The 57,671-nt window shown below is 49.3% G+C and carries 54 protein-coding genes (2 of these 54 cut by a window edge); 7 read left to right on the forward strand and 47 right to left on the reverse strand.

What is annotated here, in order from left to right; genetic code table 11:
• From IZU26_RS03525 to IZU26_RS03665, 29 genes are all read right to left on the reverse strand, one after another.
• A protein-coding gene (locus IZU26_RS03525) for a leucine-rich repeat protein (RefSeq protein WP_433276822.1) crosses the window boundary here: on the reverse strand, positions 1-640 show its 5' end (the start). The gene continues 2,468 nt to the left of window position 1, outside the view; 640 of the gene's 3,108 nt are visible here — the first part of the coding sequence; its start codon is at positions 638-640; its stop codon lies beyond the left edge, outside the window.
• A 167-nt stretch (positions 641-807) separates the two neighbouring features.
• The gene (locus IZU26_RS03530; protein WP_021330949.1) at positions 808-1,101 is read right to left on the reverse strand and encodes an addiction module antidote protein; all 294 of its coding nucleotides are present in this window, start codon (positions 1,099-1,101) and stop codon (positions 808-810) included.
• Positions 1,085-1,393: a type II toxin-antitoxin system RelE/ParE family toxin gene (locus IZU26_RS03535; RefSeq protein WP_315325491.1), complete on the reverse strand. Its 309-nt coding sequence runs from the start codon at positions 1,391-1,393 to the stop codon at positions 1,085-1,087. The genes IZU26_RS03530 and IZU26_RS03535 overlap by 17 nt, the downstream gene beginning before the upstream one ends.
• A gap of 165 nt (positions 1,394-1,558) precedes the next feature.
• The gene (locus tag IZU26_RS03540) at positions 1,559-2,008 is read right to left on the reverse strand and encodes a hypothetical protein (RefSeq protein WP_021330945.1); all 450 of its coding nucleotides are present in this window, start codon (positions 2,006-2,008) and stop codon (positions 1,559-1,561) included.
• Between the two features lie 10 nt (positions 2,009-2,018).
• Positions 2,019-4,376: an MMPL family transporter gene (locus IZU26_RS03545; RefSeq protein WP_433276825.1), complete on the reverse strand. Its 2,358-nt coding sequence runs from the start codon at positions 4,374-4,376 to the stop codon at positions 2,019-2,021.
• The gene (locus IZU26_RS03550; protein ID WP_433276827.1) at positions 4,348-4,977 is read right to left on the reverse strand and encodes a LolA family protein; all 630 of its coding nucleotides are present in this window, start codon (positions 4,975-4,977) and stop codon (positions 4,348-4,350) included. Before IZU26_RS03550 ends, IZU26_RS03545 begins: the two co-directional genes overlap by 29 nt.
• 31 nt (positions 4,978-5,008) lie before the next feature.
• Complete coding sequence (locus tag IZU26_RS03555) at positions 5,009-5,434, reverse strand: acyl-CoA thioesterase (RefSeq protein ID WP_310823052.1); 426 nt, start codon at positions 5,432-5,434, stop codon at positions 5,009-5,011.
• Position 5,435: 1 nt separating this feature from the next.
• A complete protein-coding gene (locus tag IZU26_RS03560; RefSeq protein ID WP_433276829.1) occupies positions 5,436-6,434 on the reverse strand; it encodes a hypothetical protein in 999 nt (332 codons plus the stop codon).
• Positions 6,427-7,230, reverse strand: coding sequence for a glycosyltransferase family 2 protein (locus IZU26_RS03565; RefSeq protein WP_433276831.1), 804 nt, complete (start codon positions 7,228-7,230; stop codon positions 6,427-6,429). Before IZU26_RS03565 ends, IZU26_RS03560 begins: the two co-directional genes overlap by 8 nt.
• A 3-nt stretch (positions 7,231-7,233) precedes the next feature.
• Positions 7,234-7,599: an ApeI family dehydratase gene (locus IZU26_RS03570; protein WP_021495773.1), complete on the reverse strand. Its 366-nt coding sequence runs from the start codon at positions 7,597-7,599 to the stop codon at positions 7,234-7,236.
• Positions 7,600-7,674: 75 nt separating this feature from the next.
• Entirely contained in the window at positions 7,675-9,702 is a 2,028-nt protein-coding gene (locus tag IZU26_RS03575) for an AMP-binding protein (RefSeq protein ID WP_433276833.1), read from the reverse strand.
• 67 nt (positions 9,703-9,769) lie between these two features.
• Positions 9,770-10,018, reverse strand: coding sequence for an acyl carrier protein (locus IZU26_RS03580; protein ID WP_021330961.1), 249 nt, complete (start codon positions 10,016-10,018; stop codon positions 9,770-9,772).
• 12 nt (positions 10,019-10,030) lie between these two features.
• Entirely contained in the window at positions 10,031-10,288 is a 258-nt protein-coding gene (locus tag IZU26_RS03585; RefSeq protein WP_021330938.1) for a phosphopantetheine-binding protein, read from the reverse strand.
• A gap of 102 nt (positions 10,289-10,390) precedes the next feature.
• Positions 10,391-11,479: a 30S ribosomal protein S1 gene (locus IZU26_RS03590; protein ID WP_433276835.1), complete on the reverse strand. Its 1,089-nt coding sequence runs from the start codon at positions 11,477-11,479 to the stop codon at positions 10,391-10,393.
• Positions 11,480-11,570: 91 nt separating this feature from the next.
• Positions 11,571-13,436, reverse strand: coding sequence for a dihydroorotate dehydrogenase (locus IZU26_RS03595; protein WP_433276837.1), 1,866 nt, complete (start codon positions 13,434-13,436; stop codon positions 11,571-11,573).
• A 134-nt stretch (positions 13,437-13,570) separates the two neighbouring features.
• The gene (locus IZU26_RS03600) at positions 13,571-15,364 is read right to left on the reverse strand and encodes a flavocytochrome c (protein ID WP_433276839.1); all 1,794 of its coding nucleotides are present in this window, start codon (positions 15,362-15,364) and stop codon (positions 13,571-13,573) included.
• Between the two features lie 137 nt (positions 15,365-15,501).
• On the reverse strand, positions 15,502-17,028 hold the full coding sequence (locus IZU26_RS03605) for a tripartite tricarboxylate transporter permease (protein ID WP_433276841.1): 1,527 nt from the start codon (positions 17,026-17,028) through the stop codon (positions 15,502-15,504).
• Positions 17,029-17,056: 28 nt separating this feature from the next.
• Positions 17,057-17,524, reverse strand: coding sequence for a tripartite tricarboxylate transporter TctB family protein (locus IZU26_RS03610; RefSeq protein ID WP_021331610.1), 468 nt, complete (start codon positions 17,522-17,524; stop codon positions 17,057-17,059).
• A 66-nt stretch (positions 17,525-17,590) separates the two neighbouring features.
• Positions 17,591-18,556: a tripartite tricarboxylate transporter substrate binding protein gene (locus IZU26_RS03615; protein WP_433276843.1), complete on the reverse strand. Its 966-nt coding sequence runs from the start codon at positions 18,554-18,556 to the stop codon at positions 17,591-17,593.
• A gap of 263 nt (positions 18,557-18,819) precedes the next feature.
• Positions 18,820-19,704 carry a dihydrodipicolinate synthase family protein gene (locus IZU26_RS03620; protein WP_433276845.1) on the reverse strand — a complete coding sequence of 295 codons (885 nt, stop codon included), beginning with the start codon at positions 19,702-19,704 and terminating at the stop codon, positions 18,820-18,822.
• Positions 19,705-19,823: 119 nt separating this feature from the next.
• Entirely contained in the window at positions 19,824-21,608 is a 1,785-nt protein-coding gene (locus tag IZU26_RS03625) for a flavocytochrome c (protein WP_433276847.1), read from the reverse strand.
• Between the two features lie 188 nt (positions 21,609-21,796).
• A complete protein-coding gene (gene pyrF, locus IZU26_RS03630; RefSeq protein WP_433276849.1) occupies positions 21,797-22,702 on the reverse strand; it encodes an orotidine-5'-phosphate decarboxylase in 906 nt (301 codons plus the stop codon).
• Between the two features lies 1 nt (position 22,703).
• Positions 22,704-23,534: a hypothetical protein gene (locus IZU26_RS03635; RefSeq protein WP_433276851.1), complete on the reverse strand. Its 831-nt coding sequence runs from the start codon at positions 23,532-23,534 to the stop codon at positions 22,704-22,706.
• 2 nt (positions 23,535-23,536) lie between these two features.
• On the reverse strand, positions 23,537-24,238 hold the full coding sequence (locus IZU26_RS03640) for an ABC transporter ATP-binding protein (RefSeq protein WP_310823073.1): 702 nt from the start codon (positions 24,236-24,238) through the stop codon (positions 23,537-23,539).
• Positions 24,239-24,348: 110 nt separating this feature from the next.
• Entirely contained in the window at positions 24,349-25,731 is a 1,383-nt protein-coding gene (locus tag IZU26_RS03645; RefSeq protein ID WP_310823075.1) for an MmgE/PrpD family protein, read from the reverse strand.
• Positions 25,732-25,740: 9 nt separating this feature from the next.
• Complete coding sequence (aroA, locus tag IZU26_RS03650) at positions 25,741-27,042, reverse strand: 3-phosphoshikimate 1-carboxyvinyltransferase (RefSeq protein WP_310823077.1); 1,302 nt, start codon at positions 27,040-27,042, stop codon at positions 25,741-25,743.
• Positions 27,033-28,523, reverse strand: coding sequence for a tripartite tricarboxylate transporter permease (locus tag IZU26_RS03655; RefSeq protein ID WP_433276853.1), 1,491 nt, complete (start codon positions 28,521-28,523; stop codon positions 27,033-27,035). Before IZU26_RS03655 ends, aroA begins: the two co-directional genes overlap by 10 nt.
• Positions 28,524-28,547: 24 nt before the next feature.
• The gene (locus IZU26_RS03660; RefSeq protein WP_433276855.1) at positions 28,548-28,988 is read right to left on the reverse strand and encodes a tripartite tricarboxylate transporter TctB family protein; all 441 of its coding nucleotides are present in this window, start codon (positions 28,986-28,988) and stop codon (positions 28,548-28,550) included.
• Positions 28,989-29,044: 56 nt separating this feature from the next.
• Positions 29,045-30,076, reverse strand: a complete 1,032-nt coding sequence (locus IZU26_RS03665; protein WP_433276857.1) for a tripartite tricarboxylate transporter substrate binding protein — start codon at positions 30,074-30,076, stop codon at positions 29,045-29,047.
• Positions 30,077-30,220: 144 nt separating this feature from the next.
• Between IZU26_RS03665 and IZU26_RS03670 the strand changes: the two genes are divergently transcribed.
• Entirely contained in the window at positions 30,221-31,546 is a 1,326-nt protein-coding gene (locus tag IZU26_RS03670) for an MFS transporter (protein ID WP_433276859.1), read from the forward strand.
• Positions 31,547-31,554: 8 nt separating this feature from the next.
• On the opposite strand, the gene IZU26_RS03675 is transcribed toward IZU26_RS03670, so the two are convergent.
• From IZU26_RS03675 to IZU26_RS03730, 12 genes are all read right to left on the reverse strand, one after another.
• Positions 31,555-32,622, reverse strand: a complete 1,068-nt coding sequence (locus IZU26_RS03675) for a LacI family DNA-binding transcriptional regulator (RefSeq protein ID WP_433276861.1) — start codon at positions 32,620-32,622, stop codon at positions 31,555-31,557.
• A gap of 131 nt (positions 32,623-32,753) precedes the next feature.
• Positions 32,754-33,170, reverse strand: a complete 417-nt coding sequence (locus IZU26_RS03680; protein WP_433276864.1) for a SoxR reducing system RseC family protein — start codon at positions 33,168-33,170, stop codon at positions 32,754-32,756.
• Positions 33,167-33,703 carry a tetratricopeptide repeat protein gene (locus IZU26_RS03685; RefSeq protein ID WP_021331631.1) on the reverse strand — a complete coding sequence of 179 codons (537 nt, stop codon included), beginning with the start codon at positions 33,701-33,703 and terminating at the stop codon, positions 33,167-33,169. Before IZU26_RS03685 ends, IZU26_RS03680 begins: the two co-directional genes overlap by 4 nt.
• Positions 33,696-34,787 carry a polyprenyl synthetase family protein gene (locus tag IZU26_RS03690; protein ID WP_433276866.1) on the reverse strand — a complete coding sequence of 364 codons (1,092 nt, stop codon included), beginning with the start codon at positions 34,785-34,787 and terminating at the stop codon, positions 33,696-33,698. The genes IZU26_RS03685 and IZU26_RS03690 overlap by 8 nt, the downstream gene beginning before the upstream one ends.
• A 111-nt stretch (positions 34,788-34,898) precedes the next feature.
• On the reverse strand, positions 34,899-35,510 hold the full coding sequence (locus IZU26_RS03695) for a class I SAM-dependent DNA methyltransferase (protein ID WP_433276868.1): 612 nt from the start codon (positions 35,508-35,510) through the stop codon (positions 34,899-34,901).
• A gap of 94 nt (positions 35,511-35,604) precedes the next feature.
• Positions 35,605-36,552 carry a bile acid:sodium symporter family protein gene (locus IZU26_RS03700; RefSeq protein ID WP_433276871.1) on the reverse strand — a complete coding sequence of 316 codons (948 nt, stop codon included), beginning with the start codon at positions 36,550-36,552 and terminating at the stop codon, positions 35,605-35,607.
• A gap of 173 nt (positions 36,553-36,725) precedes the next feature.
• On the reverse strand, positions 36,726-37,268 hold the full coding sequence (locus IZU26_RS03705) for a glutathione peroxidase (RefSeq protein ID WP_021331638.1): 543 nt from the start codon (positions 37,266-37,268) through the stop codon (positions 36,726-36,728).
• Positions 37,265-37,693 carry a type II toxin-antitoxin system VapC family toxin gene (locus IZU26_RS03710; RefSeq protein WP_433276873.1) on the reverse strand — a complete coding sequence of 143 codons (429 nt, stop codon included), beginning with the start codon at positions 37,691-37,693 and terminating at the stop codon, positions 37,265-37,267. Before IZU26_RS03710 ends, IZU26_RS03705 begins: the two co-directional genes overlap by 4 nt.
• Complete coding sequence (locus IZU26_RS03715; protein ID WP_310823085.1) at positions 37,671-37,922, reverse strand: CopG family transcriptional regulator; 252 nt, start codon at positions 37,920-37,922, stop codon at positions 37,671-37,673. The genes IZU26_RS03710 and IZU26_RS03715 overlap by 23 nt, the downstream gene beginning before the upstream one ends.
• A gap of 143 nt (positions 37,923-38,065) precedes the next feature.
• Positions 38,066-38,932, reverse strand: a complete 867-nt coding sequence (locus IZU26_RS03720) for an NAD(P)/FAD-dependent oxidoreductase (RefSeq protein ID WP_310823087.1) — start codon at positions 38,930-38,932, stop codon at positions 38,066-38,068.
• Positions 38,933-38,949: 17 nt separating this feature from the next.
• Positions 38,950-39,717: an MmcQ/YjbR family DNA-binding protein gene (locus IZU26_RS03725; protein ID WP_310823088.1), complete on the reverse strand. Its 768-nt coding sequence runs from the start codon at positions 39,715-39,717 to the stop codon at positions 38,950-38,952.
• Positions 39,704-41,971 carry a helix-turn-helix transcriptional regulator gene (locus IZU26_RS03730; RefSeq protein WP_433276876.1) on the reverse strand — a complete coding sequence of 756 codons (2,268 nt, stop codon included), beginning with the start codon at positions 41,969-41,971 and terminating at the stop codon, positions 39,704-39,706. The genes IZU26_RS03725 and IZU26_RS03730 overlap by 14 nt, the downstream gene beginning before the upstream one ends.
• Before the next feature lie 251 nt (positions 41,972-42,222).
• Between IZU26_RS03730 and IZU26_RS03735 the strand changes: the two genes are divergently transcribed.
• Positions 42,223-42,999, forward strand: coding sequence for an Rpn family recombination-promoting nuclease/putative transposase (locus tag IZU26_RS03735; protein WP_433276878.1), 777 nt, complete (start codon positions 42,223-42,225; stop codon positions 42,997-42,999).
• A gap of 70 nt (positions 43,000-43,069) precedes the next feature.
• Here IZU26_RS03735 and IZU26_RS03740 read toward each other — a convergent pair whose 3' ends face one another.
• From IZU26_RS03740 to IZU26_RS03755, 4 genes are all read right to left on the reverse strand, one after another.
• Positions 43,070-44,179, reverse strand: coding sequence for an ABC transporter ATP-binding protein (locus tag IZU26_RS03740; protein ID WP_180484964.1), 1,110 nt, complete (start codon positions 44,177-44,179; stop codon positions 43,070-43,072).
• A 4-nt stretch (positions 44,180-44,183) separates the two neighbouring features.
• Positions 44,184-45,911: an ABC transporter permease gene (locus IZU26_RS03745; protein ID WP_433276880.1), complete on the reverse strand. Its 1,728-nt coding sequence runs from the start codon at positions 45,909-45,911 to the stop codon at positions 44,184-44,186.
• Positions 45,908-47,017, reverse strand: a complete 1,110-nt coding sequence (locus IZU26_RS03750; protein ID WP_433276882.1) for an ABC transporter ATP-binding protein — start codon at positions 47,015-47,017, stop codon at positions 45,908-45,910. Before IZU26_RS03750 ends, IZU26_RS03745 begins: the two co-directional genes overlap by 4 nt.
• Positions 47,018-47,095: 78 nt before the next feature.
• The gene (locus IZU26_RS03755; protein WP_433276884.1) at positions 47,096-48,127 is read right to left on the reverse strand and encodes an ABC transporter substrate-binding protein; all 1,032 of its coding nucleotides are present in this window, start codon (positions 48,125-48,127) and stop codon (positions 47,096-47,098) included.
• Positions 48,128-48,483: 356 nt separating this feature from the next.
• Between IZU26_RS03755 and IZU26_RS03760 the strand changes: the two genes are divergently transcribed.
• The 5 genes from IZU26_RS03760 to IZU26_RS03780 all read left to right on the forward strand — a co-directional run bounded on the left by IZU26_RS03760 (position 48,484) and on the right by IZU26_RS03780 (position 52,929).
• Positions 48,484-48,741 carry a SemiSWEET family transporter gene (locus tag IZU26_RS03760; RefSeq protein ID WP_021331602.1) on the forward strand — a complete coding sequence of 86 codons (258 nt, stop codon included), beginning with the start codon at positions 48,484-48,486 and terminating at the stop codon, positions 48,739-48,741.
• Between the two features lie 95 nt (positions 48,742-48,836).
• Positions 48,837-49,961 carry a methyltransferase gene (locus IZU26_RS03765; protein WP_433276887.1) on the forward strand — a complete coding sequence of 375 codons (1,125 nt, stop codon included), beginning with the start codon at positions 48,837-48,839 and terminating at the stop codon, positions 49,959-49,961.
• 2 nt (positions 49,962-49,963) lie between these two features.
• Entirely contained in the window at positions 49,964-50,632 is a 669-nt protein-coding gene (locus tag IZU26_RS03770; RefSeq protein ID WP_021331643.1) for a beta-ketoacyl synthase chain length factor, read from the forward strand.
• Positions 50,629-51,483 (forward strand): lysophospholipid acyltransferase family protein, encoded by an 855-nt coding sequence (locus IZU26_RS03775; RefSeq protein ID WP_433276889.1) that lies wholly within the window; start codon positions 50,629-50,631, stop codon positions 51,481-51,483. The genes IZU26_RS03770 and IZU26_RS03775 overlap by 4 nt, the downstream gene beginning before the upstream one ends.
• Before the next feature lie 75 nt (positions 51,484-51,558).
• Entirely contained in the window at positions 51,559-52,929 is a 1,371-nt protein-coding gene (locus tag IZU26_RS03780) for a sodium-dependent transporter (RefSeq protein WP_433276891.1), read from the forward strand.
• Between the two features lie 63 nt (positions 52,930-52,992).
• Here IZU26_RS03780 and carB read toward each other — a convergent pair whose 3' ends face one another.
• Positions 52,993-57,201 (reverse strand): carbamoyl-phosphate synthase large subunit, encoded by a 4,209-nt coding sequence (carB, locus tag IZU26_RS03785; RefSeq protein ID WP_433276893.1) that lies wholly within the window; start codon positions 57,199-57,201, stop codon positions 52,993-52,995.
• Between the two features lie 365 nt (positions 57,202-57,566).
• Positions 57,567-57,671, reverse strand: partial view of an InlB B-repeat-containing protein gene (locus IZU26_RS03790; protein WP_433276896.1) — the end only. Its footprint extends 2,088 nt past the window's final position; 105 of the gene's 2,193 nt are visible here — the last part of the coding sequence; its start codon lies off the right edge, out of view; the stop codon is at positions 57,567-57,569.

The raw sequence follows: 57,671 nt of genomic DNA on the forward strand, positions 1-57,671 counted from the left end.
GCACTTCCACGGTTACCGTGCACAACGCGGTTTTGCTTCCCGCCTGTGCCGTCACGGTCGCCTGTCCCCCGTCTTTTGCCGTTACGGTCACGCTTGAACCGATCGCTGCGCTCAGTGAAACGGCGGAACCGCTTACCGACCACGAAACCGTTTTATCCGTCGCAGTGTCGGGCAGTACCCTCGCGGTAATTGTTTTCGTTTCATCCTTTTGCATAGTCAGCGACGTATCGCTGAGCGTTATGCTCGCGACCGGAACGACGGTGCCTGCAGGACCGACTTTTACGGTACACGAAGCGGTCTTTGCACCGTCCGTCGTCCGTACGGTAACCGTTGCCGTATCGCCGGAAGTACCGGTTCCGTCGGATACGGCCCTTACCGTACCGTCTTGTGCTACTTTAACAATCTCCGTATCGCTTGACAGCCATGTTACCGATTTGTCTGCGGCATTATCGGGACTTACGGTTGCGATAAGTTTTTCCGATGTGTTGACATCGAGCGTAAGCTCCAACTTGTTAAGCGTTACGCCGCTTACACGGACGACTTGCGGAGAGTCGTCACCGCCGCCGGAGTTATTGCATCCCGCAAATGCAAACACGATACACGCGCTCAGCACGATACATGCTTTTCCGAAATTTTTCACGACATCTCCTCCTGCTCTTATCTTGGCTTGCGGTTTCGAACACTATTTCCGATTTTTTTATTATATCAACGATAACTATTCCGCACCGCTTTGTCAATCGTTTTGCAAAACGCGCCGAAAAATGTAAAAGTCGCCTGCTTCGGGTAAAGGATTAATATTCCGATTCGTTACATCGTTTTCGCTATCGGTGTAGGCGTGAGTGTATAACCGATAGCGTGGAGAATGTTAAACACCGTTGAAAAAGCGGGGTTCGCTTCGGGGGCAAGTGCCTTGTAAAGCCCATCTCTTGTAATGCCCGCTTCCTTTGCCGTCTTTGTCATTCCCCTTGCTCTTGCCACTGCGTTTATTGCACGGAGTAAATCTTCAGGTGTCCCCTCTTTGGCATTATAGTCAAGATAGCCTTTTTGTAATTCTTCGGTATCAAGATATTCTGCCATATCAAATTCAGTCAATTTTTCCATAATCGATACCCCCGGCCATTTTCTTGGCGGTCTTTATATCCTCATCTTGTGTTGATTTATCACCACCCACAAGAAGTATTACAATCCGCTTTCCATTGTTCGTAAAATAAACCCTGTAGCCTTTTCCTACATCTATCCTCAGCTCAAAAACTCCGCCGCCTACCGTCTTGGAATCCCCGAAATTGCCGACTGTCATTCTTGCAATTCTTTGACCTATGGCGAATTTCGCTCTTTCATCACGGAGTTTTTTAAACCATTTCTTATACGTTTCTGTCTGTAATACCTTATACACAATTATACTGTATAGCATAGTTCACACTTCGTCAACAGTTTTTTCCTAAAAATCGCCCGAAACACCAACCTTTTAAGATAAACAGCCGATGAAATAATCAATGAGATTGCCGCAACAGCAAGAAAAGTTTTCAGCTTCGGTTAGAGGATTAAAGAGAAAATAATATTATTTTTTTTCAGTCATAACTTTCGTAAAATAATAGTCAAACGACTTTCCGTTATCTTTTATAACGGCAATCAAAACTTTTACCGTATCCGAGTTCGGTGTACGATACCAACATATAAAATATACTTCTCCGTCTTCCAAATCATATTCGGACAAAGCGGATCGGCACAGCCATAAATCCTCTTTGGTAAGTTTTAATATATCGGAAACATCAAAATCATTAAAATATTCTTCAAAGCTTTTTTCAATTTCTTCAAGATCTTGTGTAATATCGCTCTCAAAAGTCTTTCTAAGTTTTTCACTAATTTGAGTATCCTTTACCCAATACTCTGCTTTCGCATAACCTTTATACCCGGTTTCCCAATCGGAATAATATTTAAACGGTTCATTCGCACAAATTACCTGCACCGCGATAAAAAATATCGCAAACACAATTCCGACTCGCTTCATAAATCGCCCCCTACAATACCGTACACAAAAACGCCGTCGTCAAGCCCAAAAAGATCGAAAGACCGAGCATGTGTACCGGCACGAAGGAACTGAGCGCGAGCGCACCGAAGGAAACGGCGGTCGTCAAAAACGACAGCAAAATCGCAAAAGGTTCGAGGCGAGCGTTCACTGTCGTGTCGCTGCGCTTTTCGTTTTCGACCATGTAGATCACGTAGTCGAGACCGAGACCGAACACCAAAATCATGCCGGTGATCGAAAAGAATTCGAGCGCTATGCCGCGCGCCGAAAAAATCGATGCGATGACGAGCACGATGAGCAGCGGGATAGATGCGATCTTCAGCGTGTGCCGCCAGTTATAAAAAATCTTCAGCACGATGACGATGACGACGTATGCGATTGCAAACAGCGTCAAAATCGTCTTCGTCAAACGATCCAAATCGCGTCCGATATCTTTGATTTTATTTTCAAAATAGACGTTCGGATTTTCCGCTGCGATCCGTATATACGCCGCTTCGTCGGTAATCGAAATGGGAAGCACGATGGAATAGTACCTCCCGTCGATTTCACCGAGCCATGCGGACGATATCGCTTTTTTGAGGTACGACGGGATATCACCGTCGGGAGTGATGTACTTTGCTGCGTCCGCGTCGTACGATGCCTGCAGTTCCGACGCAAGCGACGCATCATAGCCGAGCATTTCGTATTGGACGGGTGCGAGCGGCAAAAGATTTCCCGCCGCTTCGTACGATTTTTTTTGCTTTGCAAGGGACGGGATATACTGCGACGTTGCGATAAAGCCGCCGAGCGCTTTACCCTCGTTGACTTCCGACAGGCGCTTACAGAGCGCTTCTTCTTCTTCGAGCGTTTTTTCAACCGTGTCTCCGGCTATGATAAACCAGCCGGTCGGATTGTAGTTGAGCACTTTATACGAAATGACCGCATCTTCGCGGACGCGTCCGGTCGCTTCGTATAAGGTGTTGACGTCGTTTTCTATTTTAATATTTTTACGGTTGACGAAAAGCGTCGTAAGCGTTACGGCAAAAATCGAAACTACTGCAATTCTGCCGATTTTCTTTTTGTTGTACCACTTAGGCGCGGCAAGCGCATCGATGAGCGGGATCGCGCGCTTGGCATCGACCGGCATCGCAAGCAGAGGATACACGCTTACGACGGTTAAAAACGCGCTGAAAATGCCGGTAAGCGAAAATACCGCCATCTGCTTGAGCAATCCGAACGGCGCAAATACGAGAATAAAATAGCAGAGTTCGGTGGAGACAAGCGACAGTAAAAGACCGGTCATCAAATGACGGCGGATCTCCGCACCGCTTGCAAGCGCCTTGTTCGCTTTCCAGTGGATGAAAAAGTGCAGACTGTAATCGATACACGAGCCGATGAGCGATGTGCCGAACACAAGCGTCAGTATGTGGATCTGACCGAAGCATGTATACGTCATCGCAAATGCCGTCGCGATCGAAAGCAAAATCGATACGATGGACAAAACGAGCGGCAGCGGATTTTTAAACACGATCAGCAGTAAAATAATAATGCCGAGCAGCGTTACGGTTGAAATAATCGAAATCTCTCTGCTCGCCGACGTCGAACTTTTGTGACTGTGAAAGGGAGTACCCGAATACACAAAGCGCACGCCGTCTTTTTCGAGCGGTTCGCACACGTCGTAAATCTGCACGACGGCGTTCGACTTGCTTGCAAGCGCCGCCCCTTCTTTGCTTAAAATGCCCTGAACCATCACATACCAGCTACCGTCGTATTGAGCAGCGAGCACACCGTCTTTCGGCGACATTGACGTACCGGAGTTTTCGAGCGACGCGAGGTAGTATTGCAATACGTATTCGTCGAGCATAAACGGATCGTCTTCCAGTTTGTCGAGCGAAGAAAAGGTAAAGGCCCCGTACGCTTTTGCAAGCGCATTTTCCGCAAAGCTTTCCGCGCCGCCCGGAGATGAAAGCGTTTCGACGGCTTCATCGTCGAGCAGATTCCAGCGGTACCGGTGCACAAAGTCCATCACGCTTTGGAGCATCGCTTCATCGGAATACAGCGACACCGATTTAAAACGCGGACTGTCTTTCAATTCACCGTAGACGGTTTCCGCGACGGACTTCGCCGTATCGAAATCTTTATGCGATACGAGGATAAATACGTTTTGCCCCGTCATTTCGGTAAGGCGTTCGTCGGCGACGCCCATCGCTTTACCGATATCCGGCTTCGGCAGCATATTAAAAAGATCGGCGTCGAGGTTTACCGTACCCGCGCGTGCAATGATAAAAAGACAAGGGACAAGGACGAGCGCGTGGAAAACAAGCCATGCAAATGCAAAGGTTTTATTTCGCGGCAAAGACGGCTTTTTCATCTGCTGAAAGCTCCTTCGGATACTTTTGATTCGAGAACGTATAGGTGACGGTGTCGCCGCCCGCTTCGGTCATAACGATCGTATCGAATTCGGCACCGCCGGACGCGCCCGTTCCGCCGAGTGCGAGCGTTTTCATCACGGCGGCGACGGTCTTATCTTTCGGAGTGAGAACGGCATTCCATCTGTTTCCGTCGGAAGAAAAAGCGACCGAAAAATTTTCGTACAGTTTTTTCACATTGCCGGAAAAAATCGAAGAGAGCGTCGTCGAAATACTCGTAAAGATTTGATTGTTCGACGCGTCGATAACGGTTTTTTTCCCGTCGGGCGTCGTTTGAATAACGCTCGTCAATCCCACGACGAGCGACGACGGAAAGGGCTTCAGCGTTTTCCACATAATACCATCGAGGCTGAATATAAAGGTTCCGCTCGACGTGAGCGAACGGTTTACTTTTGAAATCGTGCGCACCTGCGTAAAGTTTCCGGTCGTATTCGGATGGCGCGCGAGATCGGCACATACGGTATCGAATGTCGCATCCGCCGCAAAGAGCGGCATCGCCGCAAAAGCAAGAACACATATAAAATTAACAATTATCTTTTTCATACAATACCTCCGCAAGCGCCATTCGACGCCGTTATTTTTTTAACAATGTTTCAACGCGGGTTATCAATTTTTCGGGACACACGAAACACGTTTCGCCCGTTTGCAGCTTTACCGCCATCTGCGTGCTTTCCGCCTTTGTCGCAAGGACGCCAGTCTTCGCGTTGTAAATCTCGTAGCGTATTTTAAGACGATTTTCGTATTCAATCAATGACGCTTTGATTCTCGCCTCGTCTCCGAAAGCAAGAGAGCGCACGTATTTTATCTTCAGCTCCGCGACCGGAAATGCGTAGCCGTCTTCGACCATCTGCAGATAGCCGTAGCCGATTTTATCGAGCAGCGCGCATCTGCCGCGTTCGATGAATTTTACGTAATTTCCGTGCCACGCGACGCGCATCGAATCGACGTCGTAAAATTCGACTTTAAATGTAATCTCTTCCGAAACGAGCGAACCGTTCATATCATGCTTCCTTGCAATTTTCGTTTTCCGTCCAAAAATTAAAAAAATTATACCACTGCAAAGGATACATTATGCAATACTGTTCCAAGAGAGCGACATATTCGCGGCACAAGCGCTTGATCCGCGCCTCCCGTTCGGCACGCGGACAATCGAATGCTATGCCCGTTTTATGTACGTGCATCGAATAGCGCGGAGTGAGCATGAGCGTCTTTTCGCGGAGCGCAAAGACGAAATACGTCGGCGCTTTTAAAAGCGCTGCAAGCAAAAAAGCGCCGTACGAAAACCGCGCAGGCTTCCCGAGAAAGTTTTCGGTTATCGCCCTGTCCACAGTATTGAGCGACGTGCGGTCTGCGGCGATGACGACGAGGCCGCCTTCGTCGATTCTGTCCATCAACAGCGAAATCGTTCCCGCGTTGATTTCATCGGCGTTTATTATATTGAGCTGCACGTGCGGATTGATCGATTTTATCGTATTGTTGAATTTTTTCGTCGTATTCAAATTCAAAATCGCCGTAACGGGAACATAGTGCGACACGCCGGTGCGGCCGTATTCGGCGAGGCTCCTGAGCATTTCGATATTGCCCAAATGCGAGCCGATAAGCAGCGCACCTCTTTTTCGATCGAGCTGATCGATCAGCGATTTAACGTCGTCTTTTTGGAGCGCGATTTTATTAAAATCGATTTTACCGCACCAGCCTTCGATCTTTTCGATGATGCACAGCGCAAACGAAACGATGTGCCTATAGACGTAAGGCCGCTTTATGCAATCACCCCTACCCGCAGTATATCGCAGCAACCGGTTTTGATATGCGCGCGATTCGTCTCGGGCGCGCTTCGAACACGCAAAATAAAAAAACGAAATGGGAAAAGCGAGCAAACCGATAAACCACAAAGGCAGGTGCGAAATGAGCCACACGGTAAATTCGATCGGGCGGCTGCTCGACACTTCTTCTCGTTTTTGTGTCCAGTGCTTATCCGCGCTTTCCGCAGGTTCAGCCATAAGCCCTTCTTCTGCAAATAGCGCGGAACGTCAGAACCGGCAAGCGCACAATCATACCCAAAAACAATTTTGTAAACGACAGCGATATGCGGATATTGTCGCGCACCATGCGGAAATTCGAAATGCCGTCTGCGGGGTAAGTCACGCGCACCGGATAGGATTTTATATGCACGCCGCTCCATACGAAGTGTACGAGGATATCCGCGTCGTATCCCATGCGCGCATCCACGCACGCGCGGTGAGTGAGCAGGCGGCAATACGGCGCTACCGGATAGATTCGAAATCCGCACATGGCGTCGACGATTTCATCGCTCAAAGACACAAAGCGTGCCCAGCGGTTTGAAATCTCTCTGCCTTTTTTGCGCGAGGTCGGCACCGACTCGTCGAACACGGGCGTACCGCAGATAAGGCAAGAGGGATTTTCTTCCGCGGCTTCGATAAAAAAAGGAGCGCGCGACGCGTCATGCTGAGCGTCCGAATCGATTTGAAAGACGTGCGTCAAACCGAGCTCGTGCGCTTTTAAAACGCCGCTCGTCATCGCTTTGCCTTTGCCGCCGTTTTTTTTCCGTTCGACAAGTACGGCAAGCGGGCACGAATCGACCGCCGCGCGGATCTGCATTTTATTCGCCGCATCGTTGCCGTCGTCCACGACGATGATCGGTCGTCCGTATACGGCAAGAGAGCGGATAACGGAGCCGACCGTCGAACCGTGATTGTACACGGGGATGACAAAGCCGAGCTTTATCGCAGCTTTCTGCGCCGCATCGTTTTGCGCAGCGTTTTGCATCGCACCCATCGACTACACCGCAGCGACGAAGATTCCCGACGAATACGCTTTATCGGATTTTTTTGCATCCCGGAGCAAAAACGACATCGATTTTTTTTCACGATTGAAATCGAGCTTTAAGCGGACAAGCGTGTCGGGTCTGATCGGCGCGGAAAATTTAATGCGTTTGATTTCCGGCACATAGCGCTGCGTACCGAAATATTTTTTTGAAAACCGCGTTATAATTTCGAACTGTGCGACGGCCGGGAGCAGTTTAAACTCCGGAAAATGTCCGTCGAAAAAATCGCTCGAAGCAGGAATAAAAAATTCGATCTCTGCGGAATCTCCGCTCTGCGAAAGAACCTTTTCATCGACGATATCGTGCAGATTTTCACTCATGTGTATCATGCCCCCTTTTCATATACGCCGCCGCGCCGTATTCCGCCCGCACGGCATCACGCCTCCGTACCGTTTTTATCGTACGGCCGCATCCGACGTATCGCGCGTTGCAAACAAAGCTGCGATATCTTCCTTGTGCTTTTTACCCTGCACATCGCACGGAAGAGACGCGACATAGCGCCAGCGTTTCGGAATGACGACGTTTTCAAAATAATTCATAAGATAATCGTGAAAGAATTTATTAATTGTCAATTTTTTTTCGTTTTGAAATTTCCGCTTGCCGTCAGCATTGAGTACGAGCGCCGCCGCAAGATACTGGCGCACGTCTTCGAGCGCGATGACTTTTACGTCGGAGACTAATCCGCTCTGCAAAAGCCTGTTTTCGACTTCCGTCATCGAAATGCGTTTTTCCTCTATTTTTACGATCGAGTCGGCCCTTCCCTTCATGACGAATCTGCCGTCGGGGAGAAGATCCGCCAAATCGGCGGTCGCAAAACCTTTCGGGTCTTTGATATACGGAGAAACGATGACGAGACAACCGTCTTCCCCTTTCCAAATCTTCGCGTTGTCGAAGGGCGTCCACGCAAGCCCGTCTTTCGTCTGCTGCCGGTACGCAATGCCGCTCGTCTCCGTCGAACCGTACACTTCAAGCGGGCAAAAACCGAATACGGCTTCCGTCTTTTCGGCAAGCTCTTTCGAAACGGCTCCTCCGCTTGTAAAGATAAAGCAGTTGTCGAGCGGGAGCTTCCGCTCCGTTTCAACGGTACGCTTTAAAAACGCGGGCGTCGCGATGATCATGTAGGATTCGTCGGACAGCGTTTCGAATTCTTCGGGATATTCGATGCGCGTACGGCGGAAGGGAACGCCGTAGCCGAAGGGGAGCGCGATGCCGAACAAAAAACCGTAGATGTGGTGCTGGCTCACCGTCGTAACGAGTTTTCGCTTTGCGAATTCCGCGCCCCACTTCGAAAAGACGAATGCATTGTCGAGTTCGAATTCGGTCATGCGCTGGCGGACGCCTTTGGGCTTTCCGGTGCTGCCCGACGTGTAGAGCAAAATATCCGTATCGTCCGCGACGATTTTCGGAAACGAGCGCATATCGATTTCGGACGGAAAAGCAGCCTTTTCGACGACAGCGGGAATAAAAATCGAATCGGCAATATCGCGGTCGGTTAAAAATTCGACGCCGTCCGTTTTGATTTCCGCGATGAATTCGCGCGTAACGTTTTGCGTCAAAAGTACCGTTTTTTTGCACTGCAAAAGCGCAATGAACGCGCACAGAAAATACCAATAATCTTCGCAGTGGAGAATATATTTTTGTGCGGATTTTTCGGAAATGAATTTTCGAAGCTTTGCCGAATCGGAAAGAAAATCGCGCCACGTTTTATACGCGCCGTCCAACCACTTCCGTTCGTAACAGACGATAAAATCGTCGGGGCGGGAATCCGCCGTAAATGTACTGATCGTATGCGCTTTCGGCATTTTTCTTTGTACCCGCCTTCTGATAATAAATTCAACGGCAAACATACAGCCCATGAGCGCGTATGAAATGCCGCCGTTGTATATCGACCACACCGTATCGGAGCAAAAAAACGCCGTAAATGCCGACACACTTCCGTTGCAGATAAAAAAGACGCACCACGCAAGGGTCACTTTCCGGCAGTACCGCTCTATCGAACTTTCCGCCGCAGAGCCGCGTATCGTTTTATCCTGCAGACACGCAAACCTGAAAATGATGTTCGGCGGCAAAAAAAGCGTGCTGCCGAAAACGGCGAGCAGCGTTGCGCTGATCGTTACCGAATACAATTTTAAAAATACGGTCCGATTCGTAAAAAAACAAAAAAGACCCGCCGCAAGAAAAAGCGCGGACTGCGCAAGCGGCTTCCAATCGAAAGACCGCTTTTCACTTTCTGCCGTTCCCCTTCCCTTTCCGTCCGCGTTTCGTACCCGCCCCGTCGCGCTCAAAAAAAACGCACAGGCGACGACGACGATACACAGCGATAAAATCCTAACCGGAAGTTTTAATACGACAAGGAACGCAAAGATGAGAACGGGATAAAGCGCCGCAACCGCATAAAAAAAAACCTTAACAAATTTTTTCATCAATCGGAAACGACATCGATTAAAAAAGAAGCGGCCGGCTGCACGAGCTGCCGCGTTCATTTTTTTATTAAGCCTGCTGCGTATACGGATACAATGCGTCGACGACATCCTGCATCGTCTTTACCGTTTTGAAAATCGCAGGGTCGACTTTTCCGGGAATAAAATCCTTCATCTTTACGATCAAGTCAATCGAATCGATGGAGTCGAGCTCAAGGTCATCGGCAAGCTTTGCCGCGGGAGTGATTTTATCCTCTTCGATTTCAAATTCTTTTGAAAGAATCGCTTTCAGTTTGTCGAAAATCTCTTCTTTAGTCATATACAATTCCTCTTACGCCTTTTCGGCTGCAATATATTCAGCTAATGCATCGACCGATGCAAAGTGCTTTTTATTATCAGCGCTTTCGGCTGAAAGCTTTACGCCGAATTTTTTCTTCAACGCCACACCCAATTCAAGAGCATCGATTGAATCAAGCCCCAAGCCCGTTCCGAAAAGCGGCTCGGCATCGACAATATCTTCCGGCTTTACGTCTTCCAGCTGCAACGACGATACAATCACTTCTTTAATCTGTCGCTTTAAATCATCCATAACGACCTTCTAAACCCCACCCTTACAATATATTTTATTATTATAAACAAACCCGTAAAAAAAAGCAACAGCGCGGCAAAAGTTCGCTGTTTTCCGGCACCGCTATTTCCTCAAAAGAGCTGCAAACGGATTGTAGCCTTCGCCGTCCGTCTGACCGGACATATAGCGCGCCGTCGTTTTATCCTGTTCGACCGACGTCGTCGGCGTAAGCGAAATACGCCGTTCCCGAGCGTTTACTTCTTTGACGAGTACCGACATCTTTTGTCCCTTCGAAAAGACTTTGTTCAGATTCGTATGAGAGTCGACGCCGTCCATTTCCGATATGTGCACGAGTCCGTCGACGCCCGGTTCGAGTTCGACAAAAACGCCGAAGGGCGCAACGCGAGAAACGGCGCCCTCGTATTTCGAACCCGGGGCATATTTTTCCGCTGCCGCCGCCCACGGATCGGCAAGCAGCTCTTTTGCGCTGACCGAAACGCGCTCGTGCGCCCAATCCACTTTAATAATTTTTACGTCGAGCTTTTGCCCGACATGCAAAACGGCGCTCACGTCGTCGACACGAGAGCGCGCGATTTCCGAAATCGGCAGGAGCGCTTCGAATCCGCCGATATCGACAAAAGCGCCGTATGTTTGCAGCGACACAACCGTCGCTTCGACCGTCATGCCTTCTTGTAATTTTTCCTTGAGCGCTTCGAGTTCTTTTTCGTACGCTTCTTCCATGACGGCGCGGTTTGAAACGAGCATGTCGCGCCCGTCGTTTTTGTATTCCTGAATTTTAAAAACGAAATGCTTTCCGACAAATGACGCGGCATCTCCCTTTTGCTTCCAGCCCATCTGCGAATACGGGCAAAAGGCGCGGCTCGTTCCGACCGTCACTTCGTAGCCGCCTTTGATCTCTTTGTCGACATGCCCTTCAACGGGGATGCCGTTTTTATATGCATTTTCGAGAATCGATTTATCCGCTTTGCCGCCGGAAATCTTCGTCGTAAAGCGCGCTTCCCCGTTTTCGTTTCCGATAAAATATACATCGAGCATATCGCCCGGATGTATCGAACAGATGCCGTTTTCATCGGTAAACTCTGCCGCGTCGAGCACGCCTTCGCTTTTTGCGTTCAAATCGAGAAAAACCGTACCCGCGGAAACCGCGACGACTTTGAGCAAAACTTTTTCGCCTATATCAAATTTTTTCATAAGAACCTCATACTTCGAACGCGATTATAGCGCATTCCTTCGGCGAGCGCAAATCGAAATGCAAATCGCATCGGAACGCAAATCGGCGAAATCAATCCTCGTGCGCGATGCCGCACATATCGTACACGGATGCGTAACCCTTGCGCTTCATAAACGCTTCGACGCCGTCGAGCACTTCGAGCATCGTCAGCGGATTTGCAAAAGTGTTCGTACCGACTCCGACTGCGAGCGCTCCCGCCATAATAAACTCGACCGCGTCTTCCCATTTTTCGATACCGCCGACGGCGACGATCGGCACGCGTTCATGCGGCGGAAGCGAGCGCATCGCTTCGAAGGTTTCCCACACGAGGCGCACGGCGATCGGACGGACGGCAGGGCCGCCGAAACCCGCTTTGATTTTATCGAACACCGGCACGCCGCGCTCTATGTCGACGGCGACGCCTTGAAACGAGTTTCCGATGCCGAGCGCGTCCGCACCCGAGCGGATGCAGGCGAGCGCGACGTCCGTAAAATCGGGCGCTTGCGGCGTAAGTTTGACGATGAGCGGTTTTTTCGTTACGGCGCGCACTTCGCGCACTGCGCTTTCCGCATTCGCACACGTCATGCCCCATGCGGCCCCTCCGGCCGCAACGTTCGGACAGGAAATATTCAGTTCGATAATCGGGACGGCACTTTTATCGAGCAGCTTTGCGCCTTCGATGTACGTTTCGAGCGTCGAACCGGAGAGGTTCGCGATCGTCACCGTTTTCAGCTTGAGCATTTCCGGCAGTTCGAAATCGATAAAATGAGCGATGCCGGGATTTTGCAGCCCGATCGAATTCATGAGACCCGAAGGCGTTTCCCACAAGCGGATGCCCGTATTTCCTTCGCGCGCTTCGAGCGTCAGCCCCTTACTCGCAATGCCGCCGAGCTTTCCGACGTCAAATACGGAAGCGTATTCCGTGCCGAATCCGAAAGTCCCCGAAGACGCGATGACGGGATTTTTAAAACGCACTCCCGCAATCTCAATTGAAAGATCGGGTACTCCGTCGAGCGCTTTTCGAATCGGCTTCGATACGGGCTTCGGAAATTCGAGGATGCGGCTGTCGAAAACGGGACCGTCTTTACAGCAGCGCTTGTTGCCTTCGTTCGTGTGAATCGTGCAGCCGAGGCAGACACCCATACCGCAAGCCATTCGGCTTTCCATGCTTATATAACACGGGATACCTGCGCTTTCGGCTATGCGCTTTACATACGAAAGCATAGGCATAGGCCCGCACGCATACACGGCGCCGTAGCCTCCTGCACGGAGCGCATCTTCGGTAAGAGCTGCGGGAAGCATGCCGTGAACGCCTTCGCTCCCGTCGTCTGTCGTAATTATTAATTTTTCCGGGCGGATATGCTCCAAACCGTAGGAGCCGCTTTTAAAGCTCGCAAAAAAATCGTAAGAGCCGGGCGGAAGCGTTTCGGCAAAAGCAGCTACGGGCGCGACGCCGATACCGCCGCCTGCAACACAGACTTTTGTATCGGTTTCGGGAAGAGGAAAAGTGTTTCCGACGGGACCGAGCATCAGTAGGGCATCTCCCGCTTTCAGTACGCACAACTCTCTCGTACCGCGTCCCTTTACAAGGATGAGAAACTGCACTTCGATTTCGTCCGCGCGCTCTTCGGCATGAAATACGCTGACCGGCCGCCCCAAAAGCACGAGCGACCTTTCCGCACGGAGCATATAAAACTGCCCCGGAAGCGGCATACCGGACTGCACGCTCGGCGAACTTTTGTCGCGTACGGCGCTGTCAGCGCTCGCGACCTCTCGCGGCACGGCGGAACGGTTTACAGCCCGCAAAACCGAACGAGGTACGGCGGCTTTCAGCAAAAAAACGCTTCCTTCGGGGCGCGCGCCTTTTTCTTTTTCACAGGACACGACGGTACCCCTCGCATAGAGCGGAGGAGATTTGCAAGCTGCTGTATCGGACATAATGTAAAGATATGATTTTACGCGAGTTAGGGCAAGACGGACGGAGGCGGAGGCTCCCGTATAAAAAACGGCACCCCGAATAACGGGATGCCGTCCTCTGCGTGTAAAAACCGATTACATTTCTTTTTGCAAAATTATTTTTCGAATGTATCTGACCGAACCGTCGCTTTAATACTCCCCTTTTTTTCAGTTGCCGCTTTTTCACCTGCTATGCGGCCGAAAACAAGCGCTTGCAATAATCCGTCGCCCGACATATATGCGGCGCCGCCCGTACTTGCAAAACCTTCCGTGCAGCCTCCCGCAGCGTAAAGCCCCTGAATAACCGTACCGTCCGCTTTCAGAACGTGAGCGGCAACATCAGTGACAAGACCTCCCTGCGTATGGCGCAAATCGCCGGTTATCTTCATCGCATAATACGGGCCGTTCCAGTTTTTCGGTAATTTCGTTTTATTAAACTCATCTTCGCCGCGCTTAATGGAAGCCTCATAGCGCTCAAAAGTATTTGAAAGAGCATCGGCATTAATACCCAGCGCATCCGCAAGCTGCTTGGGCGTATTACCGGACACCACAATACCTTTTTCTTTGTAACCGGCAAAAGCAGCGGTAGCGGCGGCAATATCGTCATTGATAATCAAATATGCAAAATGTCCGGGCTGAGCAAGGACGTGCGGAGTCAATTCGGAATACCCGCCGTATTCATTAGTAAAACGGATACCGTTACTATTGACGAAAATACCGCCCATATTAGCCATTCCCTGCGACAGAGAAGCGTGTATTTGTTCGTTATAAAATGCGTGCCCCTGATATGCTTTCATATTCGCAACGGCGGCGCCTAATCTTTGTCCCCAGAGAATACCTTCTCCCGTTGCACCCGGCGCTACATATTTAAATGCACTTGCAACTTCCGGCATATACGTTTTAACCATTTCATCGTTTGCGCCGAAACCCGATGTAGCAAGCACCGTATTGTTAGCCGTAATATTAAAATCATTTATACCGTCATTTGCTCTGACACCGACGACTTCACCTTTGTCGTTTGTAAGCAAACCGATTCCCGTCGTCCCGCACATAACGGTAATATTTTCAACATGTTCAAGGTTATCGATCAATGCGGCTGTCATACCGGCACCTAAGCGGTCGCTGATATGCATTCTATAGTTTGATTGCCCATAGTACAAAGAACGGGTGACAAGCGTAAAACGGCAGCCTTTCGACTCAAGCCATTCGATCAGCGATTTGGAATTTTCGACAACCGTATACACAAGATCACGCCGAACACTGTAGTTGCTCGGCCTTAAAATGTCTCGCGCAAACCAATCATTATTATCTTCGATGCCCGCATCCTTTTGTTGTTTGGTACCGACTGCCGGAATAATACCGGCCGACAACTGTGTAGCACCGCCCAACGCACCCATTTTTTCTATAAGAATAACATGCACACCTTTTTCCGCCGCAGAAAGTGCTGCTGCTATACCCGCACCGCCGCCTCCGACGACAACTACATCGGTCTTCATATCGGCATTCTTCGCTTTTGCAGTATTTTTTACTTTACTTTTCGCATTAAGCTTTGCGGTATCCACACCCGCACTTTTGAGCGCAGCATCCGCCGCCTGCATAATCGCGCGGCTGGTAATCGAACATCCGCCGATAACGTCGAGGTTCGTTTTTTGAAAAGCTACGATCTGGGCCGAAATTTTTTCGATTGCCGGATCACTGATGCCGGGCGTCTCGTTATGTTTTGTCACCGTTACCGATTCGATTTCGGAATCGGTAAGTTTTACTTCCACGGTAAGAGCTCCGCCCATACCCTGTGCTTTACCTGTGTAAGTACCCGATTTAAATAACTGATTTGATTTACACGCGGCAACGGATAGCATTGCGGCAAACAGCATTACCGGCACGAACCCCGAAAACAATCTCTTTTTCATAAGACTTCTCCTTTTTACGAAATTTTTATTAATTATCAATTAATAAAAAGTACCCCCAAGATAAATCCTTTTGCAACAAAAGGAAATCGCTCAAAACTTACGTTTTTCGATACCGCAAAAAACACGCGCGTATGCTTTTACCCCGCCTTTCGCGCACTGCCCTTCCGCGCGTCGATTATATTTTTAATAACCGGCCAAGAGAACGCGAGAATCGTCGCGATCAAAAGCACGCAGGAAACGGGACGCTGTACGAAAGTCATAAGGCTTCCGTGGCTCATCACGAGCGCACGGCGGAAGTTCGCTTCCATCATATTGCCGAGGAGCAGACCGAGCACAAAGGGTCCCGTCGGAAAATTATATACTTTGCACACAAAGCCGAGAAGAGCAGCGGCAAACATGACGATAACGTCGAAAAAATTATTATTAAGCGCATAGGAGCCGACAACGCACAAAAGGCATACCGCCGTCCAAACGGTCGGCTGCGAAACGTTCAGCACTTTCGCGGATGCTTTTGCGGTAACGAGACCGAAGATCAAAAAGACGACATTCGCAAGCAGCATGAGCAGCATAATCTTTGCGGTAAAGTCGGCATTTTCAGTAAACATTTTCAAACCCGGCTGCATACCGTACATCGTCAAAGAGCCGATAAGGATCGCGGTAACCGAATCGCCGGGAATGCCGAGCGTCATCATCGTCGTCATCGCCCCTCCGATAACCGCATTATTTGCAGTCGAAGAAACGGCGAGTCCTTCAATCGATCCTTTTCCGTATTCTTCGGGATGTTTACTCATTTTTTTTGCATTGCCCCACGAGATAATCGATGCGATGTCGCCGCCCGCTGCGGGAATCGCGCCGATGAGCGTTCCTTCAACGGCACCGATAAGCGTCGGTATCGTGAGTTCTTTGAATTCCTTAAACGACGGCAAAACGCGGCCGAGCGCAAGGTTGACTTTCCGCGCTTCCATTTCCGCCGCTTCTTCCGCGCGGTTCCGCGAATACATCTGATACAGCACTTCGCCGATGCCGAACATACCGATCATAACGGGGATAAACGAAATGCCGGCAAGCAAGTCGACCGAACCGAAAGTAAAGCGCGGTATGGCAAGCAGAGGATCGAGCCCCACGCAGCTGAGCAGGATGCCCGCGACGCCGAGTATCGTACCCTTGAGCACGTTGCCGGTCGACACGGCGATCATCATCGAAAGACCGAAAAGCGCGAGCATACAGTATTCGGGCGCATTGAACGTTACGGTAAAATTCGCTATCGGTGTGGAAAACAAAATAAGACACAGCGTCGAAAAGACCCCTCCGATAAACGAATAGATGACGTTTACGCCGAGCGCGAGACCGCCTTTCCCCTGCCGGTACATCTGATAGCCGTCGAGCGATTGACTGATGGAAGCGGGCGTTCCCGGAGTATTTATTAAAATTGCGGAAATACCTCCGGAAAAAATCGCAGCGTTCCACAGTCCCATAAGCAGCGCGAATCCGTTTGCCGGCGGAAACCAAAATGTAATCGGCGTCATAATGGCGATACCCATCGTTGCGGATAGGCCGGGCAGCGCGCCGATCACCGTACCGATTACGACTCCGAGGCATAAAAACAATAAAACCGACGGCGTACAAAGTTCAAAAAAAGCCTTGGTAAAAATTTCGAGTGTCATACATACTCCCGTATATATCTATCGTCTTTTAAATATTGAATTGGACGGAAAAGCCTACGACAAAGGCCAGATAGATAAAAGCGACAAACACGAGCGAATAGATGATATTGAATTTCCACGTACGCTCAAATATAAAATTAAGAAAAACCACAAGCGCAAGCGCCCACAAAATAAATAATTTCGTAAGCTGCCACAAAATAAAAAATATGACGATGGCCGTTATCGTCAGTACGAGCATTTTAATATTTTTTTTTGTTTCTTCACTTGCAGCGGCAGACTGTGCTTTTTCGATCTTTTCACGGATGCTGCGAATCAGTAAAACGATGCCGAGAATCCCTAAAACGGATCCGAGCAGCACGGGGAAAAAACCGGCTCCCGGAACTCCGTCGGAAGTTTGCGCGTTAAAGCGCATCGTATTTTCTGCGAGCGTATAAACGACCACTCCGAAACCCAAAAGCGTTATCGCAATACCGGATATCGCATCACCCTTGCGCATAAACGGCGACCTCCTTTTCATACGATAAAAATCGCTCCCGAAAATACGGGAGCGATCGGCAAAGCATTATTTTTTGAGCAATGCGGGAATCAATTTTCCGTAATAGCTCAATTCTTTTGCGGCGGCGGCATCCATATCGGAACCGCTCAAATATGCGTGTTCAAAACCTTTCGATGCGAGCAGTTCTTTTACCGGCGCGGAATTAAGCGCAGCGGCGGACGCTTTTTCGAGGATACTCACGATTTCGGCGGGCGTACCCTTCGGAACGGCGAACGCACCCCATCCCTGAATCGCAATATCGATGCCTTTTTCGCGGGCGGTCGGAACGTTCGGAACGACGGACGAACGGCCTTCACCGAGAATTATTAAAACTCTCAGTTTGCCGTCGTTGACGAGGCTTTGCACTTCCGACGGAGAAACGGTAACCGCTTCGATATTGCCGCCGGCAAGAGCGGTTACGGCAGGGGCTGCACCTTCAAACGGAACGTGCGTAAATTTAACGCCGCATTTGTCTTCTACCGAAGCGGCCGCGACATGCCAGATGGATCCCGTTCCGGAATTTCCGACGCGAACTTTTCCCGGATTCGCTTTCGCATACGCGATAAAATCTTCAATCGTCTTCCACGGAGAATCCGCTTTTACCGTGACGGCCGACGGAATCGTCATCGCCCGTCCGATGAATTTGAAATCGTCGGTGCTCAAATCGGTGAGACCGAGTGCGCGGAGCATCGTCGATTCGACGGGCATATACGCGATCGTGTAGCCGTCGGCCTTTGCATTTTTGACCCGCGTCAATCCTGTCGCGCCCGACGCACCGGTGATGTTGCTCACGGTGATCGTACCGGGAAGCGCTTTTTCAAGTTCCGACGCATAAATGCGCGCCGTCGTATCGGACGCGCCGCCCGCAGAATACGGAACGATCAGAGAAATCTGCTTGTTGCCGGGAAATTTGACACTGTCTCCATTACCCAGAGCAAAGCTCCAAGAAATTACCGCTGCCGAAAGCAGACACAACATTCCGATTCTTTTCATACTACCTCCATAAAAACTTTTGCAGAAAGTTTCAACTTTCGAAAAAGTTTTTAGCCGTGCGCAAACGCGCACATGTCGAATAATCGAGTTTGCAAAATACGGTATACCGTATCTATTCTGTTTTTATTAAAACGATACACATACACTTCTTCTGCAAACATCCGTGCAAACTCGAGATAAAAAGCGACGGCGATATTTCAGACGGCGCTTTTTATCGTACCTCCATAAATAAAAAGCCATATACCTCTACACCGTATTTGCAATTACAAATACGATGCAACTTCTTTTTTCAGTTCCGCAACCTGCTCGGCAGTCAAATCGAGAAGCGGTCGGCGCATGTATCCGCCGCGAATACCGCGTATCGTTAAAATGTTTTTGAATATCGACATATTCGCGCCGCATTTCATAATCATCGCCAATTTCGTCGCTTTAACCTGCGCTTTCCGAGCCGCGGCAATATCGCCCGATTGAAACGCTTTATACACGTCGACGAAAGCTTCCGGAAACGGGCCCGAACAGCCGGACACCGTACCGTCGCATCCGCACGACAGCGCGGGCAAAAAGAGATCGTCCGCTCCGGGGACAACCGAAAAATTTCCTCCGCGCACTTGCAGATATTCGTTTATCCGGCGCATATCGGCAAAACTGTATTTTACGCCGACGACGTTTTTACACGCGGAAGCAATCTCTTCCATCGTCGCAGCCCCGATGTCGTTGTGCGCAAGCTGAGGAATCACATATACATACACGGGAAAATCGTCCGGCAGCGCGGCGCATACCGTTTTATAATATTCGACCATAGCGCGGTCATCGACATGGAAGAACACCGGCGTAATGATGCCCACGCCGTCAGCACCGATGCTGTACGCGTGTTTTGCAAGACGGATCGTACAGTCCTGACACATTGCACCGACGTGGACGAAAACCGTTACGCGGCCGGCGGCTTTTTTGACAACGGTTTCGGCGACGAGTTCGCGCTCTTCGGCGGACATCGAAAACATTTCACCCGTCGTACCGCACGGATACAAACAGTGAATGCCTTTTTGAATTAAAAATTCGGTCTGTTCTTCAAGCGCCGCGACATCCACTTTGTTATCTTGCGTAAACGGCGTCGTCATAGCGGTAATAACGCCGTATAATTTTTTCATAGAACCTCCCATAAAATCGATCGGTAGTCAAAAGCGGCCTTCCCCGAAGAGAAAGCCGCTTTTACGTCATCACCTGTGCTTCAAAGTGCGTCCGAAACTTCAGCTTTTAGAACGGACGATTACTTGCCCGCAGCTGCGTTCGTACCGGCGATGCGTCCGAATACGACCGTATCGGTCAGCGCGTTGCCGCCCAAGCGGTTCGCACCGTGTATGCCGCCGGTAACTTCGCCCGCCGCATACAAGCCCGGAATGATTTTTCCGTCGGTGTTGTACACGTGACAGCCCGTATCGATTTTGACACCGCCCATCGTGTGGTGAACCGTCGGAACGCGGGGCGCCGCATAAAACGGCGGCTTGTCGATCGGCGTCGAATAAAGCGTACGACCGAACGCGTCCTTCGATTTATCGGCGACGTGTTTATTGAAATCGTCGAGCGCGGCTTTCAAATGATCTGCGGGAACGTTCATCGCTTTTGCAAGTTCTTCGACGGAGTTCGCCTTCACCGCGCGGCCGGCCGCAACGAGTTCGTTCGCGGATTCGTTGAAATTATTTTTTTCGTCGCCCGTCGGATAGCAGTGCGAATCGAGTACGATCCACATATAGTTATCCGGCTGATGAAACAGCGCCATCGTCATCGTATCGCGCCTAGCGCCTTCATCGACAAAGCGGTCGCCGTTTTTATTGACAAAGATGCGGCGTTCGACATCCATTTCGATATTGCCGGAGAGGCTTCCCGTTTCGGGATCGCCGAGCGGCAGGAGCTGGATGTTTTCCATCTGCACGAGCTGAGCGTGAAGGGGTTCGAGCATGGCAAAAGCGTCGCCCGTAGAACTCGGCGGATTCGTCGAAGGAATATTCGCGCCGAGCGTCGGCCATTGTTTGTTGTATTTTTCGCGCATTTCGACGTTGCGTGCAAAACCGCCGGTCGCAAGAACTACGCCCTTATTCGCACGGAGCGTCACTTTGTTGCCCGTTTCACCGATCGCATTGACGCCGACGACTTTACCGTTTTCGACGATAAAGCTTTCGCCCTTCGTGTTGAGCATCACTTCGATGCCCTGGTGCGAATCGATATAGCGGTTATAAGTTTTGAAAAATCCCGTGCCGACGGGGTCTACCGGTTTATGCGCGCGAGGCCACAAACCGCCGGTTACCGTAAACGTGCCGGGCTTGAATTCCATGCCCATCGATTTGAGCCACTCGACGCCCTTCCATGCGTTGTCGGTAAGCGTGTGAATCAAATCGGGATCACCCTGCTTGTCGCCGCCCTCGTAGGTCTGCTTGTAATGCAGCGCGACCGAATCCTTGTTCGCCTTTGCCGTTTCGCTGCCTTCATCGACCGCGTTCAGCGCGCCGCCGGCCATAATCGTATCGCCTCCGACGCGAGCCGTCTTTTCGATGATGATAACCGTCGCGCCGTTTTGATTTGCCTGAACGCCGGCTGCCATACCAGCCCCTCCCGCGCCGACGACGATAACGTCCGCCGTCTTTTCGACATCGGCCGCTTTCGTTTCCGCAGAAGAAGCGGTTGCTGCGTTAAGCTTTTCGACATTGACGCCTGCGCTTTTGAGCGCAGCATCCGCCGCCTGCATAATCGCGCGGCTCGTAATCGAACATCCGCCGATAACGTCGAGGTTCGTTTTTTGAGCAGCTACAATCTGCGCCGGAATCTTTTCGATTGCAGGATCGCTGATACCGGGCGTTTCGTTGTGCTTCGTTACCGTTACCGATTCGATTTTCGAAGCGGAAAGCTTTACCTGCACCGTGAGCGCCCCTCCCATACCCGTGCCTTCGCCGGTATAGGTTCCCGCTTTGAATTTGCTTCCGCCTCCGCAAGAAACAAAAAGCAACGATGCTGCAAGCATCACTGCTGCCGTCCGCTTTAAGAAAGCGAATTTCTTCATTTTTTCCTCCATAAATAAATATAAAACGTATTATACGTGCGAATGGCGGAACAAATCCCGCGTGTCCGCGCTTAGAACCGAGTTGACAGATTCAATTTCAAATTAAATAAAACGCGTCATCAGACTTCATATTAACACATCAATTCGTAAATGACAATGTTTCGAACGATTGACGCAAAATCCGGCGCTTACGCCAAAGCGCACAGTTCTTCTTTTGCCGAAAGCGCGCTTCGAGCGGCCGCATCGGCCATATCGGAAAGCGTAATCACCCCTTCATCCGCTTTTCGCACGAGATCCGCATCATTTTTCCATGCACACAAAAGAGCGCGCGAAGAGTTGACGACGCCGCCGGCTTTGCCGAGGAGTGTTGCGGCCACCCGCGCTTTTCCGCCCTGCGCTCCGTAACCGGGGATCAAAAAAAAGAGTTCGGGATACGCGTCGCGCAAAAAACGGGCATCGCTTTCTTCCGTACAGCCGACGACGGCACCGACAGGGGGACAGCATGCCGCATCACAGCCCTGCCCGCATTCTTTCGCAAGCCGCTTGAGTTCCGCGCCGACGATGCCGAATACGGCGCCTCCTTCTTTAAGCTCTCGCCGTTCGATGTCCGCCGCTCCGGGATTCGACGTGCGGAGCAAAACGAATATTCCTTTGCCCTTTTTGCAAAAATCCGCAAAGGGCGAAAGCGTATCGAAACCCATATACGGATTTACCGTCGCGATATCCGTTTCGAAGTCGCCCGAAAAATGTGCGCGCGCGTAGGCTTCCGCCGTATTCGCAATGTCTCCCCGCTTGATGTCCGATATGACCGACAAACCCGCAGCTCTCACCGCCGAAAGTGTTTTCGCATACGCGCTCATCCCTTCGACGCCCATCGCTTCGTAATACGCGATCTGTACTTTACAGCAGCACGCGCTTTTGTCGTCCGCGATTCGATTAATAATTTCTCTGTTGTATGCGAAAACCGCTTCCGCTTTTCCGCCGAATTGCCGCAAAACGCTTTCGGGAATATACGAGGGATCGGTGTCGAGTCCGACGCACAGCGGACCGTTTTTTTTCGAAAGCTCCCGCAGGCGCTCCATCGCATGTTTCACGTCACACCTCGATTTTGTGTTCCATAAGCCAGCCCGTCGCTAAAAAATACACCGCACCGAAAATCGCATAGCGCAGCGTATGATTCCACGAATAGCGCAGCACCGCTCCATAGAACGACGAGTCCCGCACCATATCGCTCACGTCGTTATCGAAGCCGAGCGTACCGATGCGCATCGGAAAATAAAACAGAAAAAAGATGATTACGACGATCAAAAATTTATTCGGCTTTTTCGTGCGGATAAAAGCGGAGTACAGCGCCATTGCAAAATTGAACATCGCCTGCCAGCTCGCAAAAGAAATAATACCCATGATGCCGAATTGTACGAGTTCTAAAAAATGTTCGGCAAATGCAAAGCGGTACAGCTGCTTTATGCTCTCAACATAGGACATACCCGGATTGACCGAAAAGGGCAGATATTCCGAAAACGCGCCGTGAAAGAGCAGCCCCGCCGTCGGCGCCATAAACGACAGATACAACAGAGCCGGCAGCATATAGATGACGTATTCGGCAAGATTTACGAGCTGCCTCGCTCCGAGCTGCGCATAACTTCGTTCGGGCACAAGCAATGCAAGCCAGCCCGTATCGCCGAAAAGAATCGGCTGCATATTGCCGCTTCCGCGCACCAACGCATACAGCGGAATAATCCCCATACAGCAAAATCCGATAAAATACATTGTCATGCCGAAAAGCGAAAGATGATCCGACTTCGTCTGATACGCGATAAAATTGACAAGAACCGCGCCGAGCAATACCATCGCGATGACGGCGCTCGTATACAAAATGCGCAGACGGCTCGCTTTCCATTCCTGTTTCAACGTCGCTTGCATCATACTCACATCTCCTTGAACGTATCGATATACAGTTCGTCGATGTCCATACCGCGCCCGCTTTTCAGCACGCTTGCATCTTCATACAGCACGATTTCGCCCTTGCCGATAAAGCATACATCGTTGAACATGTGTTCGATGTCGTGCACGAGATGCGTGCTCACGATGATCGACGAAGAAGGATTGTACGTGTTGACGATAGCCGATACGATCCTTTCCCGCGCAACGGGATCGACGCCGCCGAGCGGTTCGTCGAGCAAAAACAATTTCGCTTTGCGGGAAAAACACAAAGTCAGATTCAGCTTTTCGATCATGCCCTTCGACATCTGCGAGACGGGAACGTTTTTTTCGAGACGGACGAAGTCGAGCATATCGAGCGCTTTGTGTACATCGAAATCGTCAAAGTAATCGCGGTAATAATCGAAAGCATCGAGCGCCGTCATGCGCTTGGGCATAATATTTCTGTCGGGTAAAAAAGACACGTACTTTTTGCTTTCAACGCCGACGGGGTTTCCGCATACACGCACTTTTCCGCCGTTCGCCTTTTGCAAGCCCGCGACGACTTTCAAAAACGTCGTTTTACCGCTGCCGTTCGGCCCCATAAGCCCGAGTATTCGCCCCGCTTCAAGCACGAACGAAATATTTTTAAGCGCGGGCTTTGCACCGTAACGCTTCGTCAGATTTTCTACAGTCAATATCGGTTCCATAGCTGTACGGACAGTATAGCGAATTTACGTGCGGTGTGCTATGACGCGCTTTGCAGATTCGGGAGAAAAAGCCGGAAAAACCGTATTTTTCGAAAACCCCGTTATACTTATTATATATCGATAACTTTAAAATTAAGAATACGTACTAATTGACGAAACGCACCTGTAATTTCAAATCCGCTTTTATATAATTTTACAATTGCATCACCGTTTCTGCATCCCAATATTGCAGTCGTCAATCTTTTAAATTTTAAAATCAACTCATCTTTTGTAGCCGGTAAATCAGGGCCCCACGGTAATCCGCCTGTTTTTTCGACATAACTCCCGTCATCGAAGCGCACCGCAAGCGTAATCTGAAATCGCTCCGGAAATAATTTCTCCGCCTCATCGTCTTCTGCAATTTTTATCATATCCGCTGTTTTTCGAATAGCAGCACTTGTACGAAATGTATCTGAAAATTCCTCAATACCGCATCTGTGATGTAATAACATCGCTGCAAGCGTATACGGAATGCTGTATTGCGCTTTAACCGTTTGGGAATAATCACCGCGCGTATTATATAAATTAATAAACTTCGGTCCTCGAACAATAATCTGCGTTATATTTTTATTGCTGTTTTCCGCCAATATTTTTTCCAACAGATATAAAGGTGCATGAAGCCATCGACAACACGGATAGGGTTTAAAATAACTCTGCAGCAGCATATATTCTTTTCCCAAATTTGCAAGCGCATTTGCTCTCTTTTCATCGGAAAGCGGCTGTCCCGACAGAACGACACCGAGCCCGTCGACGGATTCAAATACATCGATATCTCCGCCGACATCGGTACATGCCAACTCCATCAAGCGAATGCCGAGAAAATTCGGCCATCCCGAATACATACTTTTTATTCGGGCGCCGCTAACCGCCGTACTGTACGGACTTATCGAAGCCAATCCTCCATTCGCCAAACCCTTTGCAATCTGCTCAGAATTGAGTTTCATAATCTTGGCAACCCCGGCTGCAGCGGCATAAAAACCCATCGCTCCGGGAAAATGGATTTTATGTTCCAACATGGACTTCGAATATATCCTACTAATCCGCGTTCCGACTTCATAGGCACAGACGACCGCTGCAATAATATCCTTTTCGCTTGCTTTGTATTTTTCCGCAACTGAAAAGATCGCCGGAATAGACGAACTGCCCCAATGACCGGCAAGTGATACGCCGTCGTCATATTCCAGCGAATAACCGCAATACCCCATAGCCAAAGCAGCTTCATCGGAAGACAATCGTTTTCCGGTCCCCCACAGAGATGAATCTTTTCCCGCTGAATGCTCTATGGCAAATCTCAGTATTTTTTTATTATTAAAATCGGCAAGAGCGCCGTAGTAACATCCGATAAAGTCGAAAATGACATCATTTGCTTTTGAAATTACTTTCGGAGGTAAATCTTCATATTTCAGATCTGTCGTAAAATCTGCAAGAATGCTCAAAAGCGTGTCATTTCGCATAACAATTTCTCATTTTATTTTATACCCTGCACCGATTCCATTCATACTCTCATAAAAATGCGGAAACGAAACGGAACAGCATTCTGCATTATTAATAACTATTGCGTATTCGGGAGGTAATGCCAACCCGCATACGGCAAACGCCATCGCAATACGATGATCATCGTAACTTTCAATACTTCCTCCGTGTATTCCTTGCCCTCCCATACCGTTTACTTCCAGATAATCGGTACCTTCCGTACAGACGACACCGAGTTTTGTCAATTCTTTCCGCATCAACGTGATGCGATCCGTCTCCTTTAAACGACAAACGCCTATGTTTGTAAATTGAGAACGCCCGTGCGCAAATGCCGCAGCTATCGATAGAACAGGCAATGCATCGGGAAAATCGGATAACGATGCCGTAATTCCATGTAATTCATTTGTCGGATGAACAATTAACCGAGCGTTGGCCGTATCCGTTTCGATGTGCGCTCCCATTTCATTCAATAAATCAATTATCGCTTTATCCCCTTGCGTAGATGACATATCGATGTTGTCGATCACAATTTCGGAATGAGTCAATATACCTGCAACAACGGGAAATGCCACACTTTCCCAATCGGATGGAATTGTTTTATCAAATGGCAAAAAAGTATTCGGTCCTGTAATTTCATACCATACATAATTTTCATGATCATATTCGACATGAACGCCGAGAGATTCCAGCCATCCGACAGTCATTTTAACGAACGGAATTTCTCCGGGATCGCTTAGCTCGATACGGGTAATCCCTTCCGTCAATGCTGCGGCCATAAGCGTACCGCTCACATGTTGAGATAAGGTACCTTTCAGACGCACAAGCCCGGAACGGATAGGTCCTTCTATAATCACCGGAGGAGCATCGATACCTTTTCTCGTTGCAAACGCTTTCGCTCCCAACTGCCTAAACCCTTGCAGTTCATCTTCCAACGGACGCTTACAAATTGATGCATCTCCTGTAATCACCGAATAACCGTGCAGCGTCGCTGCAATGCCTGCGCTAAAACTTAATAAGGTCCCGCTGTTACCGACATCGATCACAAACGACGGCTGCGGCCATTTCGAACCGATTCCTTTAACAATCCATTCATTATTCCGCATATCGACGGAACAACCGAAATTCCGAATCATTTTTACGGCACTGAGACAATCTTCGCTGGCTACCGGATTGTATATGTGACTGGTACCGTGTGCAAGACCGGCAAAAAGACATGCGCGTATCGTATGACTTTTACTTCCGGGTACCGTAATTGAGCCTGTCAACGATGCTTTACTCGCTACTACCTGCATATAGTAAACCTCATTTTTCCGATTATTGCTTTAATTTTATCCGAACTTGCCAACAGCGAAACTAAAATCAAAAACGATAGAATAATTGTTATCGGATGAAAAAACATATTTCCGAAAGGATTATCCGAATTTCGAGAAAGCGATATCGCACGACGGAAATTGCTGTCCATAAGCTGGCCTAAAACCATTCCGAGAACGGTTGACGCAGGAGAATAATCATGCCGCTTCATATAGTATCCTATGACGCCGAAAAAAATCATAATAAAAACTTCATATAACGAACCGTTATTCGCATACGCACCGACGGCGCAAAGAACGAGAATGACGGGAAACAAAGTTTTGCGCGGAATTCGAACAACTTTTGCCAACAGCGGTGCAGTGGAATATCCAAGCAACAACAAAAACACGCATCCTATCAGTCCTCCCGTAATTATTACATGAAATAATTCCGGAGTTTGAGTAAAAAGGAGCGGCCCCGGAATTAGACCGTGAATATAGAAAACCGATAAAATAATAGTGGTAACCGAATCGCCGGGTATACCCATAGACAGCATCGGTATCAACGCTCCGCCGATAACAGCGTTGTTTGCGGACTCACTGGCAGCAATTCCCTCAACGGCACCCTCCCCGAAAGGTACCGTCGGATGCTTTTCCAGATTTTTCGCATTGCTGTATGAAAGCAGGGATGCGACCGGTGCTCCGGCTCCGGGCAGAATTCCGACCAAAGTACCGATTATTGAACCTCGAACGCCTATTTTCCAACAACCGATAATTTCTTTAAATTCCAGTTTGTTTTTACCTAATGCCAATACTTGCACTCCGGCATCGGAAACGGTACATTGCTCTAAAATCTCAGAAAGACCGAAAAGTCCGATAAGTGCGGGAATTGTCGGAATTCCCAACACCAGGTGTGAAATGCCGAACGTAAAACGGGGCATACCCATCATCGGATCTATTCCGACGCAACTGAAAAGTACGCCGAACGCAGCACAAAGCAGCCCTTTTACCAAATCTTTTGATGCAATAGAACCGGCAGTGACAAGGCCGAAAACGGCCAGCAAAAAATAATCGATAGGTGAAAATTGTAATGCGAGACTGCTCATCGGTTTAGCAAGAAAAATCAAGGCAAGTATCCCGACTATTGATCCGAAAAACGAATATACAACCGCCGTCATAATGGCTTTTTTGGCCTGCCCTTTTTTCGCCAGCGGATACCCGTCCAATGCTGTAGCGACCGCAGCGGGGGCACCCGGAATATTCATCAATATAGCCGTAACCGCACCCGAAAAACATGCCATTACATAAACACCCATAATCATGGCAAGCGCATCATTGGTAGTCCATGTATAGGAGATCGAAACAACCAAGGCGACACCCGTCACGGCAGACAATCCCGGTAATGCTCCGACTAATAAACCGAGAACAGATCCTAAAGCGACATATATGATAAAAAACGGATTAAATAAAACGGCTATATTCATTAAAATATCTCCTGGTAAAAACGTTTAAGGAAGATATACTTTTAGACCGATTTGAAAAGCCGCATAAATGCTCATGCTTCCTAAACTTGCCAATGCAAGTGCTTTCCACCACTTTTTTTCTCCAAGCAATACTGTCGTGCCCGCTAAAAAGATAATCGTTGCGGGAATGAATTTGAGATATCTCATCAGCGTAATATACAAAAAACAAATCGCAATCAATACGATCTGTTTAATCACTATTCGTTTCGTTAACGCAACCGATGTATCGCAATAAGTATTTTTAATCGTCCTGAATAATAAGATCGAAGCAAGTAAAATAATGACGCATCCTATGATCGATGGGAAAAGTCCGGGTGACAGGGCAATATCGCCGCTTGAATTTTCTATACGCAGTGAATAGGTAACGACAAAAACACCAAACAGCAACAAAAAGATACTTTCAATAATAGCGTGTTTCGCTTTCATACGACTACCTCACAGGTACGCCGATTTTATAAAACCGGCGTACAAAAACCGAAGAGTTATCGGATTCGTTTAATACCGAATTTTTCCGGACTGAATTTCGTCGCACCTGCATCGTACAACAACCAATCGGCAATACTCATAAAACGTTTCCAATACGCATTCACTGCATCGGGGCCTGTATATTCATACAAGGTTTTATACGTCGGACGAGAAGATACGAATGTCGCCCACGCCGGATCCTGAATCGCTTTTTGCGTATATGCAACGATAGTATTAATAATCTTGGGATCCGTTTTTTTCGGTACTAATACCGAATACGGAAATCCGAACGGAAGATATTCTGCAGCTTCAGGCACAATTTCGGTAAAAGCGGGAATATCGGAAAAGGCGGAATTTCTCTTATCCGTAAAAACGGCAAGCGGTCTTAAATTCCCGGATGCTATGTATCCCATAATAGTTGCACCGTTGGCAAAAGTAAAATCGACTTGACCCCCCATGACAGCCGTTAAGCCGGCAATCCCTCCTCCGAATGGGGTCATCGCCGTATCCAGTCCCATAGCTTTAAAAAGCAGCCCTTGAATATGACCTGATGCGCCCGGTGCGGAATACGCGAGTTTGACTTTACCCGGATTCTCTTTTATGTCCTTAACCAAATCCTGAATGGTTTTATATTTTGAATCTCCTTTGACGACGATAACCTTTGTATCTTCGCACATCATTGAAATGCCCTCGAAACTTTCGAAAGCGATATCGCTGATACCCATAACTTGAAAGGTTCCCGGCGTTTCGGCAGAAAATAAAATATTGTATCCGTCGGCAGGCTGTTGAGAAGCATATAAGGTACCGACCGAACCGGATGCTCCCGGTTTATTGATAACGACTACCGGTTTTCCTGTAACATTTTGCAATGCCTGTGCATACGCCCTTGCAGCGAGATCGGTACCGTCACCGGGATTCCAGGGAACAATAAGATTGACAGCTTTTACCGGCCACATAGGTACATTACCCGAAAAATCGTCTTTTCCATTTGAAAACAAAGCGGTACTCAGTGATGATAACATGACCAAAACAGCGAATATCTTTTTCATACGGCATAAACCTCCTATGCGCCTTTATTATAATACAAATTCTCCAATAGTCAACAAATTTTTTCATTTTTTTTCAGTATTTTTATAGCAGTATATATCGAAAATCGTACAGCATATATAATTTGTTATTATAAATAAAATTAAATGAAAAATATTGACGAAATAAAAATATTGTCGCATAATATTACAAATATAATAACTGAAAATATTTTCAGTACACAAGGGTTCCGTATGCAGATAAAAAAGACGACAGTATTATATTTCCTTTTAACGCTTTCATATTTTTTTTCATATTTTTTCCGTATATCAACTTCCGTCGTTTTACCGATCATTCAAGCGGAATGGGAAATCAGCGCCGCAATTATAGGTTTTATATCGAGTATGTACTTTTACACTTATGCAATTTTTCAACCTTTTTGCGGAATACTCAATGATCAATACGGACCGATACGGATAGTCACTATCGGAATCATAATAACGATGATAGGCTCACTCTGTTTCGGATTCGGAAACAACGTTTTGTTACTGATTGTCGGCCGCTTGCTGATGGGTATCGGTCTTTCACCTATGCTCAGCGGTCTCCTTGTATATCAAAGCCAATCTTTCCCCGCCGAAAAATATACTTTTTTTTCCGGTTTTTCCATGACTATCGGAAATTTCGGAGCGGTAGTTTCCGTTGCGCCGCTTTCTTTTGCCTTAGCAAAATGGGGAAAAGAATACGTATTTTTAGCCTTAAGCATAACGATGCTTGTCATCACAATATTATTATTTTTTTTAGGAAAAAACAGCTCTATCGGTCAAAACTACGGCAATAAAACTTTTAAAACAATGTTGAAAAGCCGATCGGAAACCGCATTTTACGTCATAAAAAAATCAAATTCCTTGAAAATCATCATCATAGACTGGTTAATCATTTTCGGCGGATTGATGGCTTTTCAAGGCTTATGGGCAATCTCCTGGTTCCGTGCCGTTTACCCGAATAATAAAAACAGTATCGCCTTAGCCGCTTCGATGATAGGATTCGGAATAATGGCAGGAAATTTTTTCGGAGGAAATATCGGTAAGACTGCGGCAAAGCGGCATATTATATTAAAAATTATTACTTTTTTAAATTTTCTTATGTGGCTTGGAATGCTTTGGTGTTTTTACGTCACAATGTCTCTATATATTACCATGTCGGTTTCATTTATACTTGGGATCATAAACGGTATAGCGTTCGTCCAATTCACCGCTGCGGTAAATGAAATCAGTCCTATCGGCAGCGGAGGATCCGTCTTCGGGATAACAAATTTTTGTACTTTCACTTCGGTCATCTTTTTTCAGTGGTGTACCGGAATCGGCATAAGCCGTCTTTCGATACGACTGCCTCTTCCTGAAACGTATATTAGAATTTTTTTCATAATAACGGTATGTATGATAATACCGGCATTCATTACAAGTCAAATAAAATCCGTTTCACGTGTCGATTGATCGGAATTTTAATTTAAGCGTTGTGTGCTGTCGCGAGGAATAATGGACACGGGAAAAATAACATCTTCGATATGCTTTCTACTCCCAATTAAAAGTGAAATAGCATGCGCCGCCGCACAACCCATCTGCTCCGATGACTGTCGTACGCTGGTAAGATGCGGCTCGGTATAAACCGCCAGCTCACTGTCATCCCATCCCATTACGGAAATATCCTTGGGTATTTTATATCCGTGTCGTTTAAGCGCATCGAGCATGCCCGAAGCCATTGTATCGGATGTCGTAATAACGCTGTCAAACACATGCGTCTTTCCCAATATTTCTCCCGCAGCGATGCACCCTCCTTCATAATTCCACGAGCCGACCGTTACTAAATCGGGATTATATCGTATATTCGATTCGTCGAGAGCCTTTATATAACCGGCAAATCTGTCTAGAGAAGCAAACCCGCCCGTTTTTGATAAATCTTGAATAAGCAAACGCGGATCTGTCGTCCCGAAAGGATATTCCCATGTTCCGATACAAAAAGCAATATGCCTGTGTCCTAAATTTAATAAATATTTGGTTGCTAAGTACCCTCCGGTGATATTATCGGTATAGATATGCGTACGATCCTTTAAAACATTGCGCCGTCCTACTACAACCAACGGAATCGTATCAAACAGCCTGATCTCTTCAGGTACCGATTCGCTCCAAGATGCCGTAGGCATATAAATAAGACCTGCCAATTTCATTGCACTAAAATGCCGAAGTATATCTCGCTCTTTTACGACACTGCTTTCCGACGATTCCAATAAAATATATTTATTGGTTTTACGGATTTCATTGATTACACCGGAAACGATTTTGGAACAAAAATTATGTTTAATATCGGGCACAACCATACCGACAACCGATGAATTTTCCGCACTACAATTCACCGTAAGCGGTTGCACTAAGTCCAATTTTTGCATAGCTGCCGCAATGCGACGGACATTTTCATCTCTGATTTTAATTCCATTAAAATAGCGAGAAACGGAAGCAATGGAAACGCCTGATTTCTTTGCAATATCTTTCAGCCGCGCTTTATAATTTTTCATTACATAATAATACAATAGAATTCATATTTATAAAATAAGAATTTTCTTTTTTCTTTGTATTACAATATTGCAATGAATATTTCTTTGATCGATTCCTTCAGCTTGGACAGCTCTTAAAAAAATACGCGCGTTTACGAACACACGGCCGCGATATCGAGTTTTTCGGGATTCCGCTTTTTTTTCGCAGCGAGTATGACGGAGAGGCCGGCGGCAAAGAGGAAAACGAGTACGCACAGCGCACGCAGCTGTTCGGTCACAGGTACATTGAAGACAGCGGCGATCGGGGCTGCCGCGAAAAATCCCAAGACGGCGGCAAGCACGGGAACGGCGAGCGACACAAAGCTTTGCCGCGCTTCGTCTTTTGCGGACAGGCCGATGCGCACTTTTTGTCCGGGCTTTACATCGAAGCGTTTCGTATTTGCCACGGTGATGTGGAGCGCACATGCTTTGCAGTTCGCGTGACAGGTTGCGCACGCGCTGCCGTTTTCCGCAGGTGTTACGGTTACCGCGTCCGAGTCCGCTGCGATGACGATGTACTGTGTATTCATTTCGGCGCTCCGTGTTTTTCGATCTCTTTCATACGCCTCGAACACTCCGCTTCGCCCTTTCCGTTTCCGAGTTCTTTATACGTGTCGCGGAGATTGAAAAGCGCGTCGTAATAATACGGATTGAGAGATGCGGCATGTTCGAATGCATCGCAGGCGGCGGTAAGCATTTGCCGGTTAAAATAGATAACGCCGAGCGTGTTCCACAGATGCGGATTTTCCGGATTGTACGCAAGCCCCTCTTGGCAATAATAGAGCGCGGCGGCAAAATCGCCGAGCCCGAAACACACGAGTGAAAGCGCTTCGACGATCTCTTCATCGGTATAGTTTTGCGCATAGGCTTTTGTGAGCGCTCCGCGCGCATTCGCCAAATTGCCCGCATCGCGGTACGTGACACCGAGGTTAAACCATAAAAGCGAATTGTCGTTTTCTATCGTGAGGGCACGCACAAAGCATGCGATCGCTTCGGTGTAGTCTCCGTGCGAAGCGAGGATGATCGCCTGATTGTTGAGCTTTTCCGCGGTTTCGTTAAGCATGCTTTTTATCTGTCTCCTGTTTTTTTATCATTGAAGCGAATAAATCGATGATCAGCTGCGGCGTTTCGGCTTCGCTCGATGCGCCGTAAAGCGCGGCAAGTTCGGCGCTCTTTTCTCGAACGAGTGTTTTTCCTTTTTCAAATGCCCTTTCGACGGCGCCGCTTTGTTCGAGCAGCGAAATGCACGCTTCGACCGCCGGCGAATCGATGCCGTCTCTCTGCGCTTCGGCAAAAAATCGTGCGATGCGCGCTTTATCTCCGGGGTGCGATTCTATGTGCAGCAGCACCGGCAGACTTTTTTTCCCTTCGACGATGTCGTCGCCGCGTTTTTTGCCGGGGTTTCCCGTCGTGAGATTTTGCACGTCGTCGAGTATTTGAAAGGCCTCTCCGATTTCGGCGGCCGTCTTTCCGGAGCGCTCGATCTCTTCATCACTGCCGCCGCCTGCAAGCGTACCCGCTTTTGCCGCGAAGGAAGCGAGAGTCCCCGTTTTATTTTGCACCATCGCCGAATACTCTTCGATCGACGGAAAAAGCTCCCGATTTTTGTGCCACAAAATGTCGGCTGCCTGCCCGAGGTGGAGGCGGCGCACTTCGTTTGCGTAAAGCGCGTAGAGCTTCGCTTTTACTTCGGCGGAAACTGTGAGGCGGTCGATACACACGGGCGCTTCGAAATAGAGCCATGAAGCCGCATTGAGCGCGGCGTCGATACCGTATGAGATGTGCGCTGCGGGCTTTCCGCGCCGCATATCGGACGAATCTTCGATATCGTCATGGATGAGGCTTGCCGTGTGTACGAATTCGACGAGCGGAGAAAGCGAATACGTTTCGTCTTCGCTAAGCAGAGCGCGGCTGCCGTAAAAAGCGCGCGCGTGTTCGGCGCACAGTACGAGCAAAAGCGGCCGCCAGCGTTTTCCTCCGAGCGTGATGAGACTTTTGCACGGATCGGTGAGGCAGTCGATGTGTGTGTCCCGAACGCCGCTTGAAAGAGAGCCGAAAGAGGCGAGCTTCCACGCCGCATCCGATGCAAGCGCTTTTTCGAGAGAAGCTTCGATCCGTGCAAGGCGTGAAGAAAATACGCTGTCCATACTTATAATATACAACATTAACGGAACGCAAACAACGCCTTTGTTCGGATACGCTTACTCGGGGCAGAAAACTTCGCGCGCGTTGCAAGTCGCGCGGCGAACACATCTCTGTCAGCGCTTTATGCCTATGATTAAAAACACGGGAAATTCCTTTACGCTTCCCCGTACCGTCTTTGTATCGATATGAACGGTTTCGTTGTATATAATGCTTATCCCTCCTGCGCTCAGGTTTCCGATTATAACGTTGCGCTCTATTCCGTTATGGGGCGCGACATCGGGATAATGAAAGCTGCCGTCTTCAACATCGAGATCGGAAAAGCAGATGTATCCGCCCGGTAAAAGATTTTCGGCCAAAGCGCGTACGGTTTTGCCCGTATCCGCTATATGGTGCATAGCCATCAGCGAAACGACGATATTGAACTTTTCGCTTATTGCGTTTTCGCTTACGTTAAGCGTTTTATAATTTTGTATGTAAAACCGGCCGGCTTTTTTACTAATTTGTTCCAGCATACCTTTTGACGTATCCGCAAAGGTAACGGTCTTTACTTTGTCGATAAAATTAAAACCCAATAAGCCCGTTCCACAGCCGAAATCCAGCACCGTATCGGTATCGTTTATTGCGATGAGTTCCGCGATTTTGCGATATATTTTTTCGGCCCTTTTTACGCTTGCCTCATGAGCATCCCATTTTTCCGCTCTTTCATCAAAATACTGTGTATTCATGCAATTTTTCTTTCGCCGCAAATACATCTTACGGAGAAAAACGGCCAAGCCGTTTTTCTCTCATAGGAAACGCGCGAACGCCTATTGCCCGCCTTTACTTCGCTTTTTCAGGATGCCGGCTTGCGAGAAAGTTCGCGTACACGGCGCCTGAAATATTGTGCCACACGCTGAACACGGCTCCCGGAATCGTCGCGAGCGGATACTGTACAAAATGCGTCGCCGCAAGCGATGTCGCAAGTCCCGAATTCTGCATGCCGACTTCGATCGAAAGCGCGCGGCACTTCGTCGTGTTGAGGCGCAACAATTTTCCGACGCCGAATCCCGCCGCATAGCCGAGCAGATTGTGGAGCACGACGACGATGACGACCAAAGCGCCGACCGTTTTGAGGCGCGCGGAATTCGCGGACACGACGCTTGCAATAATCATGATAATCGCGATCGTCGAAATAAGCGGAAGAATGCGCACGATCGCGCGCGTCACTTTTCCGAAAAAGTAATTGCACACCAAACCGAGTGTGATCGGAAGGAGCACGACTTTTACGATCGACAAAAACATCGCGACGGCATTGACATCGACACGCTGCCCCGCGTACAGGAGCGTTAAAAGCGGCGTCATAAACGGTGCAAACAGCGTCGACACAGCAGTCATGCCGACCGACAGCGGAACGTCTCCCTTTGAAAGATAGGTCATCACGTTCGACGACGTGCCGCCGGGACAGGTGCCGACGAGGATAACGCCGACGGCGATTTCCGTCGGCAAATTAAACGCTTTCGCCAAAAGAAAGGCGATAAGCGGCATGAGCGTAAACTGCGCGGCAAAACCGATGATGATATCCTTCGGCCGGCTGAACACGACTTTAAAATCGTCCATCTTGAGCGTAAGCCCCATGCCGAACATGACGATGCCGAGCAGCCAATTTATCCAGCTCGTCTTAATCCACAAACAGGTCTGCGGTGCAAAGAGCGCAAGAGCGGCAATCGCGATGACGATGAGCGCCATCCATTTACCGAAAAATGTGCTTACCTTTTCGAGAAATTCCATACAAGTACATCCTTTACGTGCTTTTAAATATTTTAATTATATTAAAGTATTTTAGCATAAATTAAACAGCAATGTAAAGCAGAATTCATAGATTTTTCAGTTCAATGACACGCCTTAAAGCCTCACCACGGAGTTTCGCCCCTCTGCAGCAATCGTTTCGGATGTTATTCGTTTTACATGCAGCGTTCAACGCACGCTTCGACATCGTCCATAGATGCCGTCGGCTCGAAACGTGAGACGACGGTGCCGTCCCGTGCGATGACGAACTTCGTAAAATTCCATTTGATGTCGGGATTGTCTTTGTAGCCGCTGTCGATTTTTGCAAGCAACGCGTCCAGTTTCGCAGCCGTTTTTCCGTCGCCGAAACCTTCGAATTTCTTTTGCGTTTTCAAATACGCATAGAGCGGCAACGCGTTCGACCCGTTGACGTCGGATTTTTTCATCTGCGGAAATTTTGTGTCGTAATGCAGCGTACAGAATTCGCGGATATCTTCGTCCGTGCCCGGCGCTTGTCCGCCGAATTGATTGCACGGCACATCGATTATTTCCAAGCCCGAGTCGTGATATTTTTCGTACATCGCTTCGAGTTCTTTGTAGTGCGGCGTAAATCCGCAGCCCGTCGCCGTATTTACGATGAGCATCACTTTGCCTTTGTAATCGCCGAGCGAAATATCGTTTCCGTTCGCATCCTGTACCGAATAATCATAGATCGTCATTTTACACCTCCGTAATCAAAGATATTTTTCAATTTCATTTTCCCGAACAGCCGATATATATCGAAATCCGCGTCGATGCTGATGATTTCTCGTATTCCCGTTTCTTCAGCTGTAATCATCAAAGTCGCATCGGCAAAATCTATCGGCCGATCGCCGTATTTTTTTATCAACTCCATCATCCGTGCGATATTCTTTTGCTTAATTTCATAAATAATAACGCCTTCATCCGCTATCCACCGCAAAAAATCGATTTGTACCGCTATATTAAAATCGAGCATATACATGACTTCCGCCAAAACGGCGACAGTTGACATGAATTTATAATTTCCGTTTTTAATAAATTCTATGATACGTTTGTGATAAGCATCGTCTTTATCGAAGAGCGCTATAAGCGGTCCCGCGTCAATGAGTACGGTGCGCAGCATGTACCTTTTCCTTTACCCTTTGCTTATACCGCACGGACAAAAAACCGTCACCGCTCCCGTGCCGACCGAAATACCGTTCACCGAGTTCATAGGAATTTTTTTCCGCTTCCGTTTTGTGAAAGAAAATATCCAACGCTTCTTTTATGAGTTCGCTTTTGGTTTTATTTTTTTGCTCTGCCAGCACAATCAATTTTTGTTCGTATTCTATCGGTAAACGTACCGTCGTCATACATCCCCCTGTAATACACAGTGTAATACAAAAACCGCCGGCCGTCAAGCGTATCACACCGTTCGCAGCGGCGCCTTATACCTGCGGACGCTCCGCCCTTCGCAGACTTTTGCACAGGACTCCGCGTCGAAAAACCGCACGATTTACGCGCCCCGCTTTTTCGCATCGAGATAGCTTACCGCAGAAAGGGCGGCGATCGTCCCTTCGCCCGCCGACTTGCTGTACTGATAAGGCGGACCGACGAGATCGCCGCACGCAAAGCAGCCGGCGACGCTCGTTTCCATGCGGCGGTTTACGCGCACGTGGTTGTTGTCGACTTCGATGCCCGATACGAGCCGGCTCGGAGAAATCGCTTCGCGCAAAATAAAGACGCCGTCCGTGCGGATCTTTCCCGCGTCGGTTACCAACGCTTGCACGGAGGTATCGCCTTCGATCGATTTCGGCACTTCGCGCACGATTTCGATTTTATCCGACACGTGCACATCTCCTTTGTACATCGGAATATAATACGTTTTCGCCGCAAGGTCAGCGAGGAAATTCGCTTCGCTCTCTTCATTCGCACCGAACGCGATTACGGCAACTGTTTTATTTTTATACAGCGGCGCGTCGCAAGTGGCACAGTAGCTTACGCCTTTGCCGAGAAAGCGCTCCTCTCCCGGATACGGTTTTGCCGCGACGACGCCCGTCGCCAAAACAAGGGCTTCCGCTTCGAGCATACCGATCGACGTCTGTAAGCCGAAATAAGTGCCCATAGGATATACCGCCTGCACGCGCGCTTCCGTGACCTCGATCCCCATCGCATCGAGGTGCGCATAAAACGCCTTTTGCATATCGCTTCCGGTAATATTCGGCAAACCGAGATAATTTTGTACCGCATGCGCTTTTTCGATTTTTTCGCTTAAACGCTTGCTGCCTAAAAGCACGAAATTTTTATTGCGAATTTTTGCGGTGAGCGCGGCGGACAAACCTGCCGGCCCCGTCCCGATTATCGCGATGTCGTATCGTTCCATGCTTTAAATATACGTATTTATGAGCGCGCACGACAAGGGCGGGGCGACACGAGCGCACGGCTTTTTTTTAATAAATCGACGATAAGGCCGTCGGAAACGCTGCCGTCGAGCGCAATCGTTATCCAATTTTTTTTGCTCATGTGATACGCATCGTAAAAACCGCGCCGCTTTTTCAGCTCGATACTTTTTTCAGGATCGATTTTTACGTTGATTATTTCGACCATCGCATCGTCCGCCGAAAGAGAGGCAGCGCGCCCCTGCTTTTCGATTTTGCTTTTCGGTATATTCATAATGATTCCGTACCACTTGCGGTTTTCGGGATTTCTGAATACGCCGTAGTCAGGAGCGGTTGAAAACGGAAAATCGATTTTATCGCCGAAAAGCTTTTCCGCTTCGCGCGCGATCCGGTTCGCCTGATCCGTCAAAAACGGTTGCGGCACAAAGCACGCGTTTTTAATTTTCCGCAAAAACGCTCGGTAACTTTCGCGCACTTCGTTTACGAACGCGCTTTGCCGGCTTTTCGCCCTGAGCGGAAGATAGCGTTCGCCCGCCTGCACGTCGAACACCGAAGCGCTGACATCTCCGCCGCCTGTGACAACGACGTCGGCCGTAAAATCGCCGTTCAAAAATTTTCCGGAAAACGAATACTTCGAGCCGTTTTTAACAAAACCGAATTTCACAAGTTTTGCAAAATCAGGAATCGAGCGCGCAAAGATTTCTTCTTCGATCGTCATGCTCGAAAAAGATTCGCCTGCAAGATTTGCAATGTCTTTAATCGTCGCCATACGCTTTTTCCGTCAGCTGCTCCGGCCGCATCCTGAACTGTGCCGGAGATGCGCCGAAATATTTTCGAAACAGCACGTAAAAATATTGTCCGTTCGATATGCCGATCCGCTCGGCGATCTCTTTTATCGTCAAATCGGTTTCCAGCAAAAGCCGCTTTGCATGCGCCATCCGCGCTTCATTGATATAATTTGCGATCGAAATATTTTCCGATGCTTTAAACAATTTCGAAACATAGGTATCGGACAGGCCGAGACTGTCCGCGATCGCCTTTGAAGAAAGCTGTGCATCGTACAATTGCTCGTCGACGATCCGTTTGATCCGCTCGGCCGTTTTCTTTTGCTTTTGCTTATGCTGCTCTTCGCTCTGCGCACAGATCTTTTCCATAAGCGCATAATACTCCGTATCTATGTCCGAAATATCTTTCGCCTGTTCGATGACTAAAGCGATGCGGTCGGCGCTGTCGTACAGCCGTTCCTCTTTTTCGGCGGAGGGCGTACCGTCCAACGCGGCCGTAAGGTTTACATAAAGGCGCTTCAAATTAAACACGATCGCGGCGTATCGGTATTCGCAGAGTTCGCGTACCGTATCGCCGTAAGAGGCTTCCGCCGCCGCACGGTTACCGGCCCGGAGCGCCTGCATCAATTTCGCTTCGATCGCTTCCGGATAGCGCATGCCGCTTTTCCGCGTATCGATATAACGCTCATACGCCGCCCCTTTTTCGCGGTAAAAGATGCGCGCCGCATACAATTCCCGAAGCCGTGTAAAAGAACGGTACATATCGCACGCGCCGCAGATTTTTTCGGAAATAACCGCAAAGGCTTTTTCATTCCCCGCGATGCGCTCAAAATATGCGGACGCTTTTTCTTCGCTCGAAAACTGAACGATAAACGCAAAGAGATCGTCGACGGCAACGCGTTCCGCCGCACACGGAGCATCCCCTTGCCGCGCGGTTTCCGCCGGCGCACATTTTACAGATTCGGCGGCGGATTTTTCTGCCGCCGTCGATGCCGGTTGCGCTGCCGTTCGTTCGACACCCGGCAAAAGTTCGGACGCGGTTAAAACGATGTACAGCGGATGCAATGTATCGAGCTCGGTTTCACAGCCGCTGAAAGCCGTTTGCAAATCGACATCGTCCGGAGCGGGAGAGGTAAGCAGCTGTTTCAGATATTCCCTCTTTAATATGGAAGCGGATGCTTCTTTGCTTACGAGCTCTTTTTGAAGGTACTGATCGATATTATTAAAAACCGCATCTTCACCGGAAGCGTTCTGCCCTGTTTGTACGGCAAAAAAATTAACAACTTTTTTGAGCGGAACGTAAAAGCGTATCAATATGAGCAGCGAAACGAAAAGCCAGCTTACGAGAATAATCGCGGCAACCTGTACGGCGGTCGTCCGAAAACTTTCGAGTTCGTACGAAAGCCTGTCGGCGTCGATGCAGCGTATATAGTAGAGCTGCGGGTCTGCAAGATACGAATAGATAAACGATGTGTCTCTCACCTTCTTTCCCGCCGCATACCCCGATGCGCGCGGTTTTACCGTTATGTAGCCCGAAAGTGCCGAAGCGTTCCGTATCGCCGAAAAATCGCAGGAAGCCGTATTTTCGGAAACGACATCGGGAAACACGATTTCATCGGTATCGAGGCGGTAGAGCACGCAGTTGTCGTACGGAAATTGAAAATACAATTTATTAAATTCTTTTGCGTCGAAATTGACCATCATCGCGTTCGTGCATACGCCACGGGCGTCTGTTTCCGAAATGATAAGCGAATACACATCGCCCCTCCAAATCAAATACGGATAACTCGCGTCCTTTGAGGTCAGCAATTCGACGGCCCCCCTGTCGGGAAAATCGCCGCACGTATCGGAACCCGTTTCCTTTGTCGAATAGACGTATGCGCGGCGAGCGTTGTACACGTACACCGAATCGATAAAGCCGTTCGAGCTCGTAAACGAATTCAATACCCTGATCGCGAGTATCGCGTCAAAATTGGAAACGTCGGCCTGTGTGCGCAGTTTCGTTACTTGGGGATTGTAAAAGTTCTGATATGTGCAGGCGGTCAGCATCGTGTGCACTTGTTTTGCCGTGCTGTCGGCATACTGCACGAGTTCGCCGGTCATATTGGAAATGGCGCGCAGTACCATTTTTTCGTGCGCCGCGCTCAAAATCGCAACGACGACGACAAAGGACAGAGCTGCAGTGAGAAAGTGAAACAACCACGTAAATGCCGCGTAATACGAAGTAGAATTTTTCATACTCATCGAAAGCAAAACCTGCTTTTAATAAGTATAGCACAAGCGCGCCGCTTTTTCAGCACTCGACTCCCGCATCCGGCACTGTGCCGTCGGAAGCGCTTGCGCATAGACTTTACGCAAGCGCCCCGCACAGTTATACGAGTTGACGCCGAGCGCGCAGCTTGCAACGAGCGTACGGCACAGGAAACTTACATTTTACAAAAAACTCCGAAATCGCAATATCTTCGCGATATATATAACGGAGGACGCTTATGCACAAAAGTTTTGACGATCTGACTATCGCCGACGATTTTATGTTCTGTAAAATCATGCAGGATGAAGGTATTTGTAAAGAATTCCTCGAAATGGTCTTGGCAAACGAAATCGGGAAGATTGCCTACCTGTCGCCGCAAAACACCGTAGCGACCGGCGTTGCAGCAAAGTCGGTACGCCTCGACTTACTTGTAAAAGACGAAGCGGGCAAATCTTACGATATCGAAATGCAGGTATCGAACGAACACAATATCCCGAAACGTATGCGATACTATCAAGCAGCGATTGACATAGCATTCTTGGACAAGGGAACGCATTACAAAGCCTTAAACGACTGCTACATTATTTTCGTCTGCCTTTTCGATGCAATCGGCAAAAGCCGGCCGCTTTACACCTTTGAAAACATCTGCATTGAAAACCGGCAAACACCCTTACAAGACGGCACAAAAAAGATTATAATAAACGCGGAAGCTTTTAATAAAACCAAGGACGCGGAGCTTAAAGGTTTTTTGGAATATCTCAAGACAGGAGCCGCAAATACGGAATATACAGGGAGGATAGAAACGATGATACAAACTGTAAAAAAAAGTGAACAGGCACGGCAGGAATACCGCTTTATGTCGGGGTTTGAAATGGATGCCCGGGATAAAGGCTTTGCCGACGGTTTATATCAAAAAGCCATTGAAACGGCAAAGTTGATGCGCGCTCACAATTATCAAGTGGCGGAAATTTGCGCAATGACCGGCCTCAGCGAAGCGGAAGTGGAAAAGCTGTAAACTTGGATGCAAATGCACTGTGCCGTCGGGAGCGCTTTGCGCATAAACTTTACGCAAGCGCCCCGCACAGTTATACGAGTTGACGCCGAGCGCGCTCTTCTTCGGAGTTTTTATCGTCGTCTTTATACCACATGACGCCGACCAAATCGACACAGCACTCCTCTCCCTGTCTGAATACGACGCGGTGCGGCGTCTGCACGAGGAGCATCTGTCCGCCGACTTTTACGTAGTATTCGGTGCAATCGGTGAGGAACACGCGCTTTTCGATTTTCGTTTTATATCCGACCGATTTATTCAGATTGATCGCATTCGGGCGCGCCGCCATAAAACGCTTTTCCCCGTTCGACGCGTCGTCGGGAAGCCGGCACGGAATGGCCTGCGAATAATCGCCGTCGGGATACGCTTTACCGTCTTTGATTTCGACTTTGACAAAGGTCGATTTTCCCAAAAAGCTGTGCACGAATCTGTTCACCGGTTTGTTGTAAAGATTGCGCGGCGTATCGATTTGGACGATCTTTCCCATATCCATAACCATCATGCGGTCGGACAGCGCCATCGCTTCGGACTGATCATGCGTGACGAAAATGATCGTAAAATTGAATTTTTTCTGCAGCTCTTTGATTTCGAAACGCATCGACTCGCGCAGTTTCGGATCGAGATTCGAAAGCGGTTCGTCGAGCAGCATGACTTTCGGATTCGTCACGATCGCGCGCGCAAGAGCGATGCGCTGCTGCTGTCCGCCGGAAAGATTTCCCGGATAGAGCGATTCCAATCCGTCCAAATTCGTATACGAAAGAGCTGCGGCAACCCGCTCTTTGATTTCGTTCCGTGCGACTTTTTGCACTTTGAGCGGCAGCGCGACGTTTTCGAAAATGTTCATGTGCGGCCACACCGCGAACGCTTGAAACACCATACCCAATCCGCGTTCTTCCGGCGGCACGTACAAGTTTTTGCTTTTGACCGACACCGGCCGCCCGCATAAATGAATTTCGCCTTCGGTTAAATCTTCGAAGCCCGCGATCATGCGGAGCGTCGTCGTTTTGCCGCAGCCCGACGGGCCGAGAAACGAAAAGCATTCGCCCTCTTCAATTTCGAGATTGAAGTCGTCTACCGCGACAACCGACTCTATCGATTTTTCTTCGAATTTTTTCGTAACGTGTTTTAATACGACTTGAGCCACGTCTCTACCTTCCTTTTCTCTCTTTTGTAATCTGCGTGACGATCGTATTACACACGATGATCAATATGATGGCTACCGAAGCGAGCGCGGAAGCTCTCTGGATATAACCGTCGCTGCGCAGCGAGTAAATCGCCACCCCGAGCGTCCGCGTATACGGACCGTAGAGCAGCACCGATGTGGTAAGTTCGCGCATAGCCGGCAAAAAGATCAGGAAAAATCCCGACACCATCGCCGGCCGGATAAGAGGCAGCGTTATGTCTTTGAGCGCCTCACTGTGAGACGCCCCGCACGAACGCGCGGCATCTTCGAGAGACGGATGCACTTGCTGTAAAGACGCGGACGCGGACTTCATCGAAAACGACAGATAACGCGCGATGTACGCGATGAGGATGATCCAAATCGTATTATATAAATTGATATGGAAGATGACGCCCGACCACGCGAGGATAACGCCGATGGCGAGTACCGTTCCCGGAATCGAATACGGAAGTACCGAAACGATTTCCAAAATGCCCTTGCCCTTCGGTTTGATTTTGTTGACAACGTACGCGATCATAACGCCGAGGAACATACTCAATACGCCGGCGGAAACGGAAAGAAACAGCGAATTGCGGATCGAATCCGTTACCATTTTATTGCCGAACAATATATTCGCATAATTTTTAAACGTAAAGTTTGCAAACGTAAGCGGCAGTCCGTACGCTTTCAAAAATCCGACGAGAAAAATCATAACGAGCGGTACGAGCACGATGACGATGAGCGACAAAAATGCGACGACCAACAGCGGATATTTTCCGTGGCGCAATTTGATCAGCGTCGGGCGCATGCTCTTTCCTTTGATGATATCGTAGCTGCCCGAGCGCAGCACGAGCTTTTGAATAACGAGAGCGATCGACACGACTATGACGAGCAAAACCGAAAGAGCCGCACCTTCGCGGATGCCGTTGAAATCGCCGGCCGCACGGTTTATCAACTGATAAATCTTCGTCGGCAGCGTATAGATATTTTGCGAAAATCCGAGAATCGACGGAACGCCGAAATGCGCGAGCGATGAAATGAGGATGAGCAGCGCACCCGACGATATGGCAGGCAGCACGAGCGGAAGCGTGATTCTTCTGATAACGTAGCCCTGCTTTGCACCGGCGATGCGCGCGGATTCTTCGAGCGTCGGATCCATGCGTTCAAGCGCGCTGACGACCTGCATAAACACGAACGGAAAATAATACGACACTTCGACGAATATGATACCCCACACCGAATTGATGTTGACGGGCGCCTTTTGCAAATGGAAAGTCGACATGATCCAATTGTTGATATAGCCGCCGCGAGCGGAAAGCATCAAATCCCACGCCATCGCTCCGAAAAACGGCGGAAACATATACGGGATCGTAAAGAGGCTGCGCATGAGGCCTTTGAGCGGGATGTCGCTTCTGCCGAGCAGCCACGCGTAAAAAAGCCCCACGATCGTACCGAGCACCGTCACCCAAAACGCGATGACGATCGTATTCCACATGGCGCCGATATTGTCTTTGTTGCCGATGACGCGTGCAAACAAACCCAAGTCGAATCGGTGTTCGTAAAAAAACGCGTTGTAGATGATCATAAAGATCGGAATGATGACAACGATAAACAAAATCACAAAGCTGAGCGCCGTCATGACACCGTCGAGATTCAAGGCAAAACGTTTGCCGTCGAGCTTTGCCAAATCGGCATTGCGGTTTTTAAACATCATACAGCCTCCGCCGCCCGGGCGGTTTTTCCCCGCGCATAGTATTTCGGATTGATGAACTTCAGCCCCGCAACGTCGCCGGGCACATATTCGCGGGAATTGAGCATGTCGAGCGTACCCTGTTCGACGCGTATTTCCTTGCCTTCGAAATCGACAAAGTAGGTGCTTTCGCTTCCGAGAAAACTCGAACTCTTTACGGTACCGCGCACGGAAGAGGTTTCATCGAAAACGATGTCGGATGGACGGATGCCCATATCGTATTCGCCGTTCGTCACATCGGACGGCAAAGCGGATTCGGGGACATCGGCGTAGCGTATCTCTTTGCCGTTCAAATCGAAATACATACCGTCTGATTTTTTCTTTACCGGAATAAAATTCGATACGCCGATAAACGTAAAGACGAATTTATCGGCGGGGGTGAGCAGTATCTCTTCGTCGGTGCCGATTTGGCTTAAAGCACCGGAGGGATTCATCACCGCGATTTTATCGCAGAGCTGCAAAGCCGCCTGCTGATCGTGCGTTATATATAAAATCGTCGTACCGACCGTCCGCTGGATCTGCCGTATTTCGACGAGCATCTCTTCGCGGAGCTTTGCGTCGAGGTTCGTAATCGGCTCGTCGAGTACGATAACGTCGTCCGACGACACGAGAGAACGCGCGATCGCAACGCGCTGCTGCTGCCCACCCGACAGCTGAGACGGCAAGTGATTTTTATATTTTTCCATCCGTACTTGAGAAAGCGCGAACTCCGCTTTTTTTTGTATTTCGTCTTTCGGCATCTTTTTCTTTTTCATCGGATAGACGACGTTTTCCCACACCGTCATGTGCGGCCACACCGCGTAATCCTGAAAGACGACGCCGATATTGCGTTTTTCGGGCGCAACGTTGATACGCTTTTTTGCGCTGAACACACATGTGTCGCCGATGTAGATTTCGCCCTTTTCCGGTTTAATAAATCCGCAGAGACAGCGGATGAGCGTCGTTTTGCCGCAGCCGGACGGACCGACGACGCCGAGGATTTGACTTTCGTCCACCGTGAGCGAAAAATCCTCGAATATCGTGTGCCCTCCGTATCTGAATGTAACGGAATCGAATTTTATCTGAGCCATATACGTACCGAATCGGTTTATGGAAAACCGCAGCATACGGCGGCGGCCGCGATAACGAGCAACGCCGCCGTGCAATTTTTATTTGAAGATTTTATCGAAGACGGCGAGAACATCGCCGCTGTGCTTTGCAATTTCCGCGTCGTCGATTTTCATAGCACGCTTGGCGATTTCCGACGGAGAGAGACTGCCCTCTTTTTGAACGTCGTCTCTGATCGACGCACAGCCGTGTTCGCTCAAAATCTTCTGACCTTCTTCCGACAGGATGTAATCGTACAAAAGTTTGCCGTTTTCCTGATTCGCGGAATTTTTAATGAGCGCGATCGGACTTGAAATGGCGACGAGATCGGTTTCGGGATACACGAATTTGATCGGAGAGCCGTCGCTTTCGAGCGTCTGCGTAACGTAGTCGACGGCGATACACACTTTATATGCGCTCGCAGCGACTTTCGTATGCGTCGACGTCGTACCGCTTTCAAGTTCGGTGCCCGCCGCTTTTAATTTTTTAAAATAAGCTTCGCCGTATTTCGCGTCGGCGAGCAAACCCGCGACCGCGTAAAACGTCGTTCCCGATTCGCCGGGATCGGTCATAACGATTTGATTTTTATAAAACGGATCGAGCAGATCGTTCCACGTTTTCGGCGCCTGTTCCGGTTTTACCGTATTCGTATTGTATGCGAAACCCATGACGACCATGCGTCCGCCGCAATAATAATTTTCGGGATCTTTATACAACGCGTCGACGTGAGCGGCTTCGGGAGACGCATAGGGTTCGAGGATACCCTGCTCTTTGAATGTGATATAGTTCGACGGATCGCCGACCCATACCAAATCGCAGGCGATTTGACCCGACTGCTTTTCCGCAGCCATCTTCGTCGCGACTTTGCTCGTTCCCGCAGCATAATAATCCATAACGATGTTCGGGTATTTTTTGGTAAACCCTTCTTTTACCGCGATGAGCTGCGCTTCTTTCAGCGACGAATACAACATGACCGATCCGGACTGCGACGAAGATGTCGCTTTCCCGGAGGATTCCGCGCTTTTTTTCGAACACGAGATTATTCCCGCGATCAATAGGATTGCCGTCAATACGGCTGCGATTCGCTTGTGCATATCATTCTCCTAAAACGTGATCGATGTGGCTGTCCAAAAGCTTCGATTTTCGGACAGTTTCTTTGATTGTGCGTACAGTATAAATCATATCGTATATTTTGCCAGTGTAAATTTCGGACATCGGCTGAAAAAACCGTTTTTTAAACCGCGAATTCAGCAAATGATAAAGGTTCCGCGGCAAACGGCAGGACCGCTGCCGAGCATACAGCTGGTACGGGGCGAAACGATAACGCGATTTATTCGTGCGGAGGATTTCATACCCCGTCGCTCTGCGTCGGGGTTGTTGATTGTGTCTTTTTTACAATTACGATATAGTGGCGCATATATGCGGGCACAGGATCCGCAAGGGGAACTGGATGAGCGAAAAAAAATTGAAAATTTTGGGCTGGATCGGAACGGTACTTTCAGTGTTTATGTATGTATCATACATTCCCCAAATATGGGGTGACGTTCACGGACACAAAACGCCGTTTATACAGCCTTTAGCTGCCGCGGTCAACTGTACTATATGGACGGCTTACGGACTTTTAAAAGAGAAACGCGACTATCCTTTATCGGCAGCAAATCTGCCCGGCGTTATCTTCGGACTAATTGCAACATTCGCTGCCTTTTAATCGAACCGGTACGCCTACGGCTCGCACGCATCACCGCTTATAAATTCCGCTACATTGACGCATGCCGCGCCCTATGATAAAATTATTTACTCAATATGGATAAAGCTTTTTACGATGCGGAAAGATTTAAAATGGACGAACTTCGCGCCGTCGATGCGAAATTCGAAGCGCAAAAAATAGCGTTTGCGCCGCTCACATTTCAAGCGATCCGCGCCATGCTCAATTTGAATATTTTGCGAGCGATCGAAAGAGCGGGAGACGAAGGTATCACCAGGGCGGAACTCGCTGCAAAGACGGGCGTTTCGGAATACGGCGTCGGCGTGCTCTGCGAAATGGCGCTCGGCATGGGTGTCATAAAGCTCACTCAGGACAGCCGAACGGACGATGGCAAAGCCGAAAAATTTATCATCGGAAAAATCGGTTGGATGCTGCTCGAAGACGATTTGACAAAGGCGAATTTCAATTTTACAAACGATATCTGTTATATGGGCGCTTACGATTTGGATGAATCGATCCGAACGGGAAAACCGGCAGGATTGAAATATTTCGGCACGCAATGGGCGACGATCTACGAAGCGCTCTCTTCGCTGCCCGACCGGGCAAAGCACAGCTGGTTCGCGTTCGATCATTTTTACAGCGACATCGCCTTTCCCGAAGCGCTTCCGATCGTGTTCGACGACAAGCCGCAGCATCTCGTCGACATCGGCGGCAACACCGCAAAATGGGCTGTCGCATGCTGCTCTTACGATAAAGACGTACACGTGACGATCGTCGATTTGCCCGGACAGACGGCCGTCGCTGAAAAAAATGCGGCAAATGCGGAATTCTCAGACAGGATCGCCGTACATCCGTGCAACGTACTCGACGAAACGACATCCCTTCCGACGGCGCCCGATGCCGTGTGGATGAGTCAATTCCTCGATTGCTTTTCGCTTCCGCAGGTGACGAAAATTTTAACGAAAGTGCACAGTGCGGCGAAGCCCGAAACGAATGTGTACGTACTCGAACCTCTGTGGGACAAACAGCGCTTTGAAGCGAGCTCGTATTCGCTGCAGGCGACATCGCTTTACTTTACGTGCATGGCAAACGGCACGAGTAAAATGTACCGCTTCCGCGAACTCGTCGATGCCGTCGAAGCGGCAGGCTTTGCACTGAAGCACGAACATCACAATCTCGGCTCGAACAGCTATTCGCTGCTCGTATTCCGAAAGAAGGCCTAGACGTGGCACAGATCGTCGTTTCGAATACAACAGCATGGGCGCCGGGACTCGTTTCAAACGACGACTGGAAAAAGTGGGCGCACGGCGAAAAATCGATCGAAAAGACAAACGGTACGCCGAAGCTCGAATACGTCGACGCGATTTTCCGAAGGCGATTCAGCCAGATAAGCAAAATGACGATTCAAGTCGTACACGACGTACTCGAAAAATCGCAGTGCGGCAAAGATACGCCGCAGGTGTTCATCTCGCATCGGGGAGAACTTGCACGCGAATTCGCCGTGAGCAAAATGATCGTCGAAGAAAAAGAGGTGTTGCCGGCTTCTTTTTCGCTTTCCGTGTTCAATACGCCGATCGCGCTCGCATCGATTTCACTCGGTTTGCACGGCGGCTATTCGGCAGTCTTTCCGTCCAAGTGCAATTTTCGAAGCGCATTCGAAGGTGCCTGCGCATCGGTGCTTTCGGGCACGGAGACGGAAGTCGTGCTTGCCTATGCCGACGAACTTGCGCCCGAAGCGTACAAATCGCTCGATGCGGGAAACTGCGATCCGTTCGCATTCGCCGCCGTTCTTTCCCTTTCCGGAAACGGCGTCCGTATCTCCGACGTGTCCGCCGTTTCGGAAACTGCGGCGGATTTTTTAAAGGATATTATTTTAAAGGATACGTCGTTTTGAGTGAATTAATAAACAATAAAATCGATTCCGATGCATATCGCTATGCCCGTGAAGATTTACCGCCGATAAAAAATCCGCTCCTCTACGTATACGGTGCTCTCGCTAAATTATTTTTGTACGCTTTTTTCGGAGTCGGCAGCGTCGTTCTCGGCATCGTCGTCTTTCCGATCGAGCGGCTTTTGATCCATCCGAAACTGCGATTTCAAAAAGCCGCGCGCTCGACCGTTTCGTTTATGTTCCGCTTTTTTATCAACGTCATGCGCTGTCTCGGTGTCGTGCGCTTTCAAACGGCGGACAAAGAAAAATTCCGCAGCCTCTCGTCGAAGATCGTCGTTGCAAATCACCCGTCCATGCTCGACGTCGTATTCCTCATTTCGCTCATCCCGAATGCGGACTGCATCGTGCGCGGAAACCTCGCAAATTCGATGTACGCAAGCGTCATCAGACAATTGTACATCGTCAATACGCTCGGCTATGAAGAGATGATCGACTTTTGCAAAAAATCGCTTGCGACCGGAACGAATCTCATCGTGTTTCCCGAAGGAACGCGCACGCCGCGGCACGGCACAAACGCGTTCAAAAAAGGAGCCGCCCGTACGGCGCTCGACACGCACTGCGACATCCTGCCCGTATACATCGGAGGCAGCGATAAATACGGACTCGGCAAACACGACGCGTTTTTTTCTTTCGCGCGTTCGGGGGTATACCGCTACAACGTCTATATGCTCGATGAAATCAAAATCGCAGACTACGAATCGCTTGAACCGCAAATTGCAGCGAAACGCATTACCGAAAAGATACATCAAACGATCGCAGACAAAGCCATGTTCGTCGACAATCGATTGATATAAACCGATTATCAATCGTAAATCCGTATCGATTTTTATTAAATTTGAAACGGCATATTATTAATTTTGGAGTTCAATATGGAACAACGTGAAAACCTCAGCTCAAGGCTCGGATTTATCCTTCTCTCCGCCGGATGCGCGATCGGAATCGGAAACGTATGGAAGTTTCCGTATATCACCGGATTTCACGGAGGCAGCGCCTTTGTACTCGTGTATTTGTTTTTCCTCGTCATCATGGGCATCCCTGTTTTGACGATGGAATTTTCCGTCGGACGTGCGAGCAGAAAAAGTCCCGTCCGCGCGTTCAACGCGCTCGAAAAGCCGGGACAAAAATGGCATTTACACGGTTATATGGCGCTCGCGGGAAATTACCTGCTTATGATGTTTTACACGACGGTTACCGGTTGGATGCTCCACTATTTTTATCTCAGCGTAACGGGCGCATTCGACGACAAAAACGTTGAGCAGGTAAGCGCCTTTTTTCCGATGATGCTCTCCCAACCCGCCGTTATGACGTTTTGGATGATCGTCGTCGTCGTCTCGGGCTTTGCAATCTGCGCCGCAGGTTTGAAAAAAGGCGTCGAAAAAATTACCAAGATAATGATGATCGCACTCTTTGTACTGCTGCTCGTACTTGCGATCCACAGTATATTTTTAAAAGGCGGAAGCGCCGGTTTGAAATTTTATCTCCTTCCCGACTTCGAACGGATGAAAAAAACGGGTATCGTTGCAACCGTCGTCGCTGCGATGAATCAGTCGTTTTTTACGCTGAGCCTCGGCATCGGCGCTATGGCGATTTTCGGCAGCTATATCGGAAAAGAACATTCGCTGTTCGGCGAATCGATACGCGTCGCCGCCCTCGATACCTTTATCGCATTTTTTGCCGGCCTCATCATATTTCCGGCGTGTTCGGCGTTCGGCGTCGATGCGGGAAGCGGCCCGAACCTGCTGTTTATTACGCTGCCGAATATCTTCAACAATATGGCAGGCGGACGAATTTGGGGCAGCCTCTTTTTTATCTTTATGGCCTTTGCGGCTTTTTCCACCGTCATCGCCGTCTTCGAAACGATCATCGCGTGTAATATCGATTTGACCGGCCGGTCCCGGAAAAAAATCGCGCTCACCAACACATTCATACTGATAGCTCTTTCACTTCCGTGCGTGCTCGGCTTCAATGTGCTTTCGGGCATACAGCCGCTCGGCAAAGGTTCGGGCATCCTCGACTTGGAAGATTTTTTAGTCAGCAATATCGCGCTTCCGCTCGGCTCGCTCGTCTACCTTTTGTTCTGCGTGTCGAAGCGCGGCTGGGGATGGAAACAATTCACCGAAGAAGCGAACGCAGGAGACGGTGCAAAGCTTCCGAATTGGCTGCGGTTTTATACGACGTATATTTTGCCCGTCATCATCGTGTCGATATTTATCATCGGCATAAAGGATAAGTTTTTTTAAACGGCTTCCGTTCGTCCGCGGCAATTTTTGGCCGCGGGTTTAATACGTCCCGCGGCTTTTTTATCATATCTCGATTTCGCCTTCGTAAACCGTATCGCTCTGCCCGGTCAAATAGACGGTATCGCCGGTGTACTTTACGATGAGCGTACCGCCGCGCACTTGCACGGTGATGTTTTCATCCATCGGACAATAGCCGTTCAGCACGGCGGCGATCGCGGCTGCACATGCGCCGGTACCGCAGGCGGGCGTTTCTCCGTTGCCCCGTTCCCACGTCCGCATCTTCAATTCGTTCCGGCCGACGACGCGCACGAACTCCGTATTCGTCCGATTCGGGAAAACGGCGTTGTTTTCAAAGAGCGGCCCGATTTTTTCGACATCGACTTTATCGACAAAGCCGCAAAATACGACGCAGTGCGGCGTACCGACGGAAAGGCACGTAACGTCGTATTTCGTACCGTCTACGGTAAGCGGCACATTGACGATCGCTTTTCGAGGAAGCCGAGCGGCAAGCGATTCGCGCGAAGTCGGAACCGGTGTAAGCGTCGTCGGAAGAGATGCGGCATCGAAAAGCGGGCGCCCCATATCGACGGTAACGGAAGAAACTTTTCCGTCGAGTTTATACAGCACAAGCGACTTCGTACCGCTCGCCGTATCGATCGAAAGAGATGCCGTCGGAGATGCCGCATCTCCGCGGTCTTTTACGCCGTTGATATTGTTGTCGTACAGATATTTTGCGACGGCACGGATCGCGTTTCCCGCCAAGCGTCCTTCGCTTCCGTCCTGATTGAAAAATTGCATATACGCGTCCGCTTTTTTCGAGTCTTTGACGAGCACGAGCGAATCGGCGCCGATTTCCATGCGGCGATTGCACAGGCGGACGGCAAGCCCCGCAGGATTCGATACCGCCTGCTTCCTCGCATCGATGAGGATAAAATCGTTTCCCGTACTCTGCATTTTCCAAAAGCGCAGTTTTTCTTTCGATTCGCGCAGCGCGTTGATATCGACGAGTTCGACGTTTTCCGCATTGTAATGGCTCATGAGGCAGTTCGCGATCGCGTTCGCCGTATCGATCGCAGTGAGGCAGGGTATGTCGCGCTCTACGGCGTGACGCCGCATACGCACGCTGTCGGCATGCGGATTGCGCCCCTTCGTACTCGTCGAAATCACGTAGTCGATTTTACCGGTATCGAGCAGCGTCAAAAGATTGTCGTCGGGATTTTCGTGGATTTTGTTTACGACCGTCACTTCCATGCCGAAGTCTTTAATAACACCAGCCGTGCCTTCGGTCGCGTACAGCGTAAATCCCATATCGTAAAATTTCCGCGCAAGGTCGGGGATTTCAAACTGATCGGTTTTTCGCACCGTAAACAAAACGCCGCCGCTTCTTTTCATTCGGTAACCCGCGCCGATGAGCCCCTTGTAAATCGCTTCTTCCATCGTCGAGGCAAGGCCGAGCACTTCGCCGGTCGATTTCATCTCCGGTCCCAAATGCGTATCAACGTCCATGAGTTTTTCAAAACTGAACACCGGCACTTTTACGGCGAAGTACGGCGAAATGCGGTAAAGCCCCGTACCGTAACCGAAGCTCTTTACCTTTTCGCCGAGCATCGCGCGCACTGCAAGTTCGACCATCGGTACGCCCGTCACTTTGCTGATATAGGGCACCGTGCGGCTCGAACGAGGATTCACTTCGATCACATAGAGATCGTTGTTGTAGATGAGATATTGAATATTGACAAGCCCTTTCGTGCCGAGCGCAAGCGCGAGTTCGCGCGACTGCTTGATAATTTTTTGCCGGAGGATATCGTTGAGATTCCACGACGGGTACACGGCGATCGAATCGCCGGAATGAATGCCCGCACGCTCGATGTGTTCCATGATACCCGGAATCAAAATGTCTTTGCCGTCGCAGATCGCATCGACTTCGAGTTCGGTGCCGCCCATGTATTTGTCGATGAGCACCGGATTTTCGATGCCTTGCGAAAGGATGATGCCCATGTATTCGCGCACATCGGCGTCTCCCCACGCGATGATCATATTTTGTCCGCCGAGCACGTAAGAGGGTCTGAGCAAAATCGGATAGCCGATGCGCTGTGCGGACGCGATCGCTTCTTCCGTCGTCAAAACCGTTTCCCCTGCGGGTTTATTGATACCGAGTTTGACGCAAAGCGCTTCAAATTTTTCGCGGTCTTCCGCAATGTCGATCGATTCGGCGCTCGTGCCGAGAATTTTTATGCCCTGTTCATCGAGAAATTTTGTTAATTTTATCGCCGTCTGTCCGCCGAAAGCAACGACGACGCCGATCGGTTTTTCCGTATTGATGACGCTCATCACGTCTTCCGGCGTAAGCGGTTCGAAGTACAGGCGGTCTGACGTATCGAAATCGGTTGAAACCGTTTCGGGATTGTTGTTGATCGTCACGACATCGTAGCCGAGTTTTTTCAGCGACCACACGCACTGCACCGACGCATAATCGAATTCGATTCCCTGACCGATGCGGATCGGACCCGAACCGAGCACGATGATCGTGCCTTTTTTGCTTTTCGATTTTGCGTGTTCGGCGAGAAAATCCGCCGCTTCGTTTTCCTCATAGCAGCCGCCGTAAAAATACGGCGTTTCCGCACTGAACTCACCGGTGCAGGTATCGACCATTTTATACGTCGCGGGAATGTGCGCGAGCTTACCCTGCTTTACGAGCGCAGCGGCGTTTTTCGCTTCTTTAATAATTCCCGAGCCGCCCGGGATCGCAACTCCGCTCAACTCGGTGATCGTTTTATCGGGGAAGCCGTCTTTTTTCGCTTCAAGATACAAAAGAGGCGAAAGCTGTTGCTTGCCGGTTTTTATCGATGCGAGTTCGAGTTCACGGAATGCGATATGCTGCAGTTTTGCCAAAAACCATATATCGATTTTCGTAATTTTATTAATTTCGTCGATCGACATGATGCCGCGCACGAGCGCTTCGTAGATCGCAAAAATCCTGCGGTCGGTACATTCGCCGACGCGCTCTTTGATGCGCGCATCGCTTTCGTTCACAAACTGTTTTAAGCGCATCGAATCCGTTCCGATTTCGGCGCCGCGTACGGCTTTCATAATCGCTTCTTCAAACGTACGCCCGATCGACATCACTTCGCCCGTCGCTTTCATCTGCGTGCCGAGCGTGCGCTTTGCATATACGAATTTGTCGAACGGAAATTTCGGCATCTTTACGACGACATAATCGACGACGGGTTCGAAATACGCCGACGTTTTTTTCGTCACGAAGTTCGGGATTTCGTCGAGGTTATAGCCGATCGCGATGAGCGTCGCAACGCGCGCAATCGGATAGCCCGTCGCTTTCGATGCGAGCGCCGACGAACGGGATACACGCGGATTCACTTCGATGACCGCATATTCGGAAGTCGAAGGGTGCAGTGCAAACTGAACGTTGCAGCCGCCTTCCATGCCGAGCGAACCGACGATATTGAAAGAAGCCGAACGCAGCATCTGATATTCTTTATCGGAAAGCGTCATCGTCGGAGCGACGACGATCGAGTCGCCGGTATGGATGCCGACGGGATCGACGTTTTCCATAGAGCACACGGTGATCGCGTTACCGCTGTGATCGCGCACGACTTCGAATTCGATTTCCTTCCAGCCGGCGATACATTTTTCCACGAGGATCTGATGGATGGGCGAACGATGCAGCCCGTTTTGCGCAATCTCTTCGAGCTCGCTCTTCGTTTCCGCAATGCCGCCGCCCGTACCGCCGAGCGTAAATGCGGGGCGCACGATCGCAGGATATCCGATTTCATGTTCGACAAAATCGACGGCGTCCTCAAGCGTCGTTACGACTTTTGACGGAATGCACGGTTCGCCGATGGACAGCATCGTGTCTTTGAAAATCTGCCGGTCTTCCGCTTTATCGATCGTGTCCGGCCGCGCGCCCAAAAGCTGCACTCCGTGACTTTTTAAAAATCCCGATTTGGCAAGCTCCATGCTCAGCGTCAGTCCGGTTTGCCCGCCGAGTGTCGAAAGCAAACTGTCGGGCTTTTCCTTTTCGATGATCCGCCGGATCGTTTCGGGAATAAGCGGTTCGATATACACCGCGTCCGCCATGGAGCGGTCGGTCATGAGCGTTGCAGGATTCGAATTGACGAGGACGACGCTCAAGCCCTGCTCTTTGAGCGCTTTGCACGCTTGCGTACCCGCGTAATCGAATTCGGCGGCCTGCCCGATGACGATCGGCCCCGAACCGATAACCATAACTTTACGAATCGATGTATTTAACGGCATAGGGCATCCTCTTAAAATACGATTATATATTTTTATAAAAAAAATGAATACCCCCGACAGCGGTACTTCCACAGCAGCACACCGCTTACAACACGCACAAAAAAACCGCCCCCAAGCCGAAGTTTCCTCCAACTTGAGAGCGGTCAGATCAGTTTAATTTGTAATCAAATAGGGGCAGGGCGACACCCCCGTTCAGGGCAGGGGTTTCTCCCTGCCCCTATAACCCCATCCTTCTTCCTCGCACTGTTTAGGAGGTTCCATCCCTAAAAACCCTGTAGAAAAGCGGGAAGTTATCTTTAGCCACCGCACACGGATGTGCAATTCTCATACAATTGCGAGCTGAAAACCGACTGTGTGCGATACCATCAAAACTCCACAATCGTGCCGAAGTCTTTCCAGCCTTCTGCGGCTTGGTAGAGTGCTTTGGAACCGGCGGGGACGCGGAGCGTTGCGGATGCAATGGGCGTGTA

Origin of the sequence: Treponema sp. SP13, assembly GCF_050938355.1 — a bacterium.
In the GTDB taxonomy this organism is placed as follows: domain Bacteria; phylum Spirochaetota; class Spirochaetia; order Treponematales; family Treponemataceae; genus Treponema_D; species Treponema_D socranskii.

What these genes read in the sequence shown, in the direction of transcription:
- IZU26_RS03580 (WP_021330961.1), bottom strand. Translation starts at nt 10,018, where the DNA reads ATGACTAAAGAAGAGATTTTCGACAAACTGAAAGCGATTCTTTCAAAA.
- IZU26_RS03695 (WP_433276868.1), bottom strand. Translation starts at nt 35,510, where the DNA reads ATGAATACACAGTATTTTGATGAAAGAGCGGAAAAATGGGATGCTCAT.
- IZU26_RS03730 (WP_433276876.1), bottom strand. Translation starts at nt 41,971, where the DNA reads ATGAAAAATTCTACTTCGTATTACGCGGCATTTACGTGGTTGTTTCAC.
- IZU26_RS03725 (WP_310823088.1), bottom strand. Translation starts at nt 39,717, where the DNA reads ATGGCGACGATTAAAGACATTGCAAATCTTGCAGGCGAATCTTTTTCG.
- IZU26_RS03565 (WP_433276831.1), bottom strand. Translation starts at nt 7,230, where the DNA reads ATGGGTGCGATGCAAAACGCTGCGCAAAACGATGCGGCGCAGAAAGCT.
- IZU26_RS03665 (WP_433276857.1), bottom strand. Translation starts at nt 30,076, where the DNA reads ATGAAAAAGATATTCGCTGTTTTGGTCATGTTATCATCACTGAGTACC.
- IZU26_RS03620 (WP_433276845.1), bottom strand. Translation starts at nt 19,704, where the DNA reads ATGAAAAAATTATACGGCGTTATTACCGCTATGACGACGCCGTTTACG.
- IZU26_RS03680 (WP_433276864.1), bottom strand. Translation starts at nt 33,170, where the DNA reads ATGAATACACAGTACATCGTCATCGCAGCGGACTCGGACGCGGTAACC.
- IZU26_RS03645 (WP_310823075.1), bottom strand. Translation starts at nt 25,731, where the DNA reads ATGCGAAATGACACGCTTTTGAGCATTCTTGCAGATTTTACGACAGAT.
- IZU26_RS03780 (WP_433276891.1), top strand. Translation starts at nt 51,559, where the DNA reads ATGGAACAACGTGAAAACCTCAGCTCAAGGCTCGGATTTATCCTTCTC.
- IZU26_RS03555 (WP_310823052.1), bottom strand. Translation starts at nt 5,434, where the DNA reads ATGAACGGTTCGCTCGTTTCGGAAGAGATTACATTTAAAGTCGAATTT.
- IZU26_RS03670 (WP_433276859.1), top strand. Translation starts at nt 30,221, where the DNA reads ATGAAAAATATTGACGAAATAAAAATATTGTCGCATAATATTACAAAT.
- IZU26_RS03635 (WP_433276851.1), bottom strand. Translation starts at nt 23,534, where the DNA reads ATGATGCAAGCGACGTTGAAACAGGAATGGAAAGCGAGCCGTCTGCGC.
- carB (WP_433276893.1), bottom strand. Translation starts at nt 57,201, where the DNA reads ATGCCGTTAAATACATCGATTCGTAAAGTTATGGTTATCGGTTCGGGG.
- IZU26_RS03615 (WP_433276843.1), bottom strand. Translation starts at nt 18,556, where the DNA reads ATGAAAAGAATCGGAATGTTGTGTCTGCTTTCGGCAGCGGTAATTTCT.
- IZU26_RS03610 (WP_021331610.1), bottom strand. Translation starts at nt 17,524, where the DNA reads ATGCGCAAGGGTGATGCGATATCCGGTATTGCGATAACGCTTTTGGGT.
- IZU26_RS03560 (WP_433276829.1), bottom strand. Translation starts at nt 6,434, where the DNA reads ATGGCTGAACCTGCGGAAAGCGCGGATAAGCACTGGACACAAAAACGA.
- IZU26_RS03760 (WP_021331602.1), top strand. Translation starts at nt 48,484, where the DNA reads ATGAGCGAAAAAAAATTGAAAATTTTGGGCTGGATCGGAACGGTACTT.
- IZU26_RS03640 (WP_310823073.1), bottom strand. Translation starts at nt 24,238, where the DNA reads ATGGAACCGATATTGACTGTAGAAAATCTGACGAAGCGTTACGGTGCA.
- IZU26_RS03755 (WP_433276884.1), bottom strand. Translation starts at nt 48,127, where the DNA reads ATGCACAAGCGAATCGCAGCCGTATTGACGGCAATCCTATTGATCGCG.
- IZU26_RS03685 (WP_021331631.1), bottom strand. Translation starts at nt 33,703, where the DNA reads ATGCTTAACGAAACCGCGGAAAAGCTCAACAATCAGGCGATCATCCTC.
- IZU26_RS03700 (WP_433276871.1), bottom strand. Translation starts at nt 36,552, where the DNA reads ATGGAATTTCTCGAAAAGGTAAGCACATTTTTCGGTAAATGGATGGCG.
- IZU26_RS03550 (WP_433276827.1), bottom strand. Translation starts at nt 4,977, where the DNA reads ATGAAAAAGATAATTGTTAATTTTATATGTGTTCTTGCTTTTGCGGCG.
- IZU26_RS03675 (WP_433276861.1), bottom strand. Translation starts at nt 32,622, where the DNA reads ATGAAAAATTATAAAGCGCGGCTGAAAGATATTGCAAAGAAATCAGGC.
- IZU26_RS03545 (WP_433276825.1), bottom strand. Translation starts at nt 4,376, where the DNA reads ATGAAAAAGCCGTCTTTGCCGCGAAATAAAACCTTTGCATTTGCATGG.
- IZU26_RS03655 (WP_433276853.1), bottom strand. Translation starts at nt 28,523, where the DNA reads ATGAATATAGCCGTTTTATTTAATCCGTTTTTTATCATATATGTCGCT.
- IZU26_RS03765 (WP_433276887.1), top strand. Translation starts at nt 48,837, where the DNA reads ATGGATAAAGCTTTTTACGATGCGGAAAGATTTAAAATGGACGAACTT.
- IZU26_RS03690 (WP_433276866.1), bottom strand. Translation starts at nt 34,787, where the DNA reads ATGGACAGCGTATTTTCTTCACGCCTTGCACGGATCGAAGCTTCTCTC.
- IZU26_RS03710 (WP_433276873.1), bottom strand. Translation starts at nt 37,693, where the DNA reads ATGCTGCGCACCGTACTCATTGACGCGGGACCGCTTATAGCGCTCTTC.
- IZU26_RS03720 (WP_310823087.1), bottom strand. Translation starts at nt 38,932, where the DNA reads ATGGAACGATACGACATCGCGATAATCGGGACGGGGCCGGCAGGTTTG.
- aroA (WP_310823077.1), bottom strand. Translation starts at nt 27,042, where the DNA reads ATGCAGGTAGTAGCGAGTAAAGCATCGTTGACAGGCTCAATTACGGTA.
- IZU26_RS03735 (WP_433276878.1), top strand. Translation starts at nt 42,223, where the DNA reads ATGCACAAAAGTTTTGACGATCTGACTATCGCCGACGATTTTATGTTC.
- IZU26_RS03605 (WP_433276841.1), bottom strand. Translation starts at nt 17,028, where the DNA reads ATGACACTCGAAATTTTTACCAAGGCTTTTTTTGAACTTTGTACGCCG.
- IZU26_RS03715 (WP_310823085.1), bottom strand. Translation starts at nt 37,922, where the DNA reads ATGACGACGGTACGTTTACCGATAGAATACGAACAAAAATTGATTGTG.
- IZU26_RS03575 (WP_433276833.1), bottom strand. Translation starts at nt 9,702, where the DNA reads ATGAAAAAATTTGTTAAGGTTTTTTTTTATGCGGTTGCGGCGCTTTAT.
- IZU26_RS03625 (WP_433276847.1), bottom strand. Translation starts at nt 21,608, where the DNA reads ATGAAGAAATTCGCTTTCTTAAAGCGGACGGCAGCAGTGATGCTTGCA.
- IZU26_RS03590 (WP_433276835.1), bottom strand. Translation starts at nt 11,479, where the DNA reads ATGAAAAAATTTGATATAGGCGAAAAAGTTTTGCTCAAAGTCGTCGCG.
- IZU26_RS03705 (WP_021331638.1), bottom strand. Translation starts at nt 37,268, where the DNA reads ATGACGATCTATGATTATTCGGTACAGGATGCGAACGGAAACGATATT.
- IZU26_RS03570 (WP_021495773.1), bottom strand. Translation starts at nt 7,599, where the DNA reads ATGAGTGAAAATCTGCACGATATCGTCGATGAAAAGGTTCTTTCGCAG.
- IZU26_RS03530 (WP_021330949.1), bottom strand. Translation starts at nt 1,101, where the DNA reads ATGGAAAAATTGACTGAATTTGATATGGCAGAATATCTTGATACCGAA.
- IZU26_RS03660 (WP_433276855.1), bottom strand. Translation starts at nt 28,988, where the DNA reads ATGAAAGCGAAACACGCTATTATTGAAAGTATCTTTTTGTTGCTGTTT.
- IZU26_RS03540 (WP_021330945.1), bottom strand. Translation starts at nt 2,008, where the DNA reads ATGAAGCGAGTCGGAATTGTGTTTGCGATATTTTTTATCGCGGTGCAG.
- IZU26_RS03600 (WP_433276839.1), bottom strand. Translation starts at nt 15,364, where the DNA reads ATGAAAAAGAGATTGTTTTCGGGGTTCGTGCCGGTAATGCTGTTTGCC.
- IZU26_RS03585 (WP_021330938.1), bottom strand. Translation starts at nt 10,288, where the DNA reads ATGGATGATTTAAAGCGACAGATTAAAGAAGTGATTGTATCGTCGTTG.
- IZU26_RS03745 (WP_433276880.1), bottom strand. Translation starts at nt 45,911, where the DNA reads ATGATGTTTAAAAACCGCAATGCCGATTTGGCAAAGCTCGACGGCAAA.
- IZU26_RS03750 (WP_433276882.1), bottom strand. Translation starts at nt 47,017, where the DNA reads ATGGCTCAGATAAAATTCGATTCCGTTACATTCAGATACGGAGGGCAC.
- IZU26_RS03595 (WP_433276837.1), bottom strand. Translation starts at nt 13,436, where the DNA reads ATGTCCGATACAGCAGCTTGCAAATCTCCTCCGCTCTATGCGAGGGGT.